Here is a 57240-nt window from a genome sequence, read left to right on the forward strand (position 1 = left end):
AGAGGTCGCTCATATCCAGTCTCCTTACAGAGCCTGAATCAGATCGAGCACATCACATCAATGGGTCCTGAGCCTAGGAGAAAGACGTCTTCCGCGGAGGCAGAGTGGCCTGGATAAGGATTCGCGAGTGTCGCCATCACGACCCCAGTAGGGCCATTGTTCCTAAAGCTTGGTCACCGAGATACGCGTTGTGTTTTCAGGCCGTGACGGTATTTTCTAGCCAAGCTTCAGGTGCATGAATCGGTTGGATTGATCTCATTTTCTGTCCGATAGAAAACGATACATCTCGAAATGTGCATGTCGCGGACAACGCTGGATTTATCCTGAAAAATCAGAAGCGTAGCTTTTTGCCAGTTTCCGTGACGGTATTTTTTTGATGAAAATATTTTTTATCCAGTGAAAACAGATGGATAACCTATACCCGAATAATCGAGTGGGAGTGATGGGGCGGCATGCGAATAGGGCCTCTGGCGAGGGCGCTCGTTGATGAGGGGCCGACGTTAGCAGTTGGGTTTGGACCGGGCGATCCTGTAGCCGTGCGGTGGCAGATGTACGGGTGAGGCGGATGGCGGTGTTGGCTAAGCCTTGTTGGAGATCCGTCTTTTGGCAGGCAGAGACTTCTGCGTTGTCAATGGATTCCCACTTTGACTGCCTGTTAGTTTGTTCCGACCGCCGTCCGTAGTAGTGGCGCTCAGTGCAGTCGGATCCTTCTGGCTCAGGGCCATGAAGGGTGTCTTAGTGGCGACAGGAGCCAAGGTCAGAGCAGAGCAGACGATCAAGCGCGTGAACGGACCCCAAGCGTTGCGCCCTTCCAACCGTACCAAGCCACCACCGCGAAGCAGACGGCGGGCAGCAGGAAGGCGACGTTGGCGCCATAGAGATCGGCGATCTTGCCCATGGGCCAGGGCAGCAGGACGCCGCCGCCGATGGCCATGACCATCAGGGAAGACGCCTTCTTGGTGCCGGCGCCGAGGCCGGTCGTGCCCAGGGCGAAGATGGTGGCGAACATGGTGGACATGAAGAAGAAGACGGCCAGAAGGGCGATGGGCGACACCTTGTCGATGCCGGCGGCGACGATCAGGGTCAGGACCACATTGATCAAGCCGTAGGTGGTCAGCAGGACACGGGGCTTGATCTTCAGCAGCAGGGCGGTGGCGAAGAAGCGACCGACCAGATAGCCGATGGCCGCGAGCGACAGCATGAAGGCGCCTTGCTGCGACGTCAGACCCTGCCAGTTGTGGGTCACCAGATTGATGAAATAGGCGCCGATGCCGACCTGGGCGCCGATATAGAGGGCCTGGGTGATCACGCCGGCGATGAAGTGCGGCTGCTTCGAAAGGGGCAGGGCGGGGGCGTCGCCTTCCGCCGCGCCGCCGTGGTCCGACAGGCCGGTCTCCGGCAGGCGGGCGCGCCAGACGGCGATGGCGAAAAGGACCACGCCGACGGCGATCAGGCCGTAGACGATCTGAATCGAGCGGGTCGCGCCGCCCAGAGCCTGGGTCGTCGTCGGGCTGAAGAAGACCGCGCCGCCGATCAGCGGGCCGAAGAAGACGCCCAGGGCGTTGAACGACTGGGCCAGGTTCAGCCGCTGCGAGGCCTTGGCCGGATCTCCCAGGACGTTGACGTAGGTGTCGGCGCTGGTTTCAAGGATGCACAGGCCGGCGGCGAGAACGAACATCGAGCCGACGAAGGGCAGGAAGGCGCCCGCGCCCGCCGCCGGGATGAACAGCAGGGCGCCGATGGCGGTGACCGCCAGGCCCGACACGATGCCGAACTTGTAGCCGCGCGCGTGCAGCAACATGCCCGCCGGGATCGACAGCAGAAGATAGGCCCCGAAATAGGCGATCTGCAGCCAGGCGCTGTCGGCCTGGCTGATGCTCAGCGTCTCCTGGAAATGCTTGTTCAGCACGTCCAGCAGACCATAGGCCAGGCCCCAGATCAGGAAGCAGGCGATGGCGAAGGCCAGCGGACCCTTCAGGTCGCCGACGGGTTTGGCAAGGCCTCCGGGCGTGTGGGCGGCGTCGGTCTCGATGACCATGGGATACTCTCCTGGATTTCCTCGGGGGCCTGGCCGTCTTGCTGCGGCTTCGGCGGAGTGGGGCTAGATGCGGTAGATCGCCTCGGCGTTGGCGGCGAACAGGTGGTCGCGCTCGTCGGCCGAGAAGTCGGCCGTGATCGCGTCGAAGGCGGAATAGAAGGCTTCGAAGCTTCCGTGGACGCTCTCGACCGGGAAGTCCGAGGCGAACATGGCCCGCCCGGTCCCGAAGATGTCGATGCACTCCAGCACGGTCGGACGGATGGTTTCGGGCGTCCAGGCGCGGTCGGTGATGCCCAGGCCCGAGATCTTGATCGAGACCTGGGGCTGGGCGGCCAGCAGACGCAGACCGATCCGCCAGCGCTCCATGCCGACGTCGTTGCGATCCGTCGGCAGGCCGGCGTGGTTGACGATCATCGGGATGTCGGGGTGGCGCGCGGCGATGATGGCGGCGGTCGCCATCTGCGACGGATAGAGCTGCAGGTCGAACGACAGGCCGTGGCGGGCCAGTTTGGCGAAGCCCGCGACCCATTGCGGATCGCGCAGCAGGTCGCGGTCGGTATAGGTCTTCAGCGGATCCTCGTGCCAGCAGACGATCTGGCGCACGCCGCGCACGTTCGGACGCGCGGCATGGGCCTCCAGCAGGGCGTCGAGGTCGGGATCGAGCAGGTCGGCGCCGGCGACGATGGCGTGCGGCCAGCCTCGGTCATCGGCGAGGGACTGAAGCCAGTCGGTCTCGGCCAGTTGCCGGCCCCTAGGCTGGCCGGCCTCGACGTGGACGATCTTGTCCACGCACCAGCCCGCCGTATCGGCCAGATAGTCGTCCAGCAGGTAGTCCTTGTGCGCGATGGGCGACATGTCCCCCGCCGGATTGTTCGGCAGGGGATCGTCCTGAATCCAGCCATAGCGCGCACGCGACAGGTCCCACAGGTGGACGTGGCTGTCGACGATGCGAAGATCCGAAGCCATCCGCGCGGCCTAGTACGTCGTGCGTCCGCCGGACGTGTCGAACGTCGAGGCGGTGGTGAAGCTGCATTCTTCGGAGGCCATGAAACAGACCATGGCGGCGCTTTCCTCGACCTCGCCCAGGCGACCCATCGGGATCTTGGAGCGCATGTATTCGACCTGGCTGGGCGGAAGCTGTTGCAGGATCGGGCTTTCGAAAGTGGCGGGGGTCAGGCTGTTGGCGATGACGCCCTTGTCGGCCAGTTCCTTGCCCAGCGACTTGGTGAAACCGATCACGCCGGCCTTGGAGGCGGAATAGGCGCTGGCGTTAGGATTGCCTTCCTTGCCTGCGACGGAGGCCACGTTGACGATGCGGCCATAGCCGTTGGCCAGCATGAAGGGCACGATGGCGCGCGAGCAGTAGAAGACGCCGTTCAGATTGATGTCGACGACGCGCTTCCAGCTGTCGATCGGGAACTCATGCACCGGAACCGTGGCGCCGGTGATCCCGGCCGAGGCGACCAGGATGTCGATCCGGCCCAGCGCCTTGTTGGCTTGTTCCGCCGCCGCAGCGACGGCGTCCGCGTCCGACACGTCCAGCGCCGCGACGTGGATCGCGCCGACCTCGTTCGCCGCCGCCGCCAGCGCATCGGCGTTGAGGTCCCACAGCACCACCTTGCCGCCCTCGGCGACGATGCGGGCGGCCGACGCCTTGCCCAGGCCCGAGGCGCCGCCGGTGACCACGGCCGTGCGGCCCGCGAAACGCCCCTGATAGGCGCTCATCGCTTCCACTCCACGAAGGTCTGGCCCTGTTCACCGAGCTTCTGGATGCCCAGGCGAACCGTATCGCCCGGTTTCAAGTAGAGCGGCGGTTTCTGGCCCAGGCCGACGCCCGGAGGAGTGCCGGTGGTGATCAGGTCGCCCGGCTCCAGCGTCATGAACTCCGAAAGATAGGAGACGATCTCGGCGACGCCGAAGATCATGGTTTTGGTGTTGCCGGTCTGCATGCGTTGGCCGTTCAGGTCCAGCCACATGTCCAGGTCCTGAACATCGCCCACTTCGTCGGTGGTGACGATCCAGGGACCGACGGGACCGAAGGTGTCGCATCCCTTGCCCTTGTCCCAGGTGCCGCCCCGCTCGGTCTGGAAGGCGCGCTCAGACACGTCGTTGATCAGCACATAGCCGGCGACGTGATCCAGCGCCTCATCCTGGGTGACGTAGGTGGCGGGCTTGCCGATCACGATGCCCAGTTCGACCTCCCAGTCGGTCTTTTCCGAACCGCGCGGAATGATCACGTCGTCGTTCGGTCCGTTCAGGCAGGTGATGGCCTTGGTGAAGACGACGGGTTCGGCCGGGATGGGCAGGTTGGATTCGGCGGCGTGGTCGGCGAAGTTCAGGCCGATGGCGATGAACTTGCGGCTGCCCTTGACGGGCACGCCATAGCGGGGCTGGCCCTCGACGAGGGGAAGACTGGTCGGATCGATGGCTTTCAAGGCCGCGAGCGCCGGTCCGTACAGCTGTTCCGGGGTGATGTCGGCGACGACGCCCGACAGATCACGAATGCGGCCCTCGGCGTCCAGCGTGCCGGGTTTCTCGTCGCCCTTGGGACCATAACGCAGCAGTTTCATAAGGGGCTTTCGTCTTAGCGCACATAGGGGCGATGAAGGGCGATGTCGCGGTTCAGCTCGACGCCGAACCCTGGCGTGTCGGGCACTTTCAGGCGGCCGTTCACCGGCGTCGGCTCGCCGATCAGCTGGGGATGGAACATGGGCACGACCTTGTCGGCTCCGGGCGCCATCATCAGGAACTCGGCGAACGGGCTGTTATGGCGCGTGACCACGAAGTGGTAGGAATAGACGCTGGATCCGTGCGGGATCATCAGCACGCCCTTGGCGTCGGCCATGGCGGAAATCTTGATCAGTTCGGTCACGCCGCCGCACCAGCCGACGTCCGGCTGGATGATGTCGCAGCATTCCATTTCCAGCAGCATGCGGAAGCCCCAGCGGGTGGCCTCGTGCTCGCCAGTCGTGACCAGCATCCCCTTGGGCGCGTTCTTTTTCAGCGTCTGATAGCCCCAGTAGTCGTCGGGGCTGAGCGCCTCCTCGATCCACTTCAGACCCAGTTTGTGCGCCTCGTGGGCCAGGCGGGTGGCGTAGTTCAGGTCCAGCGCCATCCAGCAGTCGAACATCAGCCAGAAGTCGTCGCCGCAGGCGTTCCGCATGGCCTCAAGCTCGGCCAGGTTCTTGTGCAGGCCTTCCTCGCCCTCGGCCGGGCCGTGGTGCAGCGGCATCTTGCCGCCGATGAAACCCAGTTCCTTGGCTTTGTCCGGACGCGCGCCGGTGGCGTAGAAGGTCAGCTCGTCACGCACGGCGCCGCCCAGCATGGCGAAGACCGGCTCCTGACGCAGGCGGCCCAGCAAATCCCACAGGGCCAGATCGACGCCCGAGATGGCGTTCACGACCAGCCCTTTGCGGCCATAGTACTGGGTCGAGAAATACATCTGATCCCAGATCTTCTCGACCTCGGTCGGGTCTCGACCTTCCAGGAAACGAGCCAGGTGCTTCTCGACAATATAGGCGGCGGGCTCGCCCCCGGTCGTCACCGCGAAGCCGACGACGCCGTTCTCGGCCTCGATCTCAACGACCAAGGTGCCCAGCACATTGATGCCGAAGCTGCGGCGGCTCTGACGGTATTCGGGATATTTCGCCATTGGCGTGGCGATATGGTCGTCGATCCAGTGGCCATCGCCCTGGTCATGATAGTCGGCGCCGCCGCCTGCGCCGTCATTCTTCACGACGAAGGCGCGAACATGCTTGATCTTTGGAAGGCGGCTCATTGAGGCATCACCGGCGTCTGGTGATTTGCTCCCATCATGCGGGATTTCACTGGCTTTTCTCCGTGCGGCGCGTCAAACTCGATCCCGTTCCGCGGACGAGCTTGCGTGTTTTGCTACATTCTGAGAATGAGGATTACGAAATGGGACGAGTGACGTCAATCAAGACCGTGCATGTCGATGGGGAAGATGAGGTCGGGACCAAAGCGTCCGGCAGTCAGACGCTGCTGCGCGGCCTGGACGTGATCGACGCCCTGATGGACGGCTCTCTGCCTCTGGCTGAGTTGTCAGAAAAACTGGACCTGACCCGCAGCACCACGCACCGCCTGGCCTCCGCCCTGGTCGATCGTCGCCTGCTCTCGTTCCGCCCCCGCGAAGGCTATAGCCTGGGCCCGAAACTGCTGGAACTGGGCCACGCCGCCAGCCAGCAGATGCATCTGCCCCGCGTCGCCCGTCCATGGCTGGAGCAACTGTCCGCCCAAACCGATGACACGGTCCATCTCGGCGTCCTCGATGGCCGCCATGCCCTTTATCTCGACAAGGTCGCCGGCCGGCGCCGGATCAATATCGGCTCCCGCCTGGGAGAGCGGCACCCGATCGCCTCGACCGGTTTGGGCAAGGCCCTGATTCTCGACAAGTCCGAGCCGGAATGGATCGACTTCTATGCGCCTGAGGGCGCGCCCTATGATTCGTCGGCCCGCGCCGTCTGGCTGGAGCGGATGCACGCCTATGCCCAGAAGGGCTACGCTTTCGACCTGGAAGAGAACGAGGACCAGATCCGCTGCGTCGCCGCGCCGATCCGCTCGGTGGACGGCCATATCGTCGCCGCGCTCAGTGTCTCTTCGGCCGCGCAGTATATGTCGGACGCCCGCATGGCGGAGCTGACCAAGACAGTCACCGCCGCCGCCAACGCCATCAGCGCCGACCTCGGCTGGCAGCCTAAACCCTGAACATCGTAGAACGCCGGAGCCCACATGCTGCTTGAGAACAAGGTCGTCCTGATCACGGGGGCATCGCGGGGTATCGGACGGGCGACGGCGGTAGAGGCCGCGCGCCAGGGCGCGAATGTCGCCCTCAACACCTTCCGCGACGACGCGGTCGCCGCCGAGGTGGTCGCGGAAATCGAAGCCCTGGGCCGCCAAGCCATCGTGGTCGATGCGGACGTGGCCCTGCCGGACAGCGCGACCACCTTCGTGAACACGGCCGTCGAGGCGTTCGGGCGTGTGGATGTCTTCGTCTCAAACGCCGGCATCTGCCCCTTCCACGCCTTCCTCGACATGCCGGTCGAGACGCTGCAGCGCACGATGGAGGTCAATCTCCATGGGGCCTATTTCATGACCCAGGCGGCGGCCAACCAGATGGTGAAACAGGGGGAGGGCGGCGCCATCGTCGCCATCAGCTCGATCTCGGCCCTGGTCGGCGGCGAGATGCAGACCCACTACACCCCGACCAAGGCGGGGGTTCACAGCCTGATGCAGTCCTGCGCCGTCGCCCTGGGGCGTCACGGCATTCGCTGCAACTCGGTCCTGCCCGGCACCATCGCCACCGACATCAACAAGGACGATCTCGCCGATCCTAGGAAGCGCGAATATATGGAAAGCCGCATTCCCCTGGGACGCCTGGGCAAGCCCGAGGACATCGCCTCGGTCGTCGCCTTCCTGGCGTCGGACATGGCGGCCTATATGTCCGGCGCGGCCCTGCTGGTCGACGGCGGCGCCTTCGCCAACTTCCAGTAGGGCGTCACGGTGATCATTTCCTCGCCCGGCGACTATCGCGAGGCGGCGCGGCGCAAGCTGCCGCCCTTCCTGTTTCATTATATCGACGGCGGCGCCTACGCCGAACAGACGCTGGGCCGCAACGTCGAGGACTGGCAGGCCATCGCTCTGCGCCAGCGCGTCCTACAGGACATGACCAGCCTCAGCCTGGAAACACGGCTGTTCGACGAGACCCTGCGGCTACCGATCATCCTGGCGCCAGTCGGCCTGACCGGCATGTACGCCCGGCGCGGCGAGGTGCAGGCGGCCAAGGCGGCGGCCTCGCGCGGCGTGCCCTTCACCCTGTCCACTGTTTCGGTCTGCCCCATTGAGGAGGTGGCGCCGGCCATCGACCGGCCGATGTGGTTCCAGCTCTATGTCCTGCGCGACCGGGGCTTCATGAAGAATGCGCTGGAGCGGGCCAGGGCTGCGGGGGTGAAGACCCTGGTCTTCACCGTCGATATGCCGACCCCCGGCGCCCGCTATCGCGACGCCCATTCGGGCATGAGCGGCCCTCATGCCGAGATACGCCGCATGATCCAGGCCATGACCCATCCCGCCTGGGCCTGGGACGTGGGGGTGCGCGGCATGCCGCACGATCTGGGAAATGTCTCGGCCTATCTGGGCAAGCCCACGGGTCTGGCGGACTACATCGGCTGGCTGGGCCAGAATTTCGATCCCTCGATATCCTGGAAGGATCTCCAGTGGATCCGGGACTTCTGGGACGGGCCGATGATCATCAAGGGCGTGCTGGATGCTCAGGACGCCCGCGACGCCGTCAGCTTCGGCGCTGACGGCATTGTGGTGTCGAACCACGGCGGCCGCCAACTGGACGGCGTCCTGTCATCGGCGCGGGCCTTGCCTGCGATCGCCGAAGCGGTGAAAGGCGATATCCGCATCCTGATCGATTCCGGCGTTCGCAACGGTCTGGACGTCGTCCGCGCCATCGCCCTTGGGGCCGACGCCGTGATGCTGGGACGAGCCTTCGTCTATGCGCTGGCGGCGGGCGGCGAGGCCGGCGTCGCCAACCTGCTGGACCTGTTCGAGAAGGAGATGCGGGTGGCCATGACGTTGACGGGGGCGAAGTCCGTGGCGGGGATCAGCCGGGATATGCTGGCCCTCTGAACCTTCGCCTTCTTCCGAAAGGCGAAGGTTGCTCGAAGCGTCAGCTGAAGAAGGCCCCGCCGACCGGGATCGGCGGGGCTTAGAGACGACTCGGCCCGCTTGCCGGTGCAGCACAGTCAAATCGATGGTTGCCGCCGTTTACGGAATAGACCCAGCGCTTTTCTTCTTGGCGGACGAGTTGGGCGTTCTTCGGGATCTGAGCGACTTCGCCCGGGCACCAGATTTCAGCCGAAGCTCCTGCGGGGATGCCCACGTCCAATATCAGACGATCACCGACCCGGCGCCACTCCGACGAAATGCGTCCCCTGACCGTGTCGAGATGGGCGGAGACGTGGTCGAGACCCTGCGGCGCCTCCGGACGTATCACGATGGTCCGGTAGCCCGGCGCGCCAGGCCGGATGCCGGCAAGGCTTTGATAAAACCAACTGGAGACCAAGCCCCAGTAGTGATGGTCGTAGGATCGACTATCCAGAGACCAGCCCTCGAGCATGGTATGAATGTCGTTGGCCAACCAGAACCCCCAGCTGGGTTCGGTGGTCTGAGTTGCGACGCGGTAGACGGTATCGACGTGGCCCGCATCACTGAGCAGCGTCAACGCATAGCGGCCCGAGAAAACACCCATGCTGGACAGGTGGTAGTCGTGGGCCACGATGTCGTCATTGACCTTTTGAAGCACGGCGTTCGCCAGACCGTCAGGAACGAGGCCGAATGCTACAGGCAGGATGTTCTGATATTGTACGAAGGCTGGCGCATCGCCCGACTTCGCCGGAACGCGATAAACCTCGCGGCCGGCGTCCCAGTAGGTGCGATTGTAGGCTGCGCGGATCGCATCTGCACGGGCGGCATAGGCTCGCGCATCCGCCTGTTTGCCCAGCAAGGCCGCGTTCTTGGCCAGCAGCTGGGTCATGTGGAAGAGATAGGCGGTCGCGACACTATCGACGTCGCCGGGCCCCGGCTGAGGCGGCGGGCCTCCGGCGCGATTTCCGGCCATGAAGGCGGCGATCATTTCAGGCGTGATCGGTGGGCGAGGATTGGCGTATTCGCCGAGGAAGGTGTTGGCCAGTTGACGGTAATGGAAATCGTCCGGCGTGAACCAGGACGCGGTGTAGTCCACCAGTCTCTTCTGGGTGTCGTACATCTCGGCCAGGAGGCGCGTGTCACCCGTCAACTGATACAGGTCGTCGGGCAGTATGAAGGTGGCGGCGTCCCAAGAAGGTGTGGGGCCGTTGACCATGTTCCACCCGGGCGTGCCCTCGTAACCGTACTGGGGCGTCGACGGCACGATCTCGGGGATTTCGCCACTGGGCGCCTGGGCGTCTCGGAAATCACCCATCCACTTGGTCCAGACGCGGCTGACGTCGAAGTTCAAAGCAGAGGCCAGAGCTGACGCCTGGGCGTCGCCCGTCCAGCCATTCTTCTCGAACGTCGGCGTATCGGTCTGGAAGCCGTGCATATTGTTCAGGATGGTGGCGCGGGCCGCCGCCTGAATCTGGTTCAACAGGGGGTTCGAGCTTTCGAAGCTTCCGATCGAGGCTACGTCGGAGTGCATGACTTCGCCGGTCAGGCTGTCCAGCGTCGGCGTGCCTGGGAAGCCCCGGACTTCCACATAACGGAAGCCGCGATAACCGAAACGCGGCGTCCAGTCTTCCGGACCGTCGCCGGCCAGGGTGTACTGATCGGTCTGAAGCTGCGTATCCACCAGTCCGCTCGCGGACAGGACCGTTCCGTCGGGACGGAGCTTCTCGTGCTGGATCATGGAGATGGTCTGCCCGGATGGTCCATTGACCTTAAGATGAAGGCGGCCGGCGAAGATGCTGCCGAAATCGTAGATCCACACGCCTGGACGGACCTGCTTCAGGCTGACGGCGCGGCGCGTGCCGACCACCGCGATCGGCTGTTGTTCTGCAGCGTCCAGGCGGCCTGCCGGACCATGGACGAGACGAGCGGTCGTCCAATCACGGTCGTCAAATCCGGGCTGCGACCACCCACGGGGCAGCAGGCGGGCGTCATAACGTTCGCCCGCATAGATGGAGTCATGCCGGGTCGGCCCCGGGTGGGTCCGCCATTGGTCGTCGGTCGTGACGATCTGTCGGCTGCCATCGGCCAGGGTGACTTCCAGCTGAAGTCGCGCGGTGGGGCGATTGCGCCACGGCGCCTCGTGCCAATACCATTCGTTGGGTTCGACCAGGTCATACCAGCCGCGACCTAGCTCCAGACCAATGACGTTGTCTCCGCGACGGATATGATCGGTTACATCCAGCGTCCGATAAAGGACGCGACGATCATAGGCCGTGAAACCGTCGCCGACGGCTTCGTTGATCGTCTTGCCGTTGATGTCGATGCGAGGAAAGCCGCCGGCGGCGACATAGAGGCGGGCCTCGACGACGTCCCCCTCTATGATGAACAGGCGACGCAGCAGGGCGGCCGGCTCAGTCTGAGGGAAGACGATATCGACGCCCCTCGCGTTGGCGATGTGCAGGCCGTCGGCCTCGATCGTGCCGCCGCTGAGCGGGTTGTCATTGCCCGAGAAGGCTGCGCGCGTGACGGAGCCGTTCGCCGGGGTGACGGTGAGTTCATGCAGGACGATGGCGTCGGGTGCAGGCGCCGATTGCCCGAACGTGGCGGGGCCGGCCTGAAAAATTCCGGCCGTTCCCTGGCGGTGATCGGTGTTCTCGAGCGTGTCGATGACGACGTCATCAAGGCGCGTGACGATGCGCGCCCCCTTGGCCTCTACCGTCAGCGTATGCGGGCCCGCGGTCCATTGTGTCAGCGTAAAGGGCAGGGGCACGGTCTTCAGCACCGTTTCCTTCACCAGGGGTTGGGACTGGGCGTCATAGGTCCGCGAAAGCGCCGTCAAGATCGGTTGACCTTCGGAGATTCCAAGCCGCCAGACATAGGCTTCCCCAAAGCTCTTGCCGACAGGGCTGGCCCGGAACAGGAAGTCGATGTCGCCTCCAGTCGGCGTAAAGCGCCACTCCGTCGTCGCGTCAGACCAGACGTGCTCGACGGAGGAATCGGTGGAAATCCAGTGCGCCTGCCAATCGTCGGGCTGCAGCAATCCCATTTCCCAAACGGCGGGCGAGCTCCAATCGGAGGGCCGGCCTTCGGCGTCGCGGGTCTGGACCCGCCAAACGTAGCGCCCACGTGATGCTAGCGCAGGGCCTTCATAGACGATCTGGGTTTGGTCGCCGGACGCCACGTCGCCGCTGTCCCAGATCAGATCGCCGTCCGATAGGCTGGCTTCAGAGGTCGCCACCTGAAGTCGGTAATGGGTCTGATGTGTCCTCGTGGCTTGCGGCGCCAGCCACTGGAAGCGTGGCCGGAGGACATCTGCGCCGAGCAGAGACGGTGCGGATTCGATCTTCAGATCCGATGGTGCGTTTGGCGACGCCTGGAGCATGGTGAGACGAGGCTGTTCGGCGTCGGCATGGGCGCATGCAGCCAGCATCAGACCGGTCGCTCCACAGAGCGCCAGCGATCGAAGGGACCGTCTCATGTGCATGCCTCCCAGCAGCGTCGCAATTCGGCGCGTTTTATTGTTGGAATGACGATATACCAACAGGTGGAAAACCGTCCCGTCAATCGGTCACAATTGGAAAAGTTCAGGGGGTAAATGCGACCTCTTGACGTTTTTCCCTAAATATCGGAACGTTTGATCACAAAATGGGACGAGGGGGCAGCTCTCGCGGGAGGACATTTCTTATACTGGCGCCGATTTCGGCGCATCGACGCGGCTCGTCGCTCGCGCCAATTGCAAAACAACACGCCCAGACCGGTCCACAGAAGACGGTCGGGTCAGGGAGAGACAAGATGAAAGCCACCAAGGAAGTCGCGCGGCTGCTGTGCAGCGTCGCCTTCGTCGCCGCGAGTTTCGGCGGCGCCGGGCATGCGCTTGCCCAAGACGCCTCCGTTTCAGCGCCCGACGCGATGCAGACGGACGACAACGCCGCCGAACTGGATGAGATCGTCGTCACAGGCACGCTGTTGCGGGGCGTCGCGCCTACGGGAACGAATGTGGTCGGCGTCACCAGCGAGGATATCGTCTCCACGGGCGTCACTTCGTCGGCGGACCTTTTGGCGCGTGTCCCGCAGGTGACCAACGCCTTCGGCGGCGTGCCGCAGGGATCCTCGACGATAGCCGAGCCCATCACTCGCCCGAATATCCGCAGCCTCGGCGCGTCGGGCGGGTCCACGACCCTGATCCTTTTGAACGGCAACCGCATGGTCGGCGCCGGAATTCTGCAGACGTCGCCTGATCCTTCCGCCATTCCTCCGTCCGTGCTGGAGCGCGTCGAGGTGATCCCTGACGGCGGCTCGTCCATCTACGGGTCCGACGCCATCGGCGGCGTGATCAACTTCATCACCCGCAAACGTTACGACGGCGTCGAACTGACCGCCAAATACGGCATGGGCGACGACTATACGACGACCGACTTCAGCGCCATGGCCGGGAAGGACTGGGGCAGTGGCTCGGCCTTGATCGCCTACGCCTATGCCCAGCATGACGCCATCGCAGGCGCAGATCGTGACTGGTTCGCCCAGGATCATCTGGCGGCCGGCGGGTCGGACTTCCGTTCGCAAAGCTGCACGCCCGGCAATATCACGACGGGCGGCGTCACCTATCGGATGGATACCCGCACCGTGGGCGTCAATCGCTGCGACGAGAACAAGGCGATCGACTTCTATCCTGAGGAAGAGCGTCAGAGTGTCTATGCAGCCCTGAGCCAGCAACTGACCGAAGACCTCAGCTTCGACGTCACGGGCTATTATTCGGAACGCGACACCGTGCGGAAAGGTCAGTCGCCGACGGACGGCACCGGCGTTCGCGGCACGGGAACGATCACCTCCGCCAACCCCTATTTCCGGCCGATCGGCGCCGAAACTTCGCAGACGGTCGCCTTCAACTATTCCGCCGTCACAGGCGATGCGCTGGAAAACCCGAGCAACTTCAGCTCGATGGGCGTCACACCGACCCTGACCTACAAGTTCGATGGCGGTTGGCAGATTCGAGCGACCGGGAACTATGGTCGCAGCACCAACACGGTGCACACGCGCCAGATCAACACGACGGCCCAGGCGGCGGCCCTGGCCGGCACGACGGCGGCGACGGCGTTGAACCCCTATGATGTCGGCACGACCAATTCGACGGTTCTGGACAGCATCCTGAACTACGAGCTGTACGGCGACGCCACGCAGGAAATCCGTTCGGTCAGGACCGTCGCGGACGGCAACATCTTCTCGACGGCGGCAGGGCAGGCTCGCCTGGCGCTCGGCGCCGAATATTATGAGGAGAAACTCGACCAGACGCAGGGCCAGGGCACGATCGGAAACCCCATCGGCGCCTCCAGCAGCTCAAACCGTGACGTCACTTCCCTGTTCGGCGAGATCTTCGTGCCGCTCAAAGGGCAGGACAGCGGGATCGGATCGATCGACGTCAACGCCTCGATGCGCATGGATGTCTACAGCGACGTCGGAGACACCATCAATCCTAAGGTCGGCTTCAACTGGCGACCGGTTTCCGAACTGCGCATACGCGGGAACTGGGGCACGTCCTTCCACGCGCCCAGTCTATCGGACCTCGGCTCATCGGTGGACACGCGGGCTCAGGTTCTGGGCGTCAGTCCGTTCCGCGCCGGCGGCAGCCCGGCGTCGGACCTGTTCCGGCCGACCATTCTCCTGGCCGGCGGCAATCCGAACCTGAAACCGGAAGAAGCCACCACCTGGTCGTTCGGCGCAGATTGGAACCCTGTCGGCGCCCTGGATGGGCTCAGGGTCAATCTGACCTACTTCAATGTGGAGTTCACCGACGCTATCGGGCTTGCCCCCTTCTTCAATGGCGCCTCCTATTTCGCCAATCCGTCCTATGCGTCCTTCTTCACGTTGAATCCGACCCAGGCCCAGGCCGAGGCGGCCACGGCGGGACAGCGGGTGGAGAATGCGCCGAGCATCACCAGCCTCTACACGGGCGGCGGCGCGACGCCCTATGCGCTGATCGATGCCCGCCGCAACAATCTCGGCTCACTAAAGGTTGATGGGATCGACTTCGACATCGGCTATGACTGGACGCTGCCGCTCGGCACGGTCAGCGCAGGACTGGCGGGCACCTATACGCTCAATCGTGACAGTCAAGCTGTCCCAGGCGCACCGACCGTCAATGAGTTGGACAACTCGACCAGTCGGTATTCTCTGGTTGGCACGCTGGGATGGCGTTCCGGTCCGGTCACGGTCGATGCGATCGTCAACCATCGAGCGGGCTATGACGTGACCGGCGTGGTTGGGCAGTCCGAGGTTGATGCTTACACCCTGGTCAATCTGTTCGCGCGCTATGAGTTGCCTGGCGAAGGCTGGATGCAAAACACCGCCCTGACCCTGAACCTCGACAACGTCTTCGACGAGGATCCGCCCTACTTCAACAGCGCGACCGGTTATGCGAACGGCGCCACGCTGGGCCGTGTCTTCTCGATCGGGGTGCGCAAGGCCTTCTGATCTCCGTTCGTCTCGTCCGGGGCCGTCGTCGCCCCGGACCCACCAAATCAGACGACCCAGACACTCTTTCTCTGAGCGTTCGTCCGAGCCGACGTCGCAAGGCGTCCTTCTGAGCGACTGACCGGCGCGTCCAGTGATGCGCCGGTCCTTTTCTCCGCAAAGCGAAAACGAGAACGCACTCATGAAATCCCGGCTGCTTACCGCGTCCATAACCGCGCTTCTGGTCGCTTCGATCGCCGCCCCCAACTTGTCGTGGGCCTCTCAGGTTTCGCCCGCTGCGGTGCAGGCCCAGGCCGTTCCGGCGGACGTGCTCGCTCGAGCGAATGCACTGATCGCGCGCATGACATTGGAAGAAAAGGCCGGTCAGGTCAGTCAGCTCTTCCTGTTCGGCGATCCGACCCCATTCGAGCCGGGTGTGCGGTCCGGCGCCACGGGGGCGTTGCTGTTCGTCACCGATCCCGCCCTGATCAATCGCCTGCAGAAGGTGGCGGTCGAAGAAAGTCGACTCGGCATCCCCCTATTGTTCGGCTTCGATGTCATTCACGGATTGCGGACGATCTTCCCTGTGCCGATTGGCATGGCGGCGTCCTGGGACCCCGCATCCGTCGAGCAGGGGCAGGCCATCGCGGCGGCCGAGGCGCGGGCCAGCGGCATTCATTGGACATTCGCTCCGATGCTCGACATCACCCGCGATCCGCGATGGGGCCGTATCGTCGAAGGGCCGGGCGAGGATCCCTATCTCGGCGCCGCCCTCGCTCGCGCGGCCGTGAAGGGGTTCCAAGGCGAACATATCGGGGCTCCGGGCCACATCATCGCGGGACCGAAGCATTTCGCCGTCTATGGCGCATCCGAAGGCGGTCGGGATTACGACAGCGCATTCGTCTCGGACAGCCAGTTCTACAATGTCTATCTGCCGCCGTTCGCAGCCGCCATCGAAGCGGGCGCCGGCAATATCATGAGCGCCTATATGGAGCTTAACGACATCCCGGCCGCCGCCAATCACTGGCTGCTGACGGATGTCTTACGCAAACAGCTAGGGTTCGAAGGCTTTGTCGTCAGCGACGCAAACGGGGTCAAAAGCCTCGTCCCGCAAGGCTTCGCAATTGATGAGGCGGACGCCGCAGTCAGGGGGCTATCAGCCGGAAACGACCTCGAGATGGCGACCGCAGAGGCCGCCAACGCCACTCTTCCGCAAGCTGTCCGTTCGGGACGTTTGAAGGAGGCGGTCTTGGACGACGCGGTTCGCCGCGTCTTGGTCGCCAAGATTCGCATGGGTCTGTTCGAAAACCCTTATGTGGATGAGGGGGCGACCGAAGCCGTCTTGAGCGCGCCGGAACACCGCCAGGCCGCCCTCGCTGCGGCGGAGCGTTCGCTGGTGTTGCTGCAGAACGCCGGTGGCGCCCTGCCGCTTTCGGCGACAGCATATCGACGAGTTGCAGTCATCGGTCCTCTGGCGGATTCAGCCCAGGATACGCTTGGCTCGTGGGTGTTCGTGCCGAAACTCGAGGAGACAGTAACTGTCGCCGAGGGCATACGTAGAAGACTTGGCGAAAGCGCCCAGGTTACGACGGCGCCGGGCGTCCAGCTTCGCCGCGGCACGCCGTCCATGTTCGAGATGTTTCGACCCGCGCCGCCGGCCTGGACCGAAGCTCAGGCGGAGGTTGAGTTCGAGCGAGCCGTCGAGGCGGCGCGAGGCGCCGATCTCGTCGTCCTGGCGCTGGGCGAAATCGAGCAGATGAGCGGAGAGGGGGCGTCGCGTACTTCGCTGTCCCTGCCGGGAGATCAGCTTCGCCTGGTCGATGCCGTCAAGGCGCTTAACAAGCCGATGGTCGCTGTTCTGCTGAATGGCCGCCCGCTCGACATCGCGCCGCTTGCGGAACAGGTGCCGGGAATCCTGGAGGCTTGGCATCCGGGTTCCGAGGGCGGGACGGCCGTCGCCAAGGCCCTGTTCGGCGACATCAATCCGGGCGGCAAACTGCCGATGACCTGGCCCCGCAGCGTGGGGCAGATCCCGATCTACTACAGCCATAACGCGACCAAGGCGCCGGCCGATCAAGGTGCACGCTACTGGGACCAGCCTTCGACGCCGCTCTACCCATTCGGCTATGGGCTCAGCTACACCGACTTCGCCTTCACGGATATCGCGGTGGACCGTGCGGCCGTGCGGCTCGGCGAACCGGTCGTCGTCACGGCGACGGTGACCAATACCGGCGCCCGCGCCGGCGACGAGGTCGTGCAACTCTATATCCACCAACGCTCCGGCCGGGCTGCTCGTCCGGTGAGGGAGTTGAAGGGTTTCGAGCGGGTGACGCTTCGGCCGGGCGAAAGCCGGCAGGTGCGTTTCAATCTGACCCAGGCAGAGCTTCGTTACTGGAACGCGGGCGAGCGAGACTGGGTCTTGGATCCGTCGGACTTCGATGTCTGGATCGGCGGCGATTCCCGCGCGGAACTCAAAACCTCTTTTACGGTGGCGCCATGATCTTTCAGGGGCGTTTCGCGGGCCGCACGGCCGTGGTCACCGGCGGCGCCTCGGGCCTGGGCAAGGCCTCCGCCGCCCGCATCGTCGCCGAGGGCGGCAAGGTGGTGCTGTGGGACCTCAACGCCGATGCGCTGGCGGCGGCGGCAGACGAGGTCGGCGCGATCCACGTCGCGGCGCTGGACGTGTCGGACGCGGACGCCGTCGCTGCGGCGGCGGAACAAGCCAACCAGGCGCTGGGCCGGATCGACATCCTGGTCGCCTCGGCCGGGATCACCGGCGCCACGGTTCCGGTGCATGAGTTCCCTATCGACAGCTGGAAGCGCGTCGTCGACATCAATCTGAACGGCGTCTTCTACTGCTCGCGCGCCATCGTGCCTTTCATGCTGGCCAACGGCTATGGCCGCATCGTCAACGTGGCCTCCGTTGCAGGCAAGGAAGGCAATCCGAACGCCAGCGCCTATTCCGCCTCAAAGGCCGGCGTGATCGGTTTCACCAAATCGCTGGGCAAGGAACTGGCCGACAAGGGCGTCATCGCCAACAGCCTGACCCCCGCCACTTTCGAAAGCCCGATCCTGCAACAGCTTCCGCCCAGCCAGGTCGAATACATGCGCTCCAAGATCCCGATGGGCCGCCTGGGCGAGGTCGAGGAAAGCGCCGCCATGGTCTGTTTCATGGCCTCCGAAGAATGCAGCTTCACCACCGCCTCGACGTTCGACACGTCCGGCGGACGCACGACGTACTGATTGATTTCGATGCTTGGGGCCCTGACACGGCGGCCTTGAAGCTCAGGGCGGTGATCTCGCCTCGGATTGAGCCGAGAACTCTACGGTGCTTGCCCCTTCGCAGGACCGCCCGATTACGCAGCTGTTGCGCCATTCACCCGTCGCGAGGAGATGGAACCCGTAGCGGCGGCCTTCGCGTCAAAGCGGTACATCGTGGCGGCGCGGCGGCGTGAAACCATAGGTTCTGAACCGTGTATCAAGACGACCGTTGGCGATGGTGACCTCCAGATAGCCCTCCGGCGTGCCCAGGAAGCTACCGCGCCAGTCCGCCCCGGCGACCGCGCCGCTGGAGATGTAGCGCACCCCGGCGACCTCGACGGTCTCGTGTACGTGACCATGCCCCTGCAACACCCCCAACACATTGTGGTTCTGGAACAGTCGCATCACCTCACGGCCGTTCATCACCCGCGTCCAGTCATAGGGCGAGGCCGCCCAGTCTTCGGGCTCGTAGCACTCCAGCGCGGTCACCAACGGGATGTGAGTCAGGACAACCACCGGATCCGAGGGTGAGAGTATCGCGAACTCGCCGCGCAGCCATGCCAGCTGCTCGGCGTCGATGCGGCCCTCGTAGTTGCGGCCCTTGAAACCGATCGAGTCCAGGACAAGGAACCGCACGCCCTTGTGGCTGAAGCCGTAATAGGTCGGCCCGAACTGGTCGATGAAGTAGCGCTTGCCGTAGCCGGGCTCGGACGGGTCCACTCCGCTCTTCTCGAACAGCCCGAAACAGTCGTGGTTGCCCAGGACGTGACGAACCGGCTTATCCAGCAGACGTTCGGACTGGCGATAGAGCGCCATCTGGGCGTCGGCGCGCGCGCGCCCTACCTCCATGGCGTCGAACACGTGGTCGCCGCCATGGACCACGAAATCGGCGTCGCTGGCCGCCACCTGGGCAAAGCAGCGATGCACGCCCTCGACTGCGCCGTCCTCGGGCTGGATGTGCGTGTCGCTGAGGAACACGAATTTGAAATCCACTGTCTTGAGCTGGGCGGAGGCGGAGGCGGAGGCGGCGGTGGCGGCGCCGGCGGAAACGAGCGCTCCACAAATCAGGCTTCGGCGGTTCATGGCGGTCTCGATCATGGCCTTGCGCGAAAAAGCGCCGCCGCCGAGGAGCGTCCTCGGCGGCGGCTTGGTCAGGGATACGGACTAGAAACTGACCCGCACGGTGGCGAACACCTGGCGCGGGGCGCCTTGCTGCAGCGTCGTGTACGAGCCCGTGGGGTCGGCGTTGACGAAACCGCTGGTGCCGACTGAGGAATAGTAGCGCTTGTCAAACAGGTTGGTGACGTTCAGCAGCACTTCCACACTCGTCTGCGGGACGCGGTAGCCGGCCGCCAGATCGAACACGGTCGAACTCTTGACCGGCGAGTCGTTCAGGTAGGTGTAGAAGCGCTCGCCTTGATAGTGGGCCGTGACCTTCGACCAGACCGTACCGTTGTCATAGGCCAATTCGGCGCCGCCGACGGTCTTCGGAGCGGCCACGACGCGTTTGCCCTTCGTCGCGATCGTCGCGCCGCCGAGCGGCGTGACGTCGTCGTCGTACTTGGCGTCGTTGTAGGCGAAGCTGCCGAACAGCGACCAGGCCGGCGCGAAGCGCCAGCTGATCGCCGTCTCCACGCCACGCGAGGTCACGCCGCCGACATTCTGCAGGACGTTCTGGTTGCCGACGATCGTGGCGCTGATCGAGGTGGCCAGCAGGCGGTTCTCGAAGGCGACGTCATAGGCGGTCACGGAGGCCAGCAGCCCATCCCGGGAATAGCGATAGCCGGCCTCCAGGGTGCGGGTCTTCTCGGGCTTCAGATCCCTGCGGATGTAGTCGAAGCCGGCCTGGGTGGTCGAGAAGGGGCCGCTGGATGCGGAGGCCACGAAAGCGGCCATATTGCGCGTGAAGCTGGCGAACATCTCATTGCGCTCGTCCAGGCGGTAGAGGATCCCGGCCGAGGGCAGGAAGTAGTCCCTGGCCTTGATCACGCCGTTGATCGGCGTGTTGCTGGTGATCGTCTCGGCTTCGTTGGTGACGTTCAGCGCCTTGAAGCCGGCGTTGACCCTCAGATTGTCGGTGACCGACCAGGTGTCGCCGACGTGGAACTGATAGGTCTTGGTGGTGAACTGATAGTCCCAGCGCGTGCGGAAGGGATTGTCGTAGAAGCGCTGGAAATTGGTCGGAGCAACGCCCTTGGTCAGGCCATAGAGATAGGCCGCCTGGTGAAAGTCGTTGTCCTCGTACCAGACGCCGGCATCCAGCTTGTGGTCACCCAAGGTATAACTCAGGCGACTGATCAGGCCGGCGCGGTCGATATCGTACCGCAGCGCTGAAACCGAGACCGGCGAGCCGCCATACGCCTCGGGTGTCGCGTCGTAGGGACTCGCATAGGTGCCGATGCCGTGATCGCGGTGGTAGTAGGCGGTCGTCGATCCCGACAGCGACGGCGTCAGGTCGTAGTCGAGCCGTTCATAGACCAGGGTGTCCTGCCGCACACCGCCGCCGTTGTAGTAGACGTCGTCGGCGTTGAGATACGGCGCGGGAACGGCGCCGCCGGTCTGCAGGGCGGTGGCCAGGGCTTCGGCCAGGGGGAAGTTGTCGCTGATGGTATCGACGTTCCAGCCCAGCCGGTTGACCAGGGCAAAGGACAAGTCCGCATAATCGTCCTCGCGGCGGTCGGCGTAGTCGAGGAAGGTGGTCGAGCGCACGGCTTCGCCCAGCGGCTGGACGAACTTCACATTGATCTGCTCGATGTTTTGCTCGCCAGCAGCCTTCCACTTCTTGGTGTCCTGGCGCGCATAGGCGGCGTAGAGGCTGCCGCCTCCAGGTAGTCTGCCGGTGTTGAGCCGCGTGAACCCACGCCAGGTGCCGCCGCTACCGTAGGTGCCGGCCATATCGACGCCGAACTCGCCGGTCGGGTCGATGGAGGTAAAATCGATCGTGCCGCCGATATTGTTGGTCGAGGCCGTTCCCAGGGCGCCGCCGCCCTGGGACAGCGAGGTGGCGCCGTTGTTCTCGGTCAGCAGCGCGCGGCCGATGCTCAGGCCGTTGTTGTTGCGATACTGCATGTTGCCAAGCGGCAGGCCGTCCAGAGTGTAGCCCATCTGGTCGGTGGTGAACGAGCGGATGGTCACCTGTTGGGCCCACTCATAGGCGCCGAACGGGTCGGACGATGTGAAGTTGACGCCCGGGAGCTTGTTCAGCGCCGCAAGAGGTGAAGTGCCCGGGGCCAACTTGTCCAGTTCGGCCTTCGAGAGCGTCTGCATCTGGCGCGTGCGGCCGCGGCCCAGGACCACGACGTCATCGACCACCGCGCTCTCGGTCTGCACGAGTTGGGTGGGAGCCTCGACGAGCAGGTAAGAGCCGCCCGGCGTCGTTCGGACGTCCAGCCCAGACCCGGCCAGCAGACGGCGCAGTGCGGCATCGGCGGTGAAGCGACCCTTGAGGGCCTCGGCGGTTTTGCCGCTGACCTGCTCGGGGCGGAAGACGACATTGACCTGGGTCTGACGGCCGACGGCGGTCAGCGAACGCTCGAGAGACTGGGCGGGCAGGTCGAAGGCGTACTGGGCCTGGGCCTGGGCCGCTCCGGCCACCATCATCACCGAGACGGCCGCGCTGGCGAAAGCGGCATGTTTGAAAGGCATCTGGATCCCCTGAAAACTGAAGAGGGCCTGCGCGACCCTCACAAGGGAAACGAAGTGTTTGCGGCGATCCGACATAAAGATTTCATGACGTCGGCGTCGGGGGGAGGCGGCGGCCGGACCTATCGCTGCAGGTCCAGACCATCCTCCCGAGGCACGGCCCTGAGCCCGTGGAGCTGGGCTGCGGCGGCGGCGAACTCGGCGGCCTGGTTGGTGGCGAAGACGCCGGAAATCCGCAGGCCCGAGACATCGGCGTCGACCGTGACCTTGATGGGCCCATAGCGATTCATCTCGTTGGCGGCCTCAGCCAGGGTGGCGCTTTCGAAGATCACTTCACCTTGTTCCCAGGCCGTCACCATCTCGATCGAAGGCGTGTCGAGCTGGGGCTGAGCCTGCGGCGCCACCTGCAGTCGTTGGCCCGGGGTCAGGGTCGCCAACACCCGCTTGGCGCCACGTGCGTCCGCGCCAGCGCCAGAGATTTGCACCTTGCCGCGCACAAGGGTCACCGAAACTCGATCGCCCTGCCGCCGCACCACGAAGGCCGTGCCCAGAGCACGGATTTCCGTCGTCCCGGCCACGACGACGAACGGGTGGGCCGGATCGTGAGCGACGTCGAACGCCGCTTCCCCGCGATCCAGGCGGACCCGGCGCTCGGTCGCCGAATAGATCACCTTGGCGCGGCTGTCGGTGTTGAGTGTCAGGCGTGAGCCGTCCGCCAGGGTCATGGCGCGATGCTGCCCCTCTTCGGTGACATAGACCGACCCGCCCTTGATCACCATGATCCCGACCGCCGCCAGCACGCAGGCCGCCAGCCCCAGTCCGACCAGCGCGGGTCGGACCGCCGAGCGGCGAGGGGCGGAGCCTCGACTCGAGCGCGCAGGCGCTGAGTGCTGTGGCGACATCAACGCCGCCGCGCCGGGCAGGAACTCCCAGGTTTCGGTGACCTGCTGGAAGGCAAGCCGGTGCTCGGGATCCAGCGCCAGCCAGTCCTGTAGGGCCTGGCGGCTTTCCTCCACGCCGGTCTCGCGCTGGATGCGTGTCAACCAGACGGCGGCCTCCGCCCGAACGCGGTCGCGGCGCGATGCACTCGGTGTCACCATTGATCCATCCACTTCGTCAGCTCGACGGTCGCGCGCGCGACGTGCTTTTCCACCGCGGCGACGCTCATGCCTTCCTTCTCCGCGATCTGGGCGTAGCTGAGTCCCTCTATCCGGCGCGCCAACAGAAGTCTGCGTGTACGTTCGGGCAAGCGTTCCAATCCCTTGGCCGCGTGACGAAGCTTGGACCGCGCGCGGAGAATCTCGTCGGGAGCCGGCGTTTCATCAGCGATCAGCGGCGCGTCGTCGAGGTCGATGAAGGGTGCGGCCCGCCGGCGCCGCGCCGCGTCAATCGACAAGTTCACCGCGGCGACTACGACGCGACCTTCGGTGACGGGCGCCCCCTCGCGCCGCCCGAACGCCTCGACCCGCAAGAAGGCTTCCTGGACAAGATCGTCGGCGTCCTGCGCCATGACGCCGCGTCGGATGACCGCTCTGCGCGCTTTACGCAAAATTTGCTTCAACCCATTCATGGCCAGCCTGCGAATACGCCCATTTCTGTAGACGAACGGGCGCGTCGAATCCGACATTTCGGTCCCAGTTTTATGACACTGACGTCCGCGAGGGCGGCGTCCCCTGGCGTCTATGGGGGCCTGCCGCCGCCACGGCGACCTGAACGTTCAGCCTCGCACATGCGCGAGAAAAGCCGCGCGGGATATCAAATGAATAGACTTAATCTTCGATGATCGAGTGGGAGTGAGGGGTGGTGGACATGGGTGAGGCGACTCTAGCGCCCCAGATAAAGGCGAACGGCCCGTAGCCCCATCACAGTAGGGCTCCATCTAGGCTTTGCATCTATCGGTGGGCAGAGCCGGGGCATGTGGCGTTACTTGTGTCGACCGACCCAGCGGCGCGTCCGCCCGGAGTAATGGACCCAGTCCGCGCCGAAGAGGGCCGCCAGGTGTCGTTCCTCGCGCCGGATGGCGAGGCGGTCGGTGGCGAAGGCGGCGACGGGGGCGGCCACGAAGAACCAGGCGTTGTCGAACAGGCCGCCGAGGCCGAGCAGCAGCAGCCCGTTGGCGAGATAGATCGGGTTGCGGCTCCAGGCGAAAGGACCGGTCGTGACCAGGGCGGTCGCCGCCCGGTGCGGCAGGATGTTGGCGCGCCGCCGCCGCATCTCCAGCATGGCCCAGAGGTCCAGGCCAAGGGCGAGGGCGACCAGGAGGCCGCCGGCTGCAAAGGCGCCGGGAAACAGGGGCGGCGGCGTCCATAGGCCTGCGGCGATGAACGCGACAAGGACGGCCCCGCCCATGATGAGCGGCGGCCAGGGCCAGCGGTTCGGCGCCTGCGGGCTCATCCGCCGGCCAGCTTCAGGACGCCGCGCAGCAGATAGGCGATCACGCCCAGGACGCCCACGCCCAGCACCCAGAGGGCGACGAACCACAGGCCCTGCCGGAGCCCGCTTGTCGGATCACGGCGCATCAGTGGTAACCATCGTCGCCGACCTTGCCGCGGAACACCCAGTAGGCATAGGCGGTGTAGGCCAGGATGATCGGGATCAGGATCAGGGCGCCGACCAGCATGAACATCTGGCTGGAGGCCGGGGCGGCGGCCTGCCACAGGGTGATCTCGTCGGGCACGGCGTAGGGGAAGATGCTGACGCCCAGGCCCGCAAAGGTGACGGCGAACAGGCCCAGGGACAGCAGGAAGGGCCAGACCTCGCGCTTCTGGCGCATGGTCCAGAAGAATGCGGCCGCCAGAATCACGACCAGCAACGGCACTTGGGCCGTCAGCAGGACGCCGGGCCAGTCGAACCAGCGACGCGCGTATTCGCCGTCGAGGAAGGGCGTGGCCAGGCTGACCGCGCCGATCATCAGCAGGGTCGCCGGACCCAGCTTCCAGGCCTGGGAACGGGCGTGGGACTGGAGCGCGCCTTCCGTCTTCATGTTCAGCCAGGTGGCGCCCAGCAGGGCGTAGCCGACGACGACGGCGGCGCCGGTCAGCAGGCTGAAGGGGCTGAGCCAGTCCCACCACCCGCCGCCATAGGCCCGGCCGGAAACCTCGACCCCCTGCAGAATGGCCCCCAGGGTCACGCCCTGGGAGAAGGCGGCCAGCAGCGAGCCGCCGAAGAAGGCCACGTCCCAGACCGGCTTGGCGCGCACCGTGCGCCAGCGGTATTCGAAGGCCACGCCGCGAAACACCAGGCCCAGCAGCATGGCGATGATCGGCGTATAGACCGCCGGCATCAGCACGGCGTAGGCCAGCGGAAAGGCGGCGAACAGGCCGCCGCCGCCCAGGATCAGCCAGGTCTCGTTGCCGTCCCACACCGGGGCGATGGAGTTCATCGCCTTGTCGCGTTGATCGCCCGGCTTCAGCGTCGGGAACAGGATGCCGACACCCAGGTCGAACCCGTCCATGACGATATAGGCGAAGACGGCGAAGGCCAGCAGAGCGGCCCAGACCAGGGTCAGATCAATGTTCATGATCGGTCTCCTCACCGGTGGGGATCGGCCGGTCGGGGTCGATGGCGGGGGCGGGGGTGATGCCCGCCGTGCGGATCGGCGTTTCCGCCACGCCCGGCTCGCCCCGGTGCGGCGCATGGCTCATCAGGCGCAGGATGTAGAAGACCCCGGCGCCGAACACCGTGAAATAGACGACGGCGAAGGCGGCCAGGGAACTGGCGACCGCAGGGGCGTCCAGCGGCGCGGCGCTGTCGGCCGTGCGCAACAGGCCATAGACCGTCCAGGGCTGACGCCCCACCTCTGTGGTGATCCAGCCGGCCAGAACCGCGACGAAGCCCATCGGCCCCATGACGAGGGCGAACCGGTGGAGCCAGGGCGCGTCGTAGAGACGTCTGCGCAGGCGAGCATAAAGGCCCCACAGGCCCAGCAGCAGCATGGCCATGCCCAGGCCCACCATGACGCGGAAGGACCAGAAGACGATCTCCACCGGCGGCCAGTCGGCGCGATCGATGGTGTCCAGGCCGGCCAGGGGCGCGTTCGGGTCGTGCTTCAGGATCAGGGACGACAGCTTGGGAATCTCGACTGCGCCGTGGACGGTGGCGGCCTCGCGGTCAGGCAGGCCGAACAGGATCAGGGGGGCGCCGTCCGGGTGGCTTTCGAAATGGCCTTCCATCGCCATGACCTTGGCGGGCTGGTGCTCCAGCGTGTTCAGCCCGTGCATGTCGCCGATGAAGATCTGGACCGGGGCGGCGACCAGGATCATGCCCATGGCCATGGCGAACATCTTGCGCGCCCCCTTGTTGGTCCGCTCCTTCATCAGGTGCCAGGCCCCGACCGCGCCGACCACGAGGCCGGTGGTCAGATAGGCCGCCAGCAGCATGTGGGCGAGGCGATAGGGGAAGGAGGGATTGAAGACGATCTTGTACCAGTCGGCCGGCACGAACTGGCCCACGTCGTTGATGGCGTAGCCCTGGGGCGTCTGCATCCAGCTGTTGACCGACAGGATCCAGAAGGCGGAGGCGAAGGTGCCGATGGCCACCATCAGGGTCGCCAGGAAGTGCAGCTTCTTGCCCACCCGCTTCAGGCCGAACAGCATGACGCCTAGGAATCCGGCCTCGAGGAAGAAGGCGCTGAGCACCTCATAGGCCATCAGGGGGCCGATGACGGGACCGGCCTTGTCGGAGAAGACCGACCAGTTGGTGCCGAACTGATAGGACATCACCAGGCCCGAGACGACGCCCATGCCGAAGGCGACGGCGAAGATCTTCAGCCAGTAGTTGAACAGGTTCAGATACAGGTCACGGCCGGTCTTCAACCAGAGCCCTTCCAGCACGGCCAGATAACTGGCCAGGCCGATGGAGAAGGCCGGGAAGACGATGTGGAAGGCCACCGTGAATGCGAACTGCATTCGGGCCAGAATGAGAGCGTCGAACTCCATGATCCTATCCTATGAAACCAGGCCGAGCGCGTCGATGCTCCGGTACAGCATGTATACGGCGACGACGAAGATCAGGATTGCGAACACGGTGTTCAGGACGCCCTTTTGTCCTGACAGACTCTTGGCCAGGCGTGCGCCCAACAGCCCGCCCAGGACGCCGCCGCCGATGAAGATCGCCGCCAGGGGCCAGTCCACCCAGCCGTCCAGCGCATAGTTGAAGGCCGTGGTCAGGCCAAAGGCCGTCACGCCGACCAGCGAGGAGCCGACGGCGTAATAGATGGGCATACGGGTCGAGACCATCAGGCTGGGCACGATCAGAAACCCGCCGCCGATGCCGAAGAAGCCGGACATCACCCCGGTCAGGACGCCGGTTCCGATCAGCTTCGGCGCATTGCCCGGCGTCAGAACCACATCGGGGTCGCCGGCGGCCGAGCGGCCCCTCAGCATCAGCGCCCCGACTATCAGCATCAGGACGGCGAAAAGGGCCAGCAGCTTCTGGCCGTCCACCGCCTTGCCCAGGGTCGAGCCCAGGACGGCGCCGAGGACGCCAGCCAGGGCGAACAGGCCGGCGATCTTCCATTTCACAGTGCCGTGTCGGGCGTGGTTCAGCAGGTTGGCGAAGGCGTTGGCGGCCACGGCGAAGGCGCTGGTGCCGATGGCGAGGTGGGGATCCTTGACCCCGACCAGATAGACGATCAGCGGCACGGCCAGGATGGACCCGCCCCCGCCGACCAGACCCAGGCTGAAACCGACCAGCGAACCCGCGCCGGCGCCGAGGCCGTATTGAAGAGGGGAAAGATCCATGGGGTCAGCGCGCGCCTTCCAGGCGTGGACGAAGCGCCGACAGGTCGTAACCGACCGCCTGGGCGCGTTGGATCAGGCGGTCGGCTTCGTCGGCCGCGCGGGCGAGCGCCCACAGGGTGGTGGTGCGCGTACCGGTGCGGCAAAAGCCGAACACAGGCCGGGGCAGGGCGTCGAGGGTCCGGCGGAAGGCCGCCACATCGGCGTCGGATATGGCGCCGCCGACCACGGGCACATGGGCGAACGCCAGGCCGACGGCCTCGGCGGCCTGGCGGAATTCGGCTGCGCTGGGCTGATCGGGCTCTTCGCCGTCGGGCCGGTTCGAGATCACGGATCGAAAGCCCTGGGCCGCGACGGCGGCCAGGTCCTGCAAGGCGATCTGGGGGGAGGCCGAAAGGGCGTCGTCCAGCGGGCGGATATCCATCGCTCGGTCTTCCTGCTTGCGGATCGGGTTCAGGTCTTGCGGCTCGGGTCGGCCGGCGCGCTGAAGGTTCACAGCGCGTTCAGCGGGACCTTGAGGTAGCGAACCCCGTTGGCCTCGGGCTCCGGCGGGCGTCCGCCGTTCATGTTGACCTGAACCGACGGCAGGATCAGCCGGGGCATGGGCAGGGTGGCGTCGCGTTGGGTGCGCATGGCCACGAACGCGTCCTCGGAGACGCCGTCGCGAATGTGGATATTGCCGGTGCGCTGGGCGCCGATGGTGGTCTCCCAGGCGAATTCATCGCGGCCGGGCGGCGCCTTGTAGTCGTGGCACAGATAGACCCGCGCCTCATCCGGCAGGGCGGTCAGGCGATGGATCGAGCGATACAGGGTCCGGGCGTCGCCGCCGGGGAAGTCGCAGCGCGCCGTGCCATAGTCCGGCATGAACATGGTGTCGCCGGGAAAGACCGCATCGCCGATCACATAGGCCAGGCAGGCGGGCGTGTGGCCCGGCACATGCAGCGCCATGGCCTGCAGCCCGCCGATGCGGAACCGGTCGCCGTCATTGAACAACTGGTCGAATTGGCTGCCGTCGCGGCGGAATTCGGTTCCCTCGTTGAAGATCTTGCCGAATACGGCCTGGACAGTGAGAATTTCGTGGCCGATGGCGAGCCGGCCGCCCAGTTTTTCCTGCAGATAGGGTGCGGCCGACAGGTGGTCGGCGTGGGCGTGGGTCTCCAGCAGCCACTGCACCTGGAGATCTTCGGACTTCACGTAGTCAATCAGGGCGTCGGCGGAGGCGTTCGAGGTTCGGCCGGAAGCCGGTTCGTAGTCGAGCACGCTGTCGATGATGGCGCAGACCTTGGAGCCGGGGTCGCGCACCACATGGCTGACCGTAAAGGTCGCTTCGTCAAAAAAGGACTTCACAACAGGACGTTGCGTGGCGTCCGCCAGGGCGGCGCGCACGACTTCAGCGGCCTGTTCACGGATGGGGTCTTGGGGGTGCGAGGACATGGGGACGTCTCCGTTGGGCGTTCATATATAGATATATTCATACTTGGCGCAAGTATGTATTTCGGCATGGCGAAGCGGCCTGAAGGTCGGTAGATTCCGCCTCTTGGATTCGTCTTAGGCCGCCCATGTGAGCTCCTTTCGCGTCCGGGAAAGGGAGGGCCGGACCGCTGTCGCGGTCCGGCCGGCGTCCGATCAGGCGGCTTTCGGGGCGTCGGGGAGCTCGCGCGTCGAGAAGTACCAGTCGGTGTAGTCGTAGCCTTCGGAGGCGCGGGCCTCAGCCGCCGCGGCGGTCTTGGGCGGGGGCACGATGGCCGGCTGGCCCGGGCGCCAGTCTTCCGGGGTCGCCACGCCATTGGCGTCCGACGTCTGGATGGCGGTCAGCAGTCGGACGAACTCGTCGATGCTGCGGCCGTTGCTCATGGGGTAATAGACCATGGCGCGAAGCTTGCCTTCCGGATCGATCAGGAAGGTCGCGCGAACGGCTGAGGTGTCGGCCGCGCCCGGATGGATCATCCCATAGGCCTGGGCCACCTCCATCTTCAGGTCCTCGATGATGGGGAAGGGGATTTCGACGCCGAACTTCTCCTTGATGTTCCGGGTCCAGGCCAGGTGGGAGAAGATGCTGTCGATCGATAGTCCCAGAAGGTCGCAGTTCATCGCGGCGAACTCATCCGCGTGCTTCGCGAAGCCGATGAACTCGGTCGTGCAGACCGGGGTGAAGTCGGAGGGGTGGGAAAAGAGAATGAGCCATTTGCCGCGATAGTCGGCCAGGCAGCGATCCCCGTGGGTCGTGCGGGCGTGGAAGTCGGGGGCGGGTTCGTTGAGGCGGGGAAGTCCGGTCATGTGATGTCTCCTTCAGACATCCTGATCAACACTTATATACATAGTTACACAAACTAATAGTTTTTATCCGCCTGAAAGGTTCAGCCTATGACCCCCGTCAATTGACGATCAGCGCATAGCCCGCCTGTTGATGGTGAATCACCGTCATCAGGGCGGCGAGATCGACGGTCACGCCCGGCTCGAGTTCGGCTTCCGTGACGCCGTGGCCCGCCATGGCCTGGCCGCACAGGCGCACCTGAACGCCGGCGGCGAGAAGGGCGCGGATCAGGGCGCTGTTGAGATTGGCGTCGCCCTTGCCGCGCGCGGCCCAGGCGGCGTCGGACAGGACCGCAGTCGTGGCGGCGCCGTGCAGGACGACGACGATCTGACGATGGTCGGCGTCGACGCCGCCCGCCGCCAGCATATTCGTCAGCCGCGCGACGCGATCCGGCTGTTCGCCCGCCTCCTCGGGGCGATGTCGGTGGTCGTGACGACTAGGCCCAGTTCGGTCAACTATACGCCCTCAATGGCATCGACCTTCAGGGCGTTCATGATCGGGACCAGCGCCTCGCACCGGCTGATCACGGCGACCCGCGCCTGCCGTCGAAGGTGTCCGCCAAACCGTCAGCGCGTAGTCGAATAGACCCCGACGAAGTCGTCATTTCCAACGTGAACGGCTATCACTTGGCCGGATTCGAGCAGACCCCGTTCGAAGGGGCGGCGGTCGAAGACTTGGAATCGGATGTCGGTTTCGGGCCTGACTTTCGTCGTGTAACGGTAAAGACCTGGGTCGGAGCCGTCGGGTGCGAGCCGCACGGCGACGTCGTTGGCGCCTAGGAAATCGCCCCAGAGCCACAATGACCCGGCGGCGCCCTCGGGACGACGAATGGTCAGAGTGATGGTCGTCGGTTCTTGATAGGCGGCTTGGGCGAAGGTCGCCGCAGGGGTCGGTTCCCCGTCGCGTCGCCAGTCGAAGTAGGTCGCGTTCTCCCAGTTGGATCCCTGACCCCAGCGGGTCGAGCAGTCGGTAGAGACCCAAGCCGGTTCCCAATAGACGACACCCACGCCGCCAGCGAACTTCACCCGCTGGGTCAGATCGACCATGTACTGGCGCTGGCCCTCGTAGGTGGCGGGATAGCCGGGCAAGAGTGAGTCCTCGCCCAGCAGGTTCGGGGAATCGTCCGCCGAGTCCGTGGTGAACGGATAGGCGGTCTCGACCACAACCACCTCCGCCGGATAGCGATGGCGCAGACGATTGATCGTCTGCTCCAGTCCGTCCAGGCCCTGGGTCGACCATTTGCGATAATAGCTGACGCCGATCAGGTCGAAGTCGGTGACTCCGTGCTTCCAGGCGTCGGCGAACCAGGGTTCGACGTTCTCGGGCTGGGCGATGTGCAGCATGACCAAAGGCTGGATGCTGGACTGGGCGCCGGCGTCGCGTACGGCCTTGATCCCGGCGTTGAACAGGGCGGCGTTGCGTTCCCAGTTGATGCCGGGGCGGGCGGTCTTCCAGTCGAGCTCGCCCATCATTTCGGGGTTGGTTTCATTGCCGACCTGAACCTGGTCCGGCATCAGGCCTTCGGCGTCGAGCGTCCGAAGGGTCTGGAAAGTGTAGTCATAAAGAGCCTGGGCCAGGGCCGGCGTGTCGTCGCGCATCGACCGCCAGGCCTTGGGCACGATCTGCTTGTCCCCGTCGGCCCAGTCGTCCGAATAGTGGAAGTCGAGCAGAACCTCCATTCGGGCCGCGCGGGCGCGGCGGATGGTTTCGCGCACATCGTCCAGGTCGCTGTAGTTGGTCCATTCGGCGTCGTTCCAGATCCGGACCCGCACCAGATTGGTCCCCATTTCGGCGAACAGGCCATAGGGATCGCGAGCCTGACCGTCCTTGCGATAGATCGCGCCGCAGTCCTCCATCTCGTTCACATAGGACAGGTCGGCGCCGAAATAGAAGGGCGCCGGCTGGCCCGCCTGCTGGGCTTGCGCGGGCAAGGCCATCAGGGCGGCGAAGGCGGGAAGGAGGATGCGGCGGATCTTCATGGGCGATTCCGTAGGCTTGAGGTGCGACGCGGGGTCAGTAGCGGAAGGTGGCGTCGAGGCTGAACCGGCGACCGAAGCGGGTGTTGCTGGCCAGACGGTTCTCGTCGTTGTCGTAGTAGGTGTTGACCTCTTCATCGGTCAGGTTGCTGGCTTGGAAGCGTACGCCCAGGTTCGACGTCACCTGGTAGGAGGCGCTGAAGTCCAGGGTGGATTCGTTGTCCAGCGTGCGCAGCGCAGACCCGTCCCAGCCGCTGATGACGGTGAAGGGGCTGTGGTACTTGTAGCCCAGCCGGCTCTCGAACTTGCCGTCGGAGTACCAGAGGTCGACCGTCGCCGTCTCGCGGGCCAGGCCGGTCGACTCCAGCGGGTTGTTGGCCGGCGAGAACTCCTTCACGTCGGAATCGACATAGGCGAAGTTGGCGTAAACGCCGAAATTCTCGAGCGCCGGGATAAAGCGGAACGGCGTCTGGAAGGTCAGCTCGATGCCGCTGATGCCGCCGCCGTCGCCGTTGAACGGACCGGTGACATTGTAGGTCACGCCGTCGATGGTCACCGGCTGGGTGAAGTAGCCGATGTGGGTCTCGACGTCCTTGTAGTAGGCGGCGGCGGCGAACAGGGCTTCCGGCGCGAAATACCACTCGTAGGACAGGTCGACCTGGTTGGCGATGTAGGGGGTCAGGTTCGGGTTGCCGGCCGAGCCTGTGGGCGGAGGGCTGGTGTTGAACAGGGTGCGGCCGGCGCGCAGTTCATCCAGCGGCGGACGCGCCAGGGTCCGGGCCAGGCCAAACCGCAGCTGTTGGTCTTCGGCCAGGGCCAGGGTCAGGTTCAGGCTGGGCAGAAGTTCGAAATAGTCATTGTCGATCGAGATCGGCGTCAGGGCTCCGCTGTTGACGGATTCATAGCCGTTGCTGGTGGTCTCGGTCTGAACCGCACGCATGCCGACGTTGCCAGTGACGGGCAGGCCCGCGAAGTCGCCGGCGAAATCGACCTTCACATAGGCCTCGAACACCGTTTCATCGACGGACCATCCCGAGGCCTCGTCCACGGCGTCTGCGGGCTGGACGAAGCCGCCGTAGGCCGCCTGGGCCACAGCGTCGAAATCGCCGTTCAGGAAGCCCGGGGTGTCGAAGTCGGAGACGGTGAAGCTGCTGAGCAGCGACGAGGGAAGGGTGGCGACGATCGGCGCCTGGGTCCACAGCAGTCGCTCGTAGGCCTTCGACCGGTCAGAGGCGCGGACGCCGAAGGAGGTCTTGGTGACGCCCGTCTCGCCGCCGTAGTGGGCGACGTCGAACTGGGCCGACGTCAGTTCGTCCGTCAGCTTGCCGCCGTCCGCCTGGCCGGGGACATAGTCAAACAGCGGCTGGAAGCTGGGGTCTGACGTATCATAGCTGGCGAAGGCCGACGGCGTCCGGCCCGGCGTCATGTCGACGCCGGCGAGCGCCGGATAGTGTTCGGTGAAGATCGCGCGCCAGAGGTTCTCGCGCTCGGCCTTCGAATAGGCGACGTCGCCGGTCAGGGTCCAGGCGCCCGACATCCACTTGCCGTTCAGCCCCGTGGCCAGCAGCGTCTTGTCCTCGACGTATTTGGCGATGACGTTGGTGACCGAGGCGAATGGCAGCGTGGCGGCGACCACTGTGCCGTCGATGATGGTGTAGGAGGCGGCCGGATCGCCGTAGGCCCAGCCGGAGGCGCCGGCAAAGTTCGAGTAGGTGTTGTTCCTGCCGTACCAAATCTGGTTCTGGTCCTCGTCGATTTCGACCTTCGAATAGAGGGCGTCCATGTTCAGTTCGAACTGGTCGGACGGCTTCCATTGCAGGGCGCCGTTTACGCCGTTGCGGGTCTCGGTCAGGCGTTTGACCTGGGTCTGGGCGCCCCAGAAGGTCGCGTCCAGATCGCCGTCGCCGTCGATATCGCCGGGCGATCCGCCCGTATCTTCGTCGTTCCAGCCCCAGCCCTCGAAGGTCGAATAGCCGTTCTTCTGCTCCTGGTGGGTCACACCCAGGTTGACGCCGAGGGTATCGGTAAGCCGATGGGTAAGGCTGGCGCTGAAGCGCGAACCCAGCGGATCATAGTCAGGCAGGTCCTCGCCGCCCTCGTAATAGACCGCGCCGGCGGTGCCGACGAAGCTGGGGCCGCGATAGTCCAGCGGGCGGATGGTGCGGATGTTGATGGTGCCGGCGATGCCGCCGGAAATCAGGTCGGCCGACTGGGACTTGTAGACCTCGACGCCCGAGACGACCTCCGACGGATAGATTTCCCAGCGGACGTTGCGGTCCGGCTCCGACGAGGCGACCTCGCGGCCGTTGACGAGGCCCAGCACCAGGCGCGGGCCGAGGCCCCGGATCGAGGCCTGGCTTTGGTTGCCGCGGTCGCGCGTGCCGTTGACGCCGGGAAGACGCACCAGCTCTTCGGCGATGGTCACGTTCGGCAGTTGGCCGATGTCCTCGGAGGAGATGGCCTCGACCACCAGGTCAGAGCGGCGCTTGACGCCGATCGCGTCGCGCAGCGAGGCGCGGATGCCGGTGACGACAACCTCGTCGACCTGGGCGGCGTCGTCGGTGGCGGGGGCCTCCTGGGCCCAGACGGGGGCTGCGGCGAGAAGGGCGGCCAGCGATACGCTGGCGGCGGCGATGGTCTTGCGATTGGCGGTCATTAGAAACTCCCCCTGTGCTCGCCTGATTTTCAGGTCGATAGTTTGGTGTTGCGGGCGTCGAGACGAAGCACGGCGGGCCGCAGCCCGTCGGCCCGCGCGGTGACGGTGATGGGGCCGCCTTTGCGGCCCGTCTGGACGATGGCCTGGGCCAGTCCGTTGAACAGATGTCGGCGGTCGCTGCGATCCGGCTCGTGGCTGACAGGATCGCCGTTGCCGACGCCGATGACCCGGGCGTCGCCCGCAACCTCGAAGGCGACAAGGTCGTTGGCGCGCGGACAGGGTCGGCCACGGGCGTCCACGACGCTGGTGGCGATCATGGCCACGTCCTCGCCGTCGGCAGTCAATCGTTGACGATCAACGGACAGACGCAGAGCCGCCGGGGCGCCGGCGGTCTCGCGACGCTGGGTCGAGACTAGGTGACCATTCTTGTACCCGCGCGCCTCCAGCACGCCCGGCGCATAGGGGACGGACCAGGCTAGGTGACGATTGCGTTCGACGGTCTTCGCTCCGACCGAGCGGCCGTTCACGAGCAGTTCGACGCGATCCAGGTTGGAATGGACCCAGACCTCGATCTCCTCGCCTTCGCGCCCTTCCCAATTCCAGTGCGGGAACAGGTGCAGCAGCGGTTCGGGCCGCCACCAGGCGCGGTAGTACCAGTAATTGTCCTTCGGGAAGCCGCAGGAGTCCATGGCGCCGAAGTAGGAGCCGACGCTGGGCCAACGGCTGTAGGGCGTCGGTTCGCCGCGATAGTCGAAGCCGGTCCAGATGAAGCCGCCGGCGATATAGGGGCGCTCAGCCGCAATGGTCCACCATTCCTCGGCGGTCGAGGCCCACCAGGGGTGTTCGCGGTCATAGGCGGGGACGATGTGCCGGGCCGCGTCCAGCACATATTCGCCCCGGGTCGAGACCGTGCTGCCCGTCTCGCTGCCGAGGATGGGCTGATCTGGGAAGCGGGCGTGATAGCCCTCCATCTGGGGGGTGCGATAGTTGAAGCCCAGAACGTCGACGACGCGCGATACGCCGGTGTCGAAGTCCTGGTCCTTTGCGGCCGTGACGGGGCGGGACGGGTCCAGGCGGTTGACCAGCCGCTTCATGGTGCGGGCGATGGCGGCGCCGGTTTCGTTGCCCTGGATCGCCTGTTCTTCATTGCCGATCGACCAGGCGATGACCGAGGGTCGGTTGCGGTCGCGCCGCACCAGGGTGGCCAGCTCTGTCATGGACTCTTCGTCGGAGGACATACGCCGCGTCTCGGCGATGACCAGCATTCCCAGCCGGTCGCAGGCGTCCATCAGCTCCGGCATGGCCGGATTATGCGAGGCGCGATAGGCGTTGCAGCCCATGGCCTTCAGCTGTTCGATCCGCCAATCCTGGAGCCGATCCGGGATGGCGGCGCCGACGCCGGCGTGGTCCTGGTGACAGCAGGCGCCGAGCAGTTTCAGCGGTTGTCCATTGAGCAGGAAGCCGCGTTGGGCGTCGAAGACCGCGGACCGGACGCCGAAGGGCGTCTCGATCCGGTCGACCACGACGCCGTCGATCTCGATTTCGGTGGTCAGCCGATGGAGCTGGGGATCGGCGGGCGACCACAGGGGAGCAACGTCCCAGGCCAGGGCCAGGTCGGCGTTTTCGTTCCTCCAGGGCGCCAGCGACAGCATGACTTCCCGTCGCGCCTTCTCCAGGCCGTTCGGCGCCACGACGACGGTACGCACCGTCGCCGTGCGAGACGAGTCCGACTGGTTGCGCACGGCCGCCTCGACCGTCGCCCGTGCACCCGAACCCTGCGGCTCCGCCCGGATGAACACGCCGTCGGGGGGCACATGGACCGGGTTCGCCGCCGTCAGCCAGACATGTCGGTAAAGACCCGCGCCTTCATAGAACCAGCCCTCGCCCAAGCTGGCGTCCACACGGACGGTCAGCCAGTTGGGGCGGCCGGGTTGCGCCACGTCGGTGATGTCGATGCGGAAGGGCGAATAGCCGCCGGCATGCTCGTCGACGATGATCCCGTTGACGAAGACCACGACCTGGCGGAACGCGCCGTCGAACTCCAGTCCGATGCGGCGGCCGGCCCAGTCGGCCGGGATGTCCAGGGGGCGTCGGTACCACCCGACGCTGTTCTCGGGATGGTCGCGGCCCAGGGCGTGGAACCCATGCGCGGCGCGGGGATCGTCCTGATCGGGCGCCAGGATGCGAGGCGTGGAATCGTAGGGCAGGTCGATCGCCCAGTCGTGCGGAATCTGGACGTCGGTCCAGGCGGAATCGTCGAAGGCCGCCTTCGCCGCCTCGGCGATGGGGGAGGTCTCGGAGCCGCCCGTTTTGGCGTAGGTGCGCTGATCTCGACCGAAGCCGAAATCCTTGTCGATGTCCGCCGCGTGGCCGAGAGCGAACTTCCAATCGAACGCCAGCTTGATGCGTCGTCGGGTCTCGGGCGTCGCCGCCAAGGCCGGGGTTGAGGGAAGAATCGCCGCCACAGCCGCCGCCGTTGCGCCCTGCATCAGGGCGCGCCGATCCACGCGTGAAACTAGTAGATCTTCGCGATCCAACGCGACGCCTCCCTGAAACCCTCAGGCCTGTTGCCGGCCCTTGAGTTCAGGAAACCGGCTAGGCCGACTTCTGTCAATGAAATAATTTTTACAGGCGATGTTGATCGTGCTCAGTGGCTGTCGCGAGGCAGACCGAACCTGTCGACGATCCGGTGGTATTTGACCGCCGGTTCCAGCACGGCGCCGGTCTCCAACTGACCGACCACCGCGCGCTGCATTTCCTGCCACGGCGTCTGGGAGGCCGGGTATTTGTAGCCGCCCGCCGCCTCGAACGTCTTGCGGCGCTCGGCCAGTTCCTCGTCCGAGATCAGGATGTCGGCGCGGCCGGTGTTCATGTCGATCCGCACCCGGTCGCCGGTCTTCAGCAGGGCGATGTTCCCGCCCGCCGCCGCTTCCGGCGAGGCGTTCAGGATCGACGGCGAACCGGAGGTGCCCGACTGGCGTCCGTCGCCGATACAGGCCAAGGCGCTGACGCCCTTCTTGATCAGGTAGGACGGCGGCCGCATGTTCACGACCTCGGCCGCGCCCGGATAGCCGATGGGGCCGGCGCCGCGCATGAACAGCAGGGTTTGTTCGGTGATGCCCAGGCTCTCGTCGTCGATCCGGTGATGATAGTCCTCGGGTCCGTCGAACACGACGGCAGGGCCCTCGAAGGCGTTCAGGTCATCGGGGTTGGACAGATAGCGTTCGCGGAACTCGGGTGAGATCACGCTCAGCTTCATGATGGCCGAGTTGAACAGATTGCCGGTGAAGACGACGAAGCCGGCGTCGGTCTTCATCGGGGCGTCGAAGGTCTTGATCACATCGGGCAGGACGATCTCGGCGTCGCGGCAATTGTCGCCGATCGACTTGCCGGTGACGGTCAGGGCGTTCTCGCGGATCAGCCCCTGTTTCATCAGCTCTGACACCACCGCCGGCACGCCGCCGGCGTGGAAATAGTCCTCGCCCAGATAGGCGCCGGCGGGCTGCAGATTGACCAGCAGCGGAACGTGCAGCCCCTCAGTCTGCCAGTCCTTCAGCGGCACGTCGACATGGGCGTGGCGGGCCAGGGCGGTGAGGTGGATCGGGGCGTTGGTCGAGCCGCCGATGGCCGAGTTGACGACGATGGCGTTGTGGAAGGCCTCTTTCGTCAGGATGTCTGACGGCTTCAGATCTTCGCGCACCATCTCGACGATCCGTAGCCCGGTCTCATAGGCGACCTGGGCGCGCTCGCGGTAGGGGGCGGGAATGGCGGCCGAGCCGGGCAGCGACATGCCCAGGGCCTCGGCCAGCGAGTTCATCGTCGTCGCCGTGCCCATGGTGTTGCAGTAACCGACCGACGGAGCCGAGGACGCCACCAACTCGATGAAGCCGTCATAGTCGATCTCGCCGGCCGCCATCATCTGGCGCGCCTTCCAGATGATCGTGCCCGACCCGGTACGCTCGCCCCGGTGCCAGCCGTTCAGCATGGGTCCGACCGACAGGGCGATGGCGGGGATGTCGACGGTCGCCGCCGCCATCAGGCAGGCGGGCGTGGTCTTGTCGCAGCCGATGGTCAGGACGACCCCGTCCAGCGGATAGCCGTACAGGCTCTCGACCAGCCCCAGATAGGCCAGGTTGCGGTCCAGGCCGGCGGTCGGGCGCTTGCCGGTTTCCTGGATCGGGTGAACTGGGAACTCCATGGCGATGCCGCCCGCCTCACGGATGCCTTCACGCACGCGCTCGGCCAGCACCAGGTGGTGGCGGTTGCACGGCGACAGGTCCGAACCGGTCTGGGCGATGCCGATGATCGGCTTGTCGGACTGCAGCTCTTTGCGCGTCAGGCCGTAGTTCAGATAGCGCTCAAGATAGAGGGCCGTCATGTCCGGATTTTCCGGATTGTCGAACCAGGCGCGGCTGCGGAGCGTCTTGGAGGGGGGAGGGGTCTTTGAGGTATCGGTCATTCAGGTCCAGCCGCCGTCGACGACATAGTGTTGGTTGGTGATTGCCCCCGCCTCGTCCGAACACATGAAGACGACCACCTTGGCGATGTCGTCCGGCACGAGTCGGCGCTTGAGGCACTGGTTGGCGTAGATTTCCTTTTCGGTCTCTGGCGTGACCCACAGCTCCAACTGGCGCTCGGTCATGATCCATCCAGGCGCGACAGCGTTCACCCGCACGCCGAAGGGGCCGAAGTCGCGGGCCAGCGAACGGGTCAGCCCAATCACGGCGGACTTGCACGCCGTATAGGCCGGCATGCCGCCCTGACCGATGATCCATGACGTGGATCCCAGATTGACGATGGCGCCCTTGCCCGTCGCCTGCATGTCCGGCAGCACGGCCTGGGCGGCGAAGAACAGGTGCTTCAGGTTCATGGCCATGCGGCCGTCCCAGTATTCCTCGGTCACGTCCAGGGTCGCATGACGTTCGTCATGGGCGGCGTTGTTGACCAGAACGTCGATCAGCCCGAACGCTGCGCGCACTTCCGCGACCGCAGCCTTCAAGGCCGGAATGTCGGTCAGGTCGCAGGGAATGAACAATGTGTCCGCCCCCAACTCGGCCCGAAGCCTGGGTCCGCGTTGTGTGTCGATATCCAGGAAGCCGACCCGGGCGCCCTGGGCGTGGAAGCTGCGGACTATGGCTTCGCCTATCCCCCCCGCGCCTCCGGTGACGATGACGGTCTTGTCCTTCAGATCAGGATAGATGGCGGCCATGATAGAGCGCGCCTCCTCGACGCCCGCCGTTTATCCGGCGACTTGTGAGATTTTACAAATGAAACCTGTGCCGTCCACGAAAATGGCAATAGCCACTGGCCCTGTCAACGGTGGACTGTCCTGGCTCTCAGGCTTGGGAGACGGCGCTCATCTGCCCGGAGATCGCTGTGGCCGTCCGCACCAGCAGGGTCGCTGCCTCCGCCTTGCTGCACACCATGGGCGTCTGTTCGATGAAGGGCGTGATCAGGGTGGCGATGACGCCGTCCGAGCCCATGATCGGGGCGACCAGATCGGTCACGCCGACGACGAAATCGCTGGCCCGCTCGACATGCGCCCCCTGGGTCATGGCGTCGGCGCGTTCGGCGAACTCGGCCACCACCGCCGCTCCGAACAGGGCGACGAGACGGTCGTGCAGATGTTTGCGCGCTCGCTCGTTGGCGCGCGAATAGAACATCAGCCCCGAGGTGGCGTCCAGAATGCTGCGGCGATAGCCGATCCGGACCGAATAACCCAGATCTCCGGGGCTCTCGATCCGGGCGATGACCACGATCTGGTCACCGGAGGGTACGACGAGATGGCAGGATTGTCGCGTAGTGGACGCCAGGTCACGCATGGCCGGCATGGCGACGTCGACCAGAGATTTGATCGGGGCCTGGGTCATGCCCAGGGTGAAGAGGCGGTTGGTCAGCCGATAGCCGTCCGGCGACTGTTCGATATAGCCGCGGAACTCCAGCACCTGGATCATCCGGAACAATTCGCTGACCGAACGCCCCAACGTCACCGACATCTGCGATGGCGTCATGGGTTCGCCCTGGGCCGACAACAGCTCAAGGACGTCGAGCCCCTTCTCGAGCGCCGGGGCGCGGTATTTGCGATCGTCGGTGGAAGCTTGGCCAGTCATGAGAATCCTGTCGGAAGATGGATAGGCTACCGGGGCTCCCTGATCGGGTGAAGCCTCGAAGGACACCGACCCTAACATTGTCGCCCGTGAAATGTTTACGCATATATAAAAAGCCGTTGCAGCCCGCCCGCGCCTCCCTTAGGCTTTTGCGGAAGCCCGAACCAAAGGGCACGATAGTTGGGGGAAATGCACATGACGCTCGCGGGCATCGATCTGGCCATTCTGGCGATCTACGCCGTCTTCATCTTCGGCCTGGCCCAGTGGGTCTCGCGGACCAAGGCCGGCGAGCAGAAGACCTCCACCGATTATTTCATGGCGTCCAAGAGCCTGCCCTGGTGGGCCATTGGCGCCTCGCTGATCGCGGCCAATATCTCGGCCGAACAGATCATCGGCATGAGCGGCTCGGGCTATGTGATCGGCCTGGGCATCGCCTCCTATGAATGGATGGCGGCCCTGACCCTGCTGATCGTCGGCAAGTTCTTCCTGCCGATCTTCCTGCGCAACGACATCGTCACCATGCCGCAGTTCCTGCAGCAGCGGTACGGGCCGACGATCCGCAATGTCATGGCCGTCTTCTGGCTGCTGCTCTACGTCTTCGTCAACGTGACCTCGATCCTGTGGCTGGGCGCCATCGCCGTCCACACCGTGACCGGGTTCAACCAGGATTACGCCATCGTCGCCATCGGCGTCTTCGCCCTGGCCTATCAGTTGTGGGGCGGCCTCAAGGCCGTGGCCCTGACCGACATCGTGCAAGTCGCCCTGCTGGTCTGCGGCGGTCTGATCATCGGCTTCATCGCCCTGTCGACCATCGGCGGCGAGGGCGGCGCGGCGGCCGGCTTCCACACCCTGCTGACCCAGTTCCCCGAGAAGTTCGACATGATCCTGTCGAAGGACAATCCGCACTATCAGGAGCTGCCGGGCATCGCCGTTCTGCTGGGCGGCCTGTGGGTCATGAACATCAGCTACTGGGGCTTCAACCAGTACATCATCCAGCGCGCCCTGGCCGCCAAGTCGCTGCCGGAAGCCCAGAAAGGCATCGCCTTCGCCGCCTATCTGAAGCTGCTGATGCCGGTGATCGTGGTCCTGCCCGGCATGGCCGCCCTGATCCTGGCCCCGAACCTGTCGGCGCCGGACCAGGCCTATCCGTCGATGATGAACCTGCTGCCGGTCGGCCTGAAGGGTCTGGTCTTCGCCGCCCTGATCGCCGCCATCATCGCCTCGCTGGCGTCCAAGGTGAACTCGATCTCGACCATCTTCACCTTGGACCTCTACGCCAAGATCAAGAAGGACGTGCCCGAGCACCAGTTGGTCACGGTCGGCCGCATTTCCGCCGTCGCCGCCGTGGTCATCGGCATCCTGACCGCCCGTCCCCTGTTGGGCGGGTTTGATCAGGCCTTCCAGTTCATCCAGGAGTTCACGGGCTTCTTCACGCCGGGCATCGTCGTCATCTTCATGCTGGGCCTGTTCTGGAAGCGCGCGTCTGAAGCTGGCGCCCTGACCGCCGCCATCGGCTCGGTGGTGCTGTCGGCCATCTTCTGGTGGCTGCAGGAGACCGGCCAGTTCATCTTCCCCTTCATGAACCGGGTCGGCGTCGTCTTCGTCGTCTCCCTGGTCGCGGCCGTGGTCGTGTCGCTGCTGATCCCGGCCAAGCCAGACGCCATGAAGATCAAGCTGGACCAGATCAGCTACAAGACCTCGCTGGGCTTCAATCTGGCCGCGGTCGGCGTCGTGGCCTTCCTGATCCTGGTCTATTCGATCTGGTGGTGATCGCTCATTGTATGAACGCATCGAGATGACCGGACTGATCGGCGTCGACTGGGGCACCAGCAATCTGCGCGTCATGCGACTGGGGGCGGACGGGGCGGTGCTGGATCGGCGCATCGACCCCCGCGGCGTCGGCCGCCTGGCCTCCGGCGCCTTCCTCGGGGTGCTTGAAGAGGTGGCGGGCGACTGGCTGGACCTGGCGCCGGTGCTGATCGCGGGCATGGCCGGATCGCGCCAAGGCTGGATCGAGACGCCCTATGCCTTCTGCCCGGCCGATGTGGCGACCCTGGCTGCGCGACTGGCCCGACCGGATGCGGCGCGCGACATCTATATCGTTCCCGGCGTCGCCCTGACGCCCCAGGGACTGGGCGACGTCATGCGCGGCGAGGAGACGCAGGCGCTGGGGCTGTTCGGCCCAGACGAAACAGGCCTGATGATCGCCCCCGGCACCCACAGCAAATGGGTGCGGGTCGAGAACGGCGCCATCGCGGGCTTTCGCACCTATCTGACCGGCGAACTGTTCGCCGCCGTGCGCCACGCCACACTGATCGGTCGCGACATGGGAGCGCCGGGCGGTGACGACGCCGCCTTCGACGATGGGGTGCGGCTGGCGCTGTCCGACCCGGCCGTCACCGCCCACCTGTTCACTGTTCGCGTCCGGCAGTTGGCCGGCTCCTTGCGCCCAGAGGGGGCGGCGGACTTCTTGTCCGGCCTGTTGATCGGCGCCGAACTGGCGGCCGAGACGACCCATCGCGACAAGCCGGTGCAGGTGGTGAGCGAGGCGGGCCTGGGCCAACGCTATGCACGCGCCCTGGCTCTGGCCGGCTTTAAAGACATCCGCAGCACCTCCGGCGAAGTGGCTGTGGCGCACGGACTCCACCGCATCTGGAAGGCGATCCCATGACCCAGGCCGTCGAAAAGGCCCTGAAGACGCTGCCCCTCGTGGCCATCCTGCGCGGCCTGACGCCCGAGGAGGCGGTCGAGATCGGCGAGGTCCTGGTCGCGGCCGGCTTCACCTGCCTGGAGGTGCCGTTGAACTCTCCCCGCGCGTTGGAGAGCATCCGGAGGCTGCGTGACGCGATGGATGGCCGGGCGGTGGTGGGAGCGGGCACGGTCCTGACGCCCTCGGCCGCGCAGGACGTCGCGGATGCGGGCGGGCAACTGGTGATCTCGCCCAACGTTGACCCGCGCGTAATCGAACGCGCCCGTGCGCTGGGCCTGTTCACCATGCCCGGCTTTTTCACTCCCACGGAAGCCTTTACTGCGCTGGAGGCGGGGGCCGACGTGCTGAAGCTGTTTCCCGCCGAACTGGCCGGGCCGGGCGCCGTCAAGGCGATCAAGGCGGTCCTGCCCAAGGGGCAGCCGGTCTATGCGGTCGGCGGCGTCGATCCGGACAACATGGGCGCCTGGCGCGCGGCGGGCGCCGACGGCTTCGGCATCGGCTCGGCCCTCTACAGACCCGGCCGAACGGCGGACGAGGTGGGTGCGGCTGCGTGCGCCTTCGTCGCGGCCTGGTTCGGAAGCGGACAATGAGCGCCGCAGCCGAACTTGTCTGGGACCTGGGGGCCGAGCTGGCGGAAGGCCCCGCCTGGGACGCCGTGCGCGGGGCCCTTTGGTTTGTCGATATCAAGGGCCGGGGCTTGCACCGCTATACGCCGGCGACCGGCGACACGGCGTCCTGGGACACGCCCGACCAGATCGGTTTCGCCCTGCCGGCCGAGGACGGATCTTTGGTTTGCGGGGTGCGCGGCGGCCTGCACCGGTTTGAACCGGATACGGGTGTCTTCACTCTGATCCAACCGGTCGAGCAAGACCGGCCGCAGAACCGGCTGAACGACGGCTTCGTCGCCCCTGACGGGTCGCTGTGGTTCGGCTCGATGGACGACAGCGAGGTGGTCAAGACCGGCGCCCTGTATCGCTGGGCCGACGGCGAGCTGACACGGCACGACGATGGCTATGGCGTCACCAACGGGCCGTGCCTCAGCCCGGATGGCCGCACCCTGTATCACCACGACACCCTGGCCAGGACCATCCTGGCCTTCGACCATGACGACGGGGCGCTGTCGAACCGGCGGGTCTTCGCCGTGACCGACGACGGCTATGCCGACGGTCCCAGCATGGATTCCGCCGGCGTGTTGCACGTCGGTCTGTTCAACGGCTGGGGGGTGGCGCAGTTTTCGCCTGAGGGCGAACGGATCGGCAAGATCGACATGCCGGTCCAGACCGTCACCAAGGCGGCCTTCGGCGGCGAGGATCTGCGCGACCTCTATATGACCACGGCCTGGCTGGGGAACGCCGACAAGCGCGGCGAACAACCGACTCTGGGCGGCCTTTACCGGTTGCGGGTCAAGACGCCCGGCCTGCCGCAGAACCTGATCCGGCTGTGATCGCCCTTGAGGCCGATGATGTCGGCGGCAATTGGCGTGACAGGCTGAGGCGCCTGGCGGATGGCCTGTGCCGGTGACGGTTTAAGCGGCAGATTCCTCGAACTGGCCGCTTGAAATCGCCGCAGCGCTTGGCGCGCCTCCTGGAGGCGGTGTAGCCGTTGGCGGCCCAGCATCGGATACGCCCGTGACCGACCCATCCACGCTTATGAAACACTATGACGACCCCCAGGCGCGGCTGGCCGATCTGGTGGTGCACCTGACGGGTCTGGCGCTCGCTCTCGTCGGGGGCGGGATGCTGCTGGGTCTGGCGATCGGGTTCGGCCATGTGGGCCGCCTGGCGGCTTCGGCCATCTACGCAGGCGGATTGTTGACGATGCTCGCGCTTTCGACGGCCTATAATTTCGCGCCCGCGCGGTTTCAGCCCGTGCTGCGGCGCTTCGACCATGCGGGGATATTCCTCATGATCGCGGGCTCCTACACGCCGTTCACCACCCAACATCTGACGGGGGCCTGGGCGTGGGGGATGACGGCGGCGGTGTGGGCCACGGCGCTGTTCGGCGCCCTGGCCAAGTTGCTGCTGCCGGGCCTGGGGCGCGGTTTCTGGATCGCGATCTACCTGGCCCTGGGTTGGCTCATGGTGATCGCGGTGCAGCCGTTGATGGAGAGCCTCGGGATCGCGCCGCTGATCCTGCTGGCGGTCGGCGGTCTGCTGTATTCGATCGGGGTCGGCTTCTATGCGCGCAAGGCGCTCCGGTTCCGACGGGCCATCTGGCACGGCCACGTTGTGGCCGCCGCCGCCGTTCACTGGGTGGCGGTGCTGCTGGCCGTGATCGCCTGAGCGCAGCCCGGCCGTCGCGCGGGCTTGCATCAGCCCTGAGTTCGGACTTGAACTGGGGCGGGAAGCGTCCGAATCCGTCGTCATGATCTCGGCGACCTCGGCTTGGCCAAGGGCGGTCTGGCGATGTTCCGCCGGGACGTGGGCGCCGCACCGAACGCCCGGCTCGAACGTCTGCTGTGTGACTTTCGGAACAGCGATGACGGCTTCCGGTTACGGGTCCATCACCCCCAGGAGGACCCTCTCAATGTTCATTCATAACAAGCGACTAATGTACACGGTGCGCGTCGCCGAGCCGAACCCCGGCCTGGCGACGCTCATGCTCGAGCAATTCGGCGGTCCGCAGGGCGAGCTGGCGGCGGCGATGCGCTATTTCACGCAGGCGCTGGCTGAAGAGGACGCCGGCCGCAAGGACATGCTGCTCGACATCGCCACCGAGGAGCTCAGCCACCTGGAGGTGATCGGTTCGATCGTGGCCATGCTGAACCGCGGCGCCAAGGGGAAGATGGCCGAGGCGGCGCTGGAGGAGGCGGATCTGTACATGTCCCTGAACGATCGGGGCGAGAGCCACACGACCTCCATCCTGTACGGCGGCGCGCCGGCGCTGGTGAACTCGGCGGGCGTGCCGTGGACGGCGGCCTATATCGACTCGATCGGCGATCCGGCTTGCGATCTGCGGTCGAACATCGCCGCCGAGTCCCGCGCCAAGATCGTCTATGAGCGCCTGATCAACGTCACCGACGATCCGGGCGTCAAGGATGCGCTGATGTTCCTGATGACCCGCGAGGTCGCGCACCAGAAGTCATTCGAAAAGGCGCTCTACGCCATCGATCCCAACTTCCCCGCCGGCAAGATCGGCGGCGTGCCCGAGTTCAGCGACAAATACTATGACCTGTCGCAGGGCGAGGGGAATACACGCGGTCCCTGGAACGAGGGCGAGCAGTGGGAGTATGTCGAGGATCAGGAGAACCAGATGGCTGTCGACGGCGGCGACGGTTCGGCCTCGGTCGTCCTCGAGTCCGCCGACGAGTCGTCCGTGAACGCCTTCGCGCTGCGAACCGCGTCGGATCCGGACGCGAACCCCGTCACCGGCGCCGACTTGGGCGCTGGGCCAGGCGCCGGCAAGACCACCGTCCTCCTCGACTGATCCCCTCGAACCGCCGGGCGTCCATGCCGCATTATCATTTTCACATGTTGAATGGACGCCCATTCCGGGACCTCGACGGCGAGGAACTGGCGGACGAGGCCGCCGCCCGTCGAATGACGTTGACGATCATGGGCGAGGTGCTGCGGGGCGGCGAGATCGACATCCGGGGCGCGGGTCCGTTCCGCATTCTCTGCACGGACACCGCCGGGGCTGTCGTCACCGGGCTGATCGCCGAAGAGATGTCGGCGAAGGCCGTGGCCCATATGCTGGCGAGATTGAACGTCGGGGCCGTGCAAGACTAGCCTTGGGATGTCCAACTCCCAGGCCGGTCCTCCCTGGCCGTCGAGGGCACGCCTCGGGAGCGCCGCACCCACACCCGACTGGGTGAAGCAGAAGCAGGTTTGGCGTGCCTCATGGGCAAACCCCGAGCGCGTGTTCTGCGACGCGCATCCGCCATGTGAACGTCCCGCCACCTCGCAACGTTTGGACCCCGGACACGTTACGCGGCGGTGGGGTGATTTTGTACGGTCTGATCGAAAATCTGAGCCGCAGGGATGCTCTGACGCCTGAAGAAGCGGCGGCGCTCCGTGAGGTGCTGGGGCCATTGCAACCCGTCGCCGCCGGGACCGACATCGTCCGGGAGGGCGCGCGGCCGGAGCACAGCACTCTGCTCACCAGCGGCTTCACGGCTCGCTATTCGACACTCGCGGTTGGCGGACGGCAGATCACCGAACTGAACGTCAGCGGCGACTTTGTCGATCTACATGGCTTCGTGATGAAGCAGATGGACCATGGCGTCGTCGCCTTGACGGAGTTCGTGATCGCCCCTGGTGGAGTTCGATCACGCCTTCCTGCGGCTTCAGCACGAGCCTCTCTGAGAGCCAGATCGCCGCCACCGCCTCACGGCGTCGGGCGGGCTGTCAGAGACTAGAGGTTCCCGGGGCGTCGTTCACCTATGTGAATGCGCCCCCCGAAACGGAGGCGCAGGAAAGAGCATGCCCCAAGAACAATCCTCCGCTTTTGCGCCCGACTGTTTGGCAAAGGCGAGCGCGCCTGCGCGCCAACGGCCGGTCTCGGCCGTGTCGGGTCCGACGGCCGAAACCCTGCGCCTGTGGCAGGCCTTCGCGCCCTTGCCGCCCGAGCGACGTCGTTGGGCGCTGTCGGTGGGCGTCGTCGAGGCCCGCCGCGCGGGCGACTTCCACCTCGGGGCGGGGGAGGTGGCGGTGATCGTTTCCGGCTGCCTGGCCACCGAGGCGGCGGGCTCGGATCTGTCGGCCGAAATCCTGGGACCGGGTCACGTGGTGGCGACCGGGACCGGCCGCTCCGTCGCCGGTCATTGGATCACCGACGGGGAAATCTATCGGGTTGCTCTGGTCGATTGGCTCGATCGGGCGGGCGAGGCAGGGATGCTCCACCTGTTGGACGCAGAGGACCGCAGACGCGCCAGGCTGGAACGCCGCCTCGTCTGCGTCGGCCGACATCTCGCCACCGCTCGCGTCGCGGACCTTCTGCTGTCCATTCACCGCGCGGCCCCGCGCCAGGACATCCTGCTGTCGCAGGAGCGTATCGGCGACATGCTCGGGCTCCGTCGCTCTACGGTCAACGGCTCGTGCCGGGCGCTTGAGGGCGCCGGGGGAGCGCGCACCGGGCGGGGGAAGATCCGGATCCTGGATGCCAGCGGCCTGACGAAGACCGCCTGCGGATGTCACGCCGCCTCGTGAGGATCGGCGGGCGATCTCCTGCCTGGCCTCGGCTCAGGCGCCGGAGCCAGGCTCCGCCATCCTGCCTGCTCGGCCAGGGGGCGGGCGTTTTCGGCGGCGGTCTGGGCCAGGGCGTCTGTCATGGGAACTCCGGGGTTGGGTCCGGCTTCCGACCCCCGGCAGCCGCGCCTGTTCCTTCGCGGACACTGGGAACGAAGCTCCGGCCGGGTGGTTGACCAGACTCAGCCGACCGGAGCTAAACCCATGTCTTATAGTGAAGTTTCGACCGACGCCGATGTCGGGTCGACCGCATTCGTCGACAAGGATCGACGCGAGGGCGAATACGAGGCGTCCAGCCTCAGGGCCGTCCTGATCAATCGGCCTCGCGATGAATTATACGCCTACTGGCGCGATCTCACGAACCTGCCGACCTTCTCGGAGACCGTGAAGTCGGTCGAGGTGCTGGGAGACGGCCGCTCGCGCTGGATCGTCGCCGGCCCAGGCGACAAGGACGTCGAATTGACCAGCGAAATCACCGAGGACGTTCCCGGCGAACGCATCGCCTGGACCTCCAGCGAAGGCTCCGACGTCGACCACGAAGGCTGGGTGGCGTTCAGAGACAACGCCTTCGGGCGGGGCACGGAGGTGCGGGTCTTCATCAGCTACGAGCCGCCTGCGGGGATCGTCGGCAAGGTCGTCGCCAAGGTGATGCAGCGCGAACCCCGCATCCAGGCCCGACGCGAGCTTCGTCGCTTCAAGCAGCTGATGGAGACGGGCGAGATCTCGACCTCAAAGGCGCCTGACGCCGCGCCCCGCGCCTCTCGCCACTTCTGATTTTCCCGACCCCATTCGATAAGGATTCGCCCATGCGCGCCCTCACCTGGCACGGCAAACACAATGTTCAGGTCGACACCGTCCCTGACCCGCAGATCGTCAATCCTCGCGACGCCATCATCAAGATCACCGCCACCGCCATCTGCGGTTCGGACCTGCACCTGTACGACAGCATGATCCCCGGCATGTCCAACGGCGACATCCTGGGCCATGAGTTCATGGGCGAGGTGGTCGAGGTCGGCCGGGGCAACACCAGCCTGAAGAAGGGCGACCGCGTCGTCGTGCCCTTCGTCATCGCCTGCGGCCAGTGCTTCTTCTGCGAGAAGTCGATGCCGGCGGCGTGCGACAACTCCAACCCGGCCGACAAGGCGGACGCTACCGAGATCGCCTATGGGCAGTCAGTCGCCGGCCTGTTCGGCTATTCCCATCTGACCGGCGGCTTTGCGGGAGGGCAGGCGGAATATGCGCGCGTCCCCTATTCCGACTATGGTCCGATCAAGATCCCGGACGGCATCGAGGACGAGAAGGTCCTGTTCCTGTCGGACATCTTTCCGACGGGATGGATGGCTGCGGAGAACGCGCAGATCCAGCCCGGCGACACAGTGGCGATCTGGGGCTGCGGCCCGGTGGGGCTGTTCGCGGTCAAGAGCGCCATCCTGCAGGGCGCAGGTCGGGTCATCGCCATCGACCATCATCCCAACCGTCTGGCGCTGGCCAAGGCTAACGGCGCGGAGGTGCTGAACTATCACGAGGTCAAGGTGCGCGAAGCCCTGCTGGAGATGACTGCGGGTCTGGGCCCCGACAGCTGCATCGATGCGGTGGGCATGGAGAGCCACGGCTTCTCGCCCGACAATATCATCGACGCGGTCAAGCAGGAGACGCGGCTGGGCACGGACCGCCCCCACGTGCTGCGCGAAACCATCATGGCGGTCCGAAAGGGCGGCACGGTCTCGGTGCCAGGCGTCTATGGCGGCTTTGCCGACAAGTTCCCCGTCGGGGCCTTCATGGAGAAGGGGCTGACGCTCAAGACCGGCCAGACCCACGTCCAGCGCTACCTGCCGCAGCTGCTTCAGCTGATCCTGGAGGGGGGAATCGACACCACCGACCTGATCAGCCACCGCCTGCCTCTCGAACAGGCGGCGGAGGGCTACAAGAACTTCAAGGAAAACCAGAATGAATGGACCAAGGTGATCCTGAAGCCGCATTGACGGCTGCACCAGCCGGGCTGGCGAGAAGCGGTCTGATGATCGACCTCGACGGCCAGGTCCGGCCGCGTCACCGATCGATACGTTCGACCGTGGCCCGGCGCCGGGAGGCGGATGTACGGGGGAAGTGAGCTCGCGGCCCCGGCCGTCTGAACCCGTCCCTTCAAGGGACGGGTTTCCGTCGGAACGCCCTTAACGCCCAGACTGCGACGCGGTCACAGTGCGCCGGCGTAGCGCTCGAACTCCTCCTTGTAACGGGCGGTCAGGCGGTCCTGATGTTCGCCCTTTTCCTTGAGGTGGATGAACCAGCCGTTCTCCTCCTCGAACATGTGCGTCAGCACCGCGCCCTCGATGTGGCCCCACTTGTCGAGCCAGGCGTCCGAGGAAGGGGCGATGTTCTCCAACTCCGCCATCTGCATCTTGGCGGTCGTCTGTTCGGAATAGGCCACGCCCGCCTGCATCTTGTGACCGTTCTGGGCCATAGCCGGATAGAGGACGATCTCTTCGGCCAGGGAATGGCCGTTCAGCACCAGAGCCAGCCGGTCCATGGCGGCGCGGCGGTCAGCCGCCGAACGGACATTGCGGCCTTCGGCGAAGGCGGCGCGGATCTGGTCATGGTGATCCAGGGCCAGCGACAGCCAATCTCCCGGCGCCGCCGCCTCTCTGGCCTTCTGAGTGGCCTCTTGGCGTTTCTCTTCGTTAGGCTGAGGCGTTATGGCGGCCAGCGCCTTGTCGATGACGGACATGGGTCTCTTTCCTTTTCAATGAAACTTGATGACGGCCCGCTCCGCCCCCTGATCCGCCCTCAGGGCGGCCGTTCGTCCGCCGAACCAGAGACGTTCGACGGAGATGGCGCGCCAGCCTTCGGGCAGGACTACAGGGCGATCAGGCCAATGGGCGGGATCGCCCTTCGCATCGAGGCCGGTGAAGCCGAACAGCAGCCCCAGCAACATCCCGCCCAGGTTGGCGAAGAAGGGACCGGCCGCAGTCTCGCTGTCAGGGTGGTCGGGCCGGTATTCCAGGCACTGGTGGAATCGCCCCGCGTCATAGGCCGCGTACCCCTCCTCGAACAGCTTCAGCGCCAGGGCGCGATCGCCGGTCCGGGCGGCCCAGACGCCATAGAGGGCGGGGAGCATCGGCGCGCCGACATAATCGCGCCAGTGCGCCAGGTAGAAGTCGAGCGTCCGGCGTTCGACTGCTTCGTCGGTCTGGTACCCGCCTGGAAAGAGGCCCCCCAGCGGCGAGGGAGTCGCGCCCTTGGGTTCGTCGATGCGGAAGGCGTCATGCGCGGCGATGACCTTGTCGGACCGCACCGGCAGATAGAGGTTGTCCCTGACCTCGGCCCATGAGGCCCGGGGCGTGCGTCCTGTCGCTTCGGCGGCGGCGACAGCGCGACACAGCACGTCGTGCGACAACATCAGGCTGAATGCGTCGTTGTCGGGCGGATCCGGCACTTCGGCGGGGCCCGTGGCGCGTATCAGTTCATATCCGCGCGCGGTGCGCGTCAGGCGGCTGACGATCCAGTCGGCCACGCCTTCCAGCACAGGCCAGGCGTCGTCCCTCAAGAAGGCCTCGTCGCCCGTCGCGTCGGCGAACAGGGCGAAGGCCCGCGCCACATGCAGCGACCCGTGGTCTTCGTGCGCCGCCGCCGACCCGGCCCCCGGCGCCGCCTCCTGCCCCGTCAGGGGCGCGGCCTCCCATGGAAACTGCACGCCCTGCCGGCCCGAGAGCCGCGCATTCGATTTCGCCGCCCTCAGGCCCCGGCTCCGGAAATCCAGCAGCGCCCGCGCCGCGTCCGGCTGAGACAGCATCACGGGCGGCACGCAGAAGGCGTCGATGTCCCACATCACGTGGCCGAAGTAATAATTGTAGTCGTGCCAGGTCGCGAGGCCGAAGATCGAAGTTGCGGACGGCGAGGCTGGATGCACCGAACTGTTCAGGTAGAAATAGGCCGCATCGATCAGCGCCTGGTGGTCTGGCGTCGCCCCATCGACAACAATGCGTCCCCGCCACAGTTCGCGCCACGCGTCTCGGTTTCGGGCTCTCAGGACGTCGAAACCCGTCTGGGCGCCCCGCGCAACCCGGCGGACCGCCTCTTCGTCGGGGCGTGCATGGATCAGCGAGGGGATGAGCGCGGCCATCTGTCTGAGGCTCGCGCCCCGCTTGCCGACCGTGCCGAGGTCGTAGGTGGTCTGCAATGGTCCGGTCGCGTCCCAGGCGGTGACGTCGGGGGAGGCCCCCGGCGTGGTCTCGGTCGCCAGGGCGACACCGCATGTGGACAGGTCCCCCTCGGTCGACCACAGCAGAGACCCGTCACAGGCCGGCTCAGGCTCGCCCGGCGTGTCGGTGCGGCGTCGGGCGACCCGTCCGCGCAGGTCCGTGGTCGCCACAACGGCGCGCAAACGCATGTGGCAGGGCACGTCCGGCCGCACATGGATTTCCTGCATCACCAGGGTCGGCGCGGTACGGCTGGTGAGAGTCAGGATCTCGATGGCGGCGTCCACTCCGCCGAGCCGGACACGGCACCGGCTGGTGAGTTCACCCGTGGCGAAATCGTAGGCCTGGCGAAGGTCCGAGACCGCCCAAGGCTGATCGGACATCCAGACGCCATTGACGCAGAGATCGGCGGCGAGCGGGTAGGGGACGGGGGCGGCCGCTTCCACCCGGCGCTCCGGATTTTCCCCGACCACCCCATTGACCAGGGTCATGCCTGCCATGAGCGGCATTTCCCTGACCCGAAGCCCGATCAGCCCATTGGCGACATAGGCCGGGAGGGCGCCGTCGCGGGGGCCGTTCTCGTCGGGCGGATTGATCGGCCGCCAGGCGTCCCTGTCAGCGCCAGGCATCGAGAACCTCCGCGCATTCCGCCGCTTCGACCTGCTGGCCGTAGCGCTCGTGATAGAGGGCGATGAGTCGGTCGTGAGAGGCGTCCGAAGAGCTGCACAGGCCGTCCTTGACGACCACGACCCTGTAGCCAAGGTCGACCGCGCCCAACACCGCCGCCAGGACGCACACATCCGTCTCCGCGCCTGTGACGACGAGGGTGTCCACGCCGCTTCGCCGCAGCACCGGGTCGAGATCGGTTCCGAACCACGGCGAGTAGCCGTGTTTGTCGATCAGGCGTCCGGGAGGGACGAAGCGCTGAAGCGGCGTCGCCAGATCCACCAATTCAGGGCCCAGGGCGTCGAGAGTCATCGACGACCATTTCTCCCAGTAGCCGCGCCAAGTGCCCCTGCCTTCGCCCGGGCGCGCGGCGGGGATGAAGCGGGTGAAGACGTTGCGTTCCGGCTTCGCTTCGCACAGCCGTTCGATGACGGGCAGCACGCGAGCTGCCCAGGGGGTGCGCCACTCCGTGTCCTCGACGAACATACGCTGCATGTCGACGCAAAGATGAACCGCCGTGTCCGGGATGGGGTCGCGTAGGCCTTGAACCATGCTCAGGCCGCCGCGCCCCGGGCCTTGTCTTTGGCGCGGGCGTCCGCCGGCGCGGTCAGGCTCTGGTCTGAGTTAGGGGACGAAGGTTCAATCTCGCCCGGATCAGGGGCGGTCTGGGTATTGGCATGGTGTTCGATGCGCCCGCTCTCGATCTCGGCGCGGGAGAAGACTTCCTCCTGTCCGTCTTCCAGCAGCTGATCTTCGGGCCCGCCGAGACCGCCCTGCGCCAGGCCCGACGTCGACCGGGCGTTCATGTGATCGTCTCTGGCTGCGTCCGTGCCCCGGAAGTCGGGTTGGGAAAGTGAGAGATTTTCATGGGCATGGGCGGCTCCTGGAGCGGCGGGCGAACCGCTCATCTCAAGCGCATAGCGCCTCACATCGGCCGACCGTTCCCTGTGTGCGGTGTTGGACACCCTCAGCGTCACGCATCGTCGTCGAGCGGGTCATGACCGGCAACGGCTCGGCCTACATCGCCAGGCTGTTCGCTGACGCCCTTGGCAGGTCGGCGCCGGCCACGGCCGAACCCGGCCTGCGCGCTTCCGCCATCAAACCTGGACCGACGACTAGAACCTGCGCCGACCACACCTGGGCGCCAGAGGCGTCCACACCGTTGACGCGGGTGAATACCTCCCTGGATATGGCGACCTGGTCGCGGGTGGGTTGCGGAGCTCGAGCCGTCCGTGTCCGCGATCGACGTATAAACACCTTCATAGTTCTTGCAGGTATGTATTTCAGTATGGCGAAGCGGCCTGAAAGTCACTAGATTCCGCCCCATGGATTCGACTGAGACCGCCCCGCCACACAGCCCCAGCGCCCTCCGCGCCCTCCGTATCAATGATCCGGCTCCGGACTTCATCGCGCGCACGACCCAGGGCGAGAAACGGCTCAGCGACTATCGCGGGCGGTGGCTGGTGCTGTTCTCGCACCCGGCCGACTTCACGCCGGTCTGCACCAGCGAGTTCATCGCCCTGGCCAGGCGGGCGGACGCTTTCGAGGCTCTGGGCTGTGACCTGATGGCTCTGTCGGTGGACAGCCTCTATTCCCACCTGGCCTGGCTGAAGGACATCTATCGCCGCTTCGGCGTGAAGGTGGCCTTCCCGATCATCGAGGATCCGTCCATGGCCATCGGTCACGCCTTCGGCATGGTCGACGCCGGCTCCAGCGACAGCGCCACGGTGCGGGCGAGCTTCGTCATCGATCCGACCGGGATCGTGCGCGCCATCAGCTGGTATCCGATGAATATCGGCCGATCGGTCGATGAACTGCTGCGGCTGGTGACGGCGCTGCAGACCGCCGACCGTGAGCAGGCGTCGACGCCGGCCGGATGGTCGCCCGGCGAGCCCCTGCTGGAGCCGGCCGCCACCACTCTGGATGCGGCCCTGGCTGACGGCGACGGTGATGCGCCCTGGTATTATCGCGAGCGCCGCGCATGAGCGACGACCAGGCCGCGGCCATGGGGCGGCTGAAGGACAAGGCGCCCCAGGCCGCCGAACTGCTACGTCAGCTGGCCAATACAAATCGGCTGTTGATCCTCTGCCATATTGCTGCGGAGGAGCGATCCGTCGGACAGCTCGAGGCGGATCTGGGCATCAAGCAGCCGGCTCTGTCGCAGCAACTGGCGGAGTTGCGCCAGTACGGCCTGGTCAAGACCCGGCGCCAGTCGCGTTCGATCTACTATTCCATCGCCGACGAACGCGCCCAGGCGGTGATGGGCATGTTGTACGAAATCTTCTGCGGCGACGGACAGGCGGTCGGCGCGCGCCTTCTGCCCTCCGCCGGGGCTTCGGCGCCCTCGACCGAGGCGTCAGCCCCGCCCCGTGGGGACGCCGCCCGGTTCGCCCGCGTCACCCCGGCGCCCCGTCGATAAGGCGCGGGCGGAGGGGACTGGCGTCCTTTCGTCTAGTCGGGTGTCCGAGGGCGGGCGAAGCGGTCGCATAAGATGTCGATGAGTTGGCGAACCGTGTCGTCGGCGAGGCTGTAATAGATGGTTGAGCGGTCGCGACGCGTCTTCACCAGCCCGCCCTCGCGCAGCCGTCTCAGATTCTGAGAGACGCCGGACTGGGACGGGCCGCACAGCCCCACAAGCTGCCCCACCGACAGTTCCTCCTGCGTCAGCCGGCAGAGCAGCAACAGGCGATGCTCATTGGCCAGCAGCTTCAACTCCGCAGCGGCCGCATGGGCGTGCCTGGCCAGATCCGCCATGGGGGCTTGGTGCGGCGTCATCGGGTCGCGGGTTTTCCGTCATCCCGCAGCACGACATAGATGGCCGGAATGACCAGGACGGTCAGCAGGGTCGAGGAGGCCAGGCCGAACAGGAGCGAGATCGCCAGACCCTGGAAGATCGGATCGGTCAGGATCACCGCCGCCCCGATCATGGCCGCCAGGGCGGTCAGCAGGATCGGCTTGAACCGGATGGCGCCCGCCTCGATCAGGACGTCGCGCAAGGGTTTGTCGGGCGAGGCCGTGTGCCGGATGAAGTCCACAAGCAGGATCGAGTTGCGCACGATGATGCCGGCCAGGGCGATGAAGCCGATCATCGACGTTGCGGTGAAGGGCGCGCCGAACAGCATGTGGCCGATGACGATGCCGATCAGGGTCAGGGGGATGGGGGTCAGGATGACCAGGGGCAGTTTGAAGCTGTGGAACTGGGCCACGACCAGCACATAGATCCCCAGAAGGGCGACCATGAAGGCGGCGCCCATGTCGCGGAAGGTGACCCAGGTGATTTCCCACTCGCCGTCCCACAGCAGGGTGGGAACGGATTCATCCTCCGGCTGGCCATTGAGGCGGACGGCCGGCTTCTGCAGACCCAGCGCGTCCCAGTCATGGGCCTCGATGGCGCGATTGACCGCCAGCATGCCGTAGATGGGCGCCTCGTATTCGCCGGCCAGTTCGGCCGTCACCATGTCGAGCGGTCGGCCGTCGCGACGGAAGACGGCGTAGCTGCCCGCCTCGCGGCGGCCGTCAACGACCTCGCCCAGTTCGATCAGGCGCGGTCCCGTCGGGCCGGTCGTCACCGCCACCGGCGTCGTGGCCAGGGTGCGGCTCCAGCTGCGCGCCGATTGCGGCAGGGCGACGG

General features: G+C 65.7%; 50 protein-coding genes (1 of these 50 only partly in view). 19 read left to right on the forward strand and 31 right to left on the reverse strand.

All coding sequences use genetic code 11. The annotated features are described in order from the left end of the window. Positions 1-775 precede the first annotated feature (775 nt). The 5 genes from AC1RSI_RS08030 to rhmD form a co-directional block, all read right to left on the reverse strand. Entirely contained in the window at positions 776-2038 is a 1263-nt protein-coding gene (locus tag AC1RSI_RS08030) for a sugar MFS transporter (RefSeq protein ID WP_008263407.1), read from the reverse strand. Positions 2039-2101: 63 nt separating this feature from the next. Next, the gene (locus AC1RSI_RS08035) at positions 2102-3004 is read right to left on the reverse strand and encodes an amidohydrolase family protein (RefSeq protein ID WP_447941574.1); all 903 of its coding nucleotides are present in this window, start codon (positions 3002-3004) and stop codon (positions 2102-2104) included. 9 nt (positions 3005-3013) lie between these two features. Beyond that, positions 3014-3763, reverse strand: coding sequence for an SDR family NAD(P)-dependent oxidoreductase (locus AC1RSI_RS08040; protein ID WP_447941573.1), 750 nt, complete (start codon positions 3761-3763; stop codon positions 3014-3016). After that, positions 3760-4608 (reverse strand): fumarylacetoacetate hydrolase family protein, encoded by an 849-nt coding sequence (locus tag AC1RSI_RS08045; protein WP_008261529.1) that lies wholly within the window; start codon positions 4606-4608, stop codon positions 3760-3762. The genes AC1RSI_RS08040 and AC1RSI_RS08045 overlap by 4 nt, the downstream gene beginning before the upstream one ends. Positions 4609-4622: 14 nt before the next feature. Next, positions 4623-5816 carry an L-rhamnonate dehydratase gene (rhmD, locus tag AC1RSI_RS08050; RefSeq protein ID WP_447941572.1) on the reverse strand — a complete coding sequence of 398 codons (1194 nt, stop codon included), beginning with the start codon at positions 5814-5816 and terminating at the stop codon, positions 4623-4625. A gap of 140 nt (positions 5817-5956) precedes the next feature. Here rhmD and AC1RSI_RS08055 point away from each other — a divergent pair, with 140 nt between their 5' ends. From AC1RSI_RS08055 to lldD, 3 genes are read left to right on the forward strand one after another with little or no spacing between them, the layout of a single operon-like run. Next, entirely contained in the window at positions 5957-6763 is an 807-nt protein-coding gene (locus tag AC1RSI_RS08055; protein WP_291751363.1) for an IclR family transcriptional regulator, read from the forward strand. Positions 6764-6787: 24 nt separating this feature from the next. Further along, positions 6788-7549, forward strand: a complete 762-nt coding sequence (lra1, locus tag AC1RSI_RS08060) for an L-rhamnose 1-dehydrogenase Lra1 (protein WP_291751360.1) — start codon at positions 6788-6790, stop codon at positions 7547-7549. Positions 7550-7558: 9 nt separating this feature from the next. Beyond that, on the forward strand, positions 7559-8692 hold the full coding sequence (lldD, locus tag AC1RSI_RS08065) for an FMN-dependent L-lactate dehydrogenase LldD (protein WP_291751358.1): 1134 nt from the start codon (positions 7559-7561) through the stop codon (positions 8690-8692). 79 nt (positions 8693-8771) lie between these two features. Here lldD and AC1RSI_RS08070 read toward each other — a convergent pair whose 3' ends face one another. Continuing rightward, complete coding sequence (locus tag AC1RSI_RS08070) at positions 8772-12188, reverse strand: family 78 glycoside hydrolase catalytic domain (protein WP_447941571.1); 3417 nt, start codon at positions 12186-12188, stop codon at positions 8772-8774. Between the two features lie 314 nt (positions 12189-12502). On the opposite strand from AC1RSI_RS08070, the gene AC1RSI_RS08075 reads away from it, so the two are divergent. From AC1RSI_RS08075 to AC1RSI_RS08085, 3 genes are all read left to right on the forward strand, one after another. Beyond that, positions 12503-15178: a TonB-dependent receptor plug domain-containing protein gene (locus AC1RSI_RS08075; RefSeq protein WP_447941570.1), complete on the forward strand. Its 2676-nt coding sequence runs from the start codon at positions 12503-12505 to the stop codon at positions 15176-15178. Between the two features lie 136 nt (positions 15179-15314). Beyond that, entirely contained in the window at positions 15315-17657 is a 2343-nt protein-coding gene (gene bglX, locus AC1RSI_RS08080) for a beta-glucosidase BglX (RefSeq protein WP_447941569.1), read from the forward strand. Next, on the forward strand, positions 17654-18400 hold the full coding sequence (locus tag AC1RSI_RS08085) for an SDR family NAD(P)-dependent oxidoreductase (RefSeq protein ID WP_008262770.1): 747 nt from the start codon (positions 17654-17656) through the stop codon (positions 18398-18400). Before bglX ends, AC1RSI_RS08085 begins: the two co-directional genes overlap by 4 nt. Before the next feature lie 177 nt (positions 18401-18577). On the opposite strand, the gene AC1RSI_RS08090 is transcribed toward AC1RSI_RS08085, so the two are convergent. The 19 genes from AC1RSI_RS08090 to AC1RSI_RS08180 form a co-directional block, all read right to left on the reverse strand. Beyond that, positions 18578-19516 (reverse strand): metallophosphoesterase family protein, encoded by a 939-nt coding sequence (locus tag AC1RSI_RS08090; RefSeq protein WP_447941568.1) that lies wholly within the window; start codon positions 19514-19516, stop codon positions 18578-18580. A gap of 66 nt (positions 19517-19582) precedes the next feature. Continuing rightward, positions 19583-22063 carry a TonB-dependent receptor gene (locus AC1RSI_RS08095; RefSeq protein ID WP_447941567.1) on the reverse strand — a complete coding sequence of 827 codons (2481 nt, stop codon included), beginning with the start codon at positions 22061-22063 and terminating at the stop codon, positions 19583-19585. Between the two features lie 119 nt (positions 22064-22182). Next, positions 22183-23160: a FecR family protein gene (locus AC1RSI_RS08100; RefSeq protein WP_035305158.1), complete on the reverse strand. Its 978-nt coding sequence runs from the start codon at positions 23158-23160 to the stop codon at positions 22183-22185. After that, on the reverse strand, positions 23154-23687 hold the full coding sequence (locus tag AC1RSI_RS08105; protein ID WP_447941566.1) for an RNA polymerase sigma factor: 534 nt from the start codon (positions 23685-23687) through the stop codon (positions 23154-23156). Before AC1RSI_RS08105 ends, AC1RSI_RS08100 begins: the two co-directional genes overlap by 7 nt. 296 nt (positions 23688-23983) lie before the next feature. After that, positions 23984-24454 (reverse strand): methyltransferase family protein, encoded by a 471-nt coding sequence (locus tag AC1RSI_RS08110; protein WP_291755678.1) that lies wholly within the window; start codon positions 24452-24454, stop codon positions 23984-23986. Then, on the reverse strand, positions 24451-24579 hold the full coding sequence (locus AC1RSI_RS08115; protein WP_008263036.1) for a hypothetical protein: 129 nt from the start codon (positions 24577-24579) through the stop codon (positions 24451-24453). Before AC1RSI_RS08115 ends, AC1RSI_RS08110 begins: the two co-directional genes overlap by 4 nt. Beyond that, positions 24579-25580: a cytochrome d ubiquinol oxidase subunit II gene (gene cydB, locus AC1RSI_RS08120; RefSeq protein ID WP_008260280.1), complete on the reverse strand. Its 1002-nt coding sequence runs from the start codon at positions 25578-25580 to the stop codon at positions 24579-24581. Before cydB ends, AC1RSI_RS08115 begins: the two co-directional genes overlap by 1 nt. Further along, positions 25570-26997 (reverse strand): cytochrome ubiquinol oxidase subunit I, encoded by a 1428-nt coding sequence (locus AC1RSI_RS08125; protein WP_291755674.1) that lies wholly within the window; start codon positions 26995-26997, stop codon positions 25570-25572. The genes cydB and AC1RSI_RS08125 overlap by 11 nt, the downstream gene beginning before the upstream one ends. Positions 26998-27006: 9 nt before the next feature. After that, a complete protein-coding gene (locus AC1RSI_RS08130) occupies positions 27007-27801 on the reverse strand; it encodes a sulfite exporter TauE/SafE family protein (protein ID WP_008263346.1) in 795 nt (264 codons plus the stop codon). A gap of 4 nt (positions 27802-27805) precedes the next feature. Beyond that, the gene (locus AC1RSI_RS08135; RefSeq protein ID WP_230307482.1) at positions 27806-28294 is read right to left on the reverse strand and encodes a protein tyrosine phosphatase family protein; all 489 of its coding nucleotides are present in this window, start codon (positions 28292-28294) and stop codon (positions 27806-27808) included. Then, on the reverse strand, positions 28291-29232 hold the full coding sequence (locus AC1RSI_RS08140; RefSeq protein ID WP_035305147.1) for an MBL fold metallo-hydrolase: 942 nt from the start codon (positions 29230-29232) through the stop codon (positions 28291-28293). The genes AC1RSI_RS08135 and AC1RSI_RS08140 overlap by 4 nt, the downstream gene beginning before the upstream one ends. Before the next feature lie 192 nt (positions 29233-29424). Next, positions 29425-30075, reverse strand: coding sequence for a peroxiredoxin (locus AC1RSI_RS08145; RefSeq protein ID WP_008258834.1), 651 nt, complete (start codon positions 30073-30075; stop codon positions 29425-29427). 97 nt (positions 30076-30172) lie between these two features. Continuing rightward, positions 30173-30478, reverse strand: a complete 306-nt coding sequence (locus AC1RSI_RS08150) for a DsrE family protein (protein ID WP_008258730.1) — start codon at positions 30476-30478, stop codon at positions 30173-30175. Between the two features lie 200 nt (positions 30479-30678). Beyond that, positions 30679-32091 (reverse strand): glycoside hydrolase family 53 protein, encoded by a 1413-nt coding sequence (locus AC1RSI_RS08155; protein WP_081836051.1) that lies wholly within the window; start codon positions 32089-32091, stop codon positions 30679-30681. Positions 32092-32125: 34 nt separating this feature from the next. After that, the gene (locus tag AC1RSI_RS08160; RefSeq protein ID WP_008264327.1) at positions 32126-34744 is read right to left on the reverse strand and encodes a TonB-dependent receptor; all 2619 of its coding nucleotides are present in this window, start codon (positions 34742-34744) and stop codon (positions 32126-32128) included. A 29-nt stretch (positions 34745-34773) separates the two neighbouring features. Next, on the reverse strand, positions 34774-37233 hold the full coding sequence (galA, locus tag AC1RSI_RS08165; RefSeq protein ID WP_154725221.1) for a beta-galactosidase GalA: 2460 nt from the start codon (positions 37231-37233) through the stop codon (positions 34774-34776). A gap of 158 nt (positions 37234-37391) precedes the next feature. Further along, positions 37392-39203, reverse strand: coding sequence for an IlvD/Edd family dehydratase (locus AC1RSI_RS08170; RefSeq protein ID WP_008264367.1), 1812 nt, complete (start codon positions 39201-39203; stop codon positions 37392-37394). Beyond that, positions 39204-39953 (reverse strand): SDR family NAD(P)-dependent oxidoreductase, encoded by a 750-nt coding sequence (locus AC1RSI_RS08175; protein WP_035305134.1) that lies wholly within the window; start codon positions 39951-39953, stop codon positions 39204-39206. 127 nt (positions 39954-40080) lie between these two features. Continuing rightward, positions 40081-40854, reverse strand: coding sequence for an IclR family transcriptional regulator (locus AC1RSI_RS08180; RefSeq protein ID WP_008264181.1), 774 nt, complete (start codon positions 40852-40854; stop codon positions 40081-40083). A 192-nt stretch (positions 40855-41046) separates the two neighbouring features. Between AC1RSI_RS08180 and AC1RSI_RS08185 the strand changes: the two genes are divergently transcribed. The 11 genes from AC1RSI_RS08185 (at position 41047) to AC1RSI_RS08235 (ending at position 50729) form a co-directional block, all read left to right on the forward strand. Further along, positions 41047-42621, forward strand: a complete 1575-nt coding sequence (locus tag AC1RSI_RS08185; protein WP_040349981.1) for a sodium/sugar symporter — start codon at positions 41047-41049, stop codon at positions 42619-42621. A gap of 25 nt (positions 42622-42646) precedes the next feature. Next, positions 42647-43522 carry a 2-dehydro-3-deoxygalactonokinase gene (locus AC1RSI_RS08190; RefSeq protein ID WP_230307481.1) on the forward strand — a complete coding sequence of 292 codons (876 nt, stop codon included), beginning with the start codon at positions 42647-42649 and terminating at the stop codon, positions 43520-43522. Next, complete coding sequence (locus AC1RSI_RS08195; protein WP_008260372.1) at positions 43519-44151, forward strand: 2-dehydro-3-deoxy-6-phosphogalactonate aldolase; 633 nt, start codon at positions 43519-43521, stop codon at positions 44149-44151. The genes AC1RSI_RS08190 and AC1RSI_RS08195 overlap by 4 nt, the downstream gene beginning before the upstream one ends. Continuing rightward, positions 44148-45005 (forward strand): SMP-30/gluconolactonase/LRE family protein, encoded by an 858-nt coding sequence (locus tag AC1RSI_RS08200; RefSeq protein ID WP_008263857.1) that lies wholly within the window; start codon positions 44148-44150, stop codon positions 45003-45005. Before AC1RSI_RS08195 ends, AC1RSI_RS08200 begins: the two co-directional genes overlap by 4 nt. Positions 45006-45210: 205 nt before the next feature. Then, positions 45211-45843: a PAQR family membrane homeostasis protein TrhA gene (trhA, locus tag AC1RSI_RS08205; protein ID WP_052004630.1), complete on the forward strand. Its 633-nt coding sequence runs from the start codon at positions 45211-45213 to the stop codon at positions 45841-45843. A 244-nt stretch (positions 45844-46087) separates the two neighbouring features. Continuing rightward, positions 46088-46987, forward strand: a complete 900-nt coding sequence (locus AC1RSI_RS08210) for a manganese catalase family protein (RefSeq protein ID WP_008258843.1) — start codon at positions 46088-46090, stop codon at positions 46985-46987. Between the two features lie 23 nt (positions 46988-47010). Continuing rightward, the gene (locus AC1RSI_RS08215) at positions 47011-47289 is read left to right on the forward strand and encodes a DUF6894 family protein (protein ID WP_419178326.1); all 279 of its coding nucleotides are present in this window, start codon (positions 47011-47013) and stop codon (positions 47287-47289) included. A gap of 218 nt (positions 47290-47507) precedes the next feature. Continuing rightward, positions 47508-47918, forward strand: coding sequence for a cyclic nucleotide-binding domain-containing protein (locus tag AC1RSI_RS08220; RefSeq protein ID WP_196066287.1), 411 nt, complete (start codon positions 47508-47510; stop codon positions 47916-47918). A gap of 64 nt (positions 47919-47982) precedes the next feature. Beyond that, positions 47983-48708 carry a Crp/Fnr family transcriptional regulator gene (locus AC1RSI_RS08225; RefSeq protein WP_154725218.1) on the forward strand — a complete coding sequence of 242 codons (726 nt, stop codon included), beginning with the start codon at positions 47983-47985 and terminating at the stop codon, positions 48706-48708. Positions 48709-48951: 243 nt separating this feature from the next. After that, positions 48952-49521: an SRPBCC family protein gene (locus tag AC1RSI_RS08230; RefSeq protein ID WP_008263669.1), complete on the forward strand. Its 570-nt coding sequence runs from the start codon at positions 48952-48954 to the stop codon at positions 49519-49521. A gap of 32 nt (positions 49522-49553) precedes the next feature. Next, on the forward strand, positions 49554-50729 hold the full coding sequence (locus tag AC1RSI_RS08235) for a zinc-dependent alcohol dehydrogenase (RefSeq protein WP_035305121.1): 1176 nt from the start codon (positions 49554-49556) through the stop codon (positions 50727-50729). 212 nt (positions 50730-50941) lie between these two features. Here AC1RSI_RS08235 and AC1RSI_RS08240 read toward each other — a convergent pair whose 3' ends face one another. From AC1RSI_RS08240 to AC1RSI_RS08255, 4 genes are read right to left on the reverse strand one after another with little or no spacing between them, the layout of a single operon-like run. Further along, the gene (locus tag AC1RSI_RS08240; RefSeq protein ID WP_008261341.1) at positions 50942-51472 is read right to left on the reverse strand and encodes a hemerythrin domain-containing protein; all 531 of its coding nucleotides are present in this window, start codon (positions 51470-51472) and stop codon (positions 50942-50944) included. A gap of 15 nt (positions 51473-51487) precedes the next feature. Further along, complete coding sequence (locus AC1RSI_RS08245) at positions 51488-53572, reverse strand: glycoside hydrolase family 65 protein (RefSeq protein WP_154725217.1); 2085 nt, start codon at positions 53570-53572, stop codon at positions 51488-51490. Then, positions 53559-54161: a cysteine hydrolase family protein gene (locus tag AC1RSI_RS08250; RefSeq protein ID WP_154725216.1), complete on the reverse strand. Its 603-nt coding sequence runs from the start codon at positions 54159-54161 to the stop codon at positions 53559-53561. Before AC1RSI_RS08250 ends, AC1RSI_RS08245 begins: the two co-directional genes overlap by 14 nt. Positions 54162-54163: 2 nt before the next feature. Continuing rightward, a complete protein-coding gene (locus tag AC1RSI_RS08255; protein WP_154725215.1) occupies positions 54164-54517 on the reverse strand; it encodes a hypothetical protein in 354 nt (117 codons plus the stop codon). A 417-nt stretch (positions 54518-54934) separates the two neighbouring features. Here AC1RSI_RS08255 and AC1RSI_RS08260 point away from each other — a divergent pair, with 417 nt between their 5' ends. Next, complete coding sequence (locus AC1RSI_RS08260) at positions 54935-55594, forward strand: peroxiredoxin (RefSeq protein WP_035305117.1); 660 nt, start codon at positions 54935-54937, stop codon at positions 55592-55594. Further along, complete coding sequence (locus tag AC1RSI_RS08265) at positions 55591-56028, forward strand: ArsR/SmtB family transcription factor (RefSeq protein WP_035305115.1); 438 nt, start codon at positions 55591-55593, stop codon at positions 56026-56028. Before AC1RSI_RS08260 ends, AC1RSI_RS08265 begins: the two co-directional genes overlap by 4 nt. Positions 56029-56060: 32 nt before the next feature. On the opposite strand, the gene AC1RSI_RS08270 is transcribed toward AC1RSI_RS08265, so the two are convergent. Both AC1RSI_RS08270 and AC1RSI_RS08275 read right to left on the reverse strand, forming a co-directional pair. Continuing rightward, on the reverse strand, positions 56061-56384 hold the full coding sequence (locus tag AC1RSI_RS08270) for an ArsR/SmtB family transcription factor (RefSeq protein WP_035305112.1): 324 nt from the start codon (positions 56382-56384) through the stop codon (positions 56061-56063). Next, positions 56381-57240 carry the 3' end of an efflux RND transporter permease subunit gene (locus tag AC1RSI_RS08275; protein WP_154725214.1) on the reverse strand. Its footprint extends 2362 nt past the window's final position, so 860 of the gene's 3222 nt are visible here — the last part of the coding sequence; the start codon falls outside the window, past its right edge; the stop codon is at positions 56381-56383. Before AC1RSI_RS08275 ends, AC1RSI_RS08270 begins: the two co-directional genes overlap by 4 nt.

This window comes from Brevundimonas sp. GW821-FHT10E09 (assembly GCF_058809375.1).

Coding starts and splice junctions, on each gene's coding strand:
- AC1RSI_RS08030 (WP_008263407.1), bottom strand. CDS start 2,038: ATGGTCATCGAGACCGACGCCGCCCACACGCCCGGAGGCCTTGCCAAA.
- trhA (WP_052004630.1), top strand. CDS start 45,211: ATGAAACACTATGACGACCCCCAGGCGCGGCTGGCCGATCTGGTGGTG.
- AC1RSI_RS08240 (WP_008261341.1), bottom strand. CDS start 51,472: ATGTCCGTCATCGACAAGGCGCTGGCCGCCATAACGCCTCAGCCTAAC.
- AC1RSI_RS08190 (WP_230307481.1), top strand. CDS start 42,647: ATGACCGGACTGATCGGCGTCGACTGGGGCACCAGCAATCTGCGCGTC.
- AC1RSI_RS08170 (WP_008264367.1), bottom strand. CDS start 39,203: ATGACCGATACCTCAAAGACCCCTCCCCCCTCCAAGACGCTCCGCAGC.
- AC1RSI_RS08245 (WP_154725217.1), bottom strand. CDS start 53,572: ATGCCTGGCGCTGACAGGGACGCCTGGCGGCCGATCAATCCGCCCGAC.
- AC1RSI_RS08200 (WP_008263857.1), top strand. CDS start 44,148: ATGAGCGCCGCAGCCGAACTTGTCTGGGACCTGGGGGCCGAGCTGGCG.
- AC1RSI_RS08095 (WP_447941567.1), bottom strand. CDS start 22,063: ATGCCTTTCAAACATGCCGCTTTCGCCAGCGCGGCCGTCTCGGTGATG.
- AC1RSI_RS08185 (WP_040349981.1), top strand. CDS start 41,047: ATGACGCTCGCGGGCATCGATCTGGCCATTCTGGCGATCTACGCCGTC.
- AC1RSI_RS08225 (WP_154725218.1), top strand. CDS start 47,983: ATGCCCCAAGAACAATCCTCCGCTTTTGCGCCCGACTGTTTGGCAAAG.
- AC1RSI_RS08195 (WP_008260372.1), top strand. CDS start 43,519: ATGACCCAGGCCGTCGAAAAGGCCCTGAAGACGCTGCCCCTCGTGGCC.
- AC1RSI_RS08075 (WP_447941570.1), top strand. CDS start 12,503: ATGAAAGCCACCAAGGAAGTCGCGCGGCTGCTGTGCAGCGTCGCCTTC.
- AC1RSI_RS08130 (WP_008263346.1), bottom strand. CDS start 27,801: ATGGATCTTTCCCCTCTTCAATACGGCCTCGGCGCCGGCGCGGGTTCG.
- AC1RSI_RS08105 (WP_447941566.1), bottom strand. CDS start 23,687: ATGTCGGATTCGACGCGCCCGTTCGTCTACAGAAATGGGCGTATTCGC.
- lra1 (WP_291751360.1), top strand. CDS start 6,788: ATGCTGCTTGAGAACAAGGTCGTCCTGATCACGGGGGCATCGCGGGGT.
- AC1RSI_RS08040 (WP_447941573.1), bottom strand. CDS start 3,763: ATGAGCGCCTATCAGGGGCGTTTCGCGGGCCGCACGGCCGTGGTCACC.
- AC1RSI_RS08230 (WP_008263669.1), top strand. CDS start 48,952: ATGTCTTATAGTGAAGTTTCGACCGACGCCGATGTCGGGTCGACCGCA.
- AC1RSI_RS08090 (WP_447941568.1), bottom strand. CDS start 19,516: ATGATCGAGACCGCCATGAACCGCCGAAGCCTGATTTGTGGAGCGCTC.
- AC1RSI_RS08265 (WP_035305115.1), top strand. CDS start 55,591: ATGAGCGACGACCAGGCCGCGGCCATGGGGCGGCTGAAGGACAAGGCG.
- AC1RSI_RS08255 (WP_154725215.1), bottom strand. CDS start 54,517: ATGAGCGGTTCGCCCGCCGCTCCAGGAGCCGCCCATGCCCATGAAAAT.
- AC1RSI_RS08155 (WP_081836051.1), bottom strand. CDS start 32,091: ATGAAGATCCGCCGCATCCTCCTTCCCGCCTTCGCCGCCCTGATGGCC.
- rhmD (WP_447941572.1), bottom strand. CDS start 5,816: ATGAGCCGCCTTCCAAAGATCAAGCATGTTCGCGCCTTCGTCGTGAAG.
- AC1RSI_RS08215 (WP_419178326.1), top strand. CDS start 47,011: ATGCCGCATTATCATTTTCACATGTTGAATGGACGCCCATTCCGGGAC.
- AC1RSI_RS08110 (WP_291755678.1), bottom strand. CDS start 24,454: ATGAGCCCGCAGGCGCCGAACCGCTGGCCCTGGCCGCCGCTCATCATG.
- AC1RSI_RS08115 (WP_008263036.1), bottom strand. CDS start 24,579: ATGCGCCGTGATCCGACAAGCGGGCTCCGGCAGGGCCTGTGGTTCGTC.
- AC1RSI_RS08210 (WP_008258843.1), top strand. CDS start 46,088: ATGTTCATTCATAACAAGCGACTAATGTACACGGTGCGCGTCGCCGAG.
- bglX (WP_447941569.1), top strand. CDS start 15,315: ATGCGCCGGTCCTTTTCTCCGCAAAGCGAAAACGAGAACGCACTCATG.
- AC1RSI_RS08055 (WP_291751363.1), top strand. CDS start 5,957: ATGGGACGAGTGACGTCAATCAAGACCGTGCATGTCGATGGGGAAGAT.
- AC1RSI_RS08045 (WP_008261529.1), bottom strand. CDS start 4,608: ATGAAACTGCTGCGTTATGGTCCCAAGGGCGACGAGAAACCCGGCACG.
- AC1RSI_RS08175 (WP_035305134.1), bottom strand. CDS start 39,953: ATGGCCGCCATCTATCCTGATCTGAAGGACAAGACCGTCATCGTCACC.
- AC1RSI_RS08250 (WP_154725216.1), bottom strand. CDS start 54,161: ATGGTTCAAGGCCTACGCGACCCCATCCCGGACACGGCGGTTCATCTT.
- AC1RSI_RS08270 (WP_035305112.1), bottom strand. CDS start 56,384: ATGACGCCGCACCAAGCCCCCATGGCGGATCTGGCCAGGCACGCCCAT.
- AC1RSI_RS08145 (WP_008258834.1), bottom strand. CDS start 30,075: ATGACCGGACTTCCCCGCCTCAACGAACCCGCCCCCGACTTCCACGCC.
- AC1RSI_RS08125 (WP_291755674.1), bottom strand. CDS start 26,997: ATGGAGTTCGACGCTCTCATTCTGGCCCGAATGCAGTTCGCATTCACG.
- AC1RSI_RS08140 (WP_035305147.1), bottom strand. CDS start 29,232: ATGTCCTCGCACCCCCAAGACCCCATCCGTGAACAGGCCGCTGAAGTC.
- AC1RSI_RS08150 (WP_008258730.1), bottom strand. CDS start 30,478: ATGCTGGCGGCGGGCGGCGTCGACGCCGACCATCGTCAGATCGTCGTC.
- AC1RSI_RS08070 (WP_447941571.1), bottom strand. CDS start 12,188: ATGAGACGGTCCCTTCGATCGCTGGCGCTCTGTGGAGCGACCGGTCTG.
- AC1RSI_RS08160 (WP_008264327.1), bottom strand. CDS start 34,744: ATGACCGCCAATCGCAAGACCATCGCCGCCGCCAGCGTATCGCTGGCC.
- cydB (WP_008260280.1), bottom strand. CDS start 25,580: ATGAACATTGATCTGACCCTGGTCTGGGCCGCTCTGCTGGCCTTCGCC.
- AC1RSI_RS08260 (WP_035305117.1), top strand. CDS start 54,935: ATGGATTCGACTGAGACCGCCCCGCCACACAGCCCCAGCGCCCTCCGC.
- AC1RSI_RS08235 (WP_035305121.1), top strand. CDS start 49,554: ATGCGCGCCCTCACCTGGCACGGCAAACACAATGTTCAGGTCGACACC.
- AC1RSI_RS08100 (WP_035305158.1), bottom strand. CDS start 23,160: ATGGTGACACCGAGTGCATCGCGCCGCGACCGCGTTCGGGCGGAGGCC.
- AC1RSI_RS08180 (WP_008264181.1), bottom strand. CDS start 40,854: ATGACTGGCCAAGCTTCCACCGACGATCGCAAATACCGCGCCCCGGCG.
- AC1RSI_RS08085 (WP_008262770.1), top strand. CDS start 17,654: ATGATCTTTCAGGGGCGTTTCGCGGGCCGCACGGCCGTGGTCACCGGC.
- galA (WP_154725221.1), bottom strand. CDS start 37,233: ATGCAGGGCGCAACGGCGGCGGCTGTGGCGGCGATTCTTCCCTCAACC.
- AC1RSI_RS08035 (WP_447941574.1), bottom strand. CDS start 3,004: ATGGCTTCGGATCTTCGCATCGTCGACAGCCACGTCCACCTGTGGGAC.